Source organism: Achromobacter sp. RT286_PF (assembly GCF_059760425.1).
In genome coordinates, this window is record NZ_JCBAMR010000033.1 from 1 (window position 1) to 55,326 (window position 55,326).

The 55,326-nt window shown below is 63.0% G+C and carries 56 protein-coding genes, 1 tRNA gene and 1 pseudogene (1 of these 58 only partly in view); 34 read left to right on the forward strand and 24 right to left on the reverse strand.

The genetic code is table 11. The features are described from left to right. From AC6LJY_RS21575 to AC6LJY_RS21600, 6 genes are all read right to left on the reverse strand, one after another. The coding region (locus AC6LJY_RS21575) for a retention module-containing protein (protein ID WP_498136703.1) at window positions 1-9,181 on the reverse strand (9,181 nt) is incomplete at its 3' end. 84 nt (window positions 9,182-9,265) lie between these two features. Continuing rightward, window positions 9,266-9,922 (reverse strand): helix-turn-helix transcriptional regulator, encoded by a 657-nt coding sequence (locus tag AC6LJY_RS21580; protein ID WP_046807560.1) that lies wholly within the window; start codon window positions 9,920-9,922, stop codon window positions 9,266-9,268. A 19-nt stretch (window positions 9,923-9,941) separates the two neighbouring features. Further along, window positions 9,942-11,363: an HlyD family type I secretion periplasmic adaptor subunit gene (locus AC6LJY_RS21585; RefSeq protein ID WP_046807559.1), complete on the reverse strand. Its 1,422-nt coding sequence runs from the start codon at window positions 11,361-11,363 to the stop codon at window positions 9,942-9,944. A gap of 7 nt (window positions 11,364-11,370) precedes the next feature. Beyond that, entirely contained in the window at window positions 11,371-13,536 is a 2,166-nt protein-coding gene (locus AC6LJY_RS21590) for a type I secretion system permease/ATPase (RefSeq protein ID WP_413815387.1), read from the reverse strand. Further along, window positions 13,520-13,732 (reverse strand): hypothetical protein, encoded by a 213-nt coding sequence (locus tag AC6LJY_RS21595; protein ID WP_006218695.1) that lies wholly within the window; start codon window positions 13,730-13,732, stop codon window positions 13,520-13,522. Before AC6LJY_RS21595 ends, AC6LJY_RS21590 begins: the two co-directional genes overlap by 17 nt. Window positions 13,733-13,756: 24 nt before the next feature. Then, entirely contained in the window at window positions 13,757-15,268 is a 1,512-nt protein-coding gene (locus AC6LJY_RS21600) for a TolC family outer membrane protein (RefSeq protein WP_046807557.1), read from the reverse strand. Between the two features lie 519 nt (window positions 15,269-15,787). On the opposite strand from AC6LJY_RS21600, the gene leuC reads away from it, so the two are divergent. The 9 genes from leuC (at window position 15,788) to AC6LJY_RS21645 (ending at window position 25,969) form a co-directional block, all read left to right on the forward strand. Beyond that, the gene (gene leuC, locus AC6LJY_RS21605) at window positions 15,788-17,191 is read left to right on the forward strand and encodes a 3-isopropylmalate dehydratase large subunit (RefSeq protein WP_046807556.1); all 1,404 of its coding nucleotides are present in this window, start codon (window positions 15,788-15,790) and stop codon (window positions 17,189-17,191) included. Window positions 17,192-17,217: 26 nt separating this feature from the next. Further along, window positions 17,218-17,868 carry a 3-isopropylmalate dehydratase small subunit gene (gene leuD, locus AC6LJY_RS21610; protein WP_006218698.1) on the forward strand — a complete coding sequence of 217 codons (651 nt, stop codon included), beginning with the start codon at window positions 17,218-17,220 and terminating at the stop codon, window positions 17,866-17,868. Between the two features lie 29 nt (window positions 17,869-17,897). After that, window positions 17,898-18,974, forward strand: a complete 1,077-nt coding sequence (gene leuB, locus AC6LJY_RS21615) for a 3-isopropylmalate dehydrogenase (RefSeq protein ID WP_046807555.1) — start codon at window positions 17,898-17,900, stop codon at window positions 18,972-18,974. A 234-nt stretch (window positions 18,975-19,208) separates the two neighbouring features. Then, the gene (gene asd / locus AC6LJY_RS21620; protein WP_046807554.1) at window positions 19,209-20,339 is read left to right on the forward strand and encodes an aspartate-semialdehyde dehydrogenase; all 1,131 of its coding nucleotides are present in this window, start codon (window positions 19,209-19,211) and stop codon (window positions 20,337-20,339) included. A 259-nt stretch (window positions 20,340-20,598) separates the two neighbouring features. After that, complete coding sequence (locus AC6LJY_RS21625) at window positions 20,599-22,794, forward strand: type IV pilus assembly protein FimV (RefSeq protein WP_498136704.1); 2,196 nt, start codon at window positions 20,599-20,601, stop codon at window positions 22,792-22,794. A gap of 3 nt (window positions 22,795-22,797) precedes the next feature. Further along, on the forward strand, window positions 22,798-23,607 hold the full coding sequence (gene truA / locus AC6LJY_RS21630) for a tRNA pseudouridine(38-40) synthase TruA (RefSeq protein ID WP_498136705.1): 810 nt from the start codon (window positions 22,798-22,800) through the stop codon (window positions 23,605-23,607). A 60-nt stretch (window positions 23,608-23,667) separates the two neighbouring features. Next, entirely contained in the window at window positions 23,668-24,867 is a 1,200-nt protein-coding gene (locus AC6LJY_RS21635) for a TRAP transporter substrate-binding protein (RefSeq protein WP_498136706.1), read from the forward strand. 68 nt (window positions 24,868-24,935) lie between these two features. Then, a complete protein-coding gene (locus tag AC6LJY_RS21640; RefSeq protein ID WP_498136707.1) occupies window positions 24,936-25,601 on the forward strand; it encodes a phosphoribosylanthranilate isomerase in 666 nt (221 codons plus the stop codon). Window positions 25,602-25,892: 291 nt separating this feature from the next. Then, window positions 25,893-25,969: transfer RNA gene (locus AC6LJY_RS21645), tRNA-Val, on the forward strand. 164 nt (window positions 25,970-26,133) lie between these two features. Here AC6LJY_RS21645 and AC6LJY_RS21650 read toward each other — a convergent pair. From AC6LJY_RS21650 to AC6LJY_RS21715, 14 genes and pseudogenes are all read right to left on the reverse strand, one after another. Continuing rightward, the gene (locus tag AC6LJY_RS21650; RefSeq protein WP_498136708.1) at window positions 26,134-27,375 is read right to left on the reverse strand and encodes a tyrosine-type recombinase/integrase; all 1,242 of its coding nucleotides are present in this window, start codon (window positions 27,373-27,375) and stop codon (window positions 26,134-26,136) included. A 7-nt stretch (window positions 27,376-27,382) separates the two neighbouring features. After that, the gene (locus AC6LJY_RS21655) at window positions 27,383-27,643 is read right to left on the reverse strand and encodes a helix-turn-helix transcriptional regulator (protein ID WP_438859290.1); all 261 of its coding nucleotides are present in this window, start codon (window positions 27,641-27,643) and stop codon (window positions 27,383-27,385) included. After that, a complete protein-coding gene (locus AC6LJY_RS21660; RefSeq protein WP_498136709.1) occupies window positions 27,644-28,144 on the reverse strand; it encodes a hypothetical protein in 501 nt (166 codons plus the stop codon). After that, window positions 28,141-28,506 (reverse strand): hypothetical protein, encoded by a 366-nt coding sequence (locus AC6LJY_RS21665; protein ID WP_498136710.1) that lies wholly within the window; start codon window positions 28,504-28,506, stop codon window positions 28,141-28,143. Before AC6LJY_RS21665 ends, AC6LJY_RS21660 begins: the two co-directional genes overlap by 4 nt. Further along, window positions 28,503-30,284, reverse strand: coding sequence for an AAA family ATPase (locus tag AC6LJY_RS21670; RefSeq protein ID WP_498136711.1), 1,782 nt, complete (start codon window positions 30,282-30,284; stop codon window positions 28,503-28,505). Before AC6LJY_RS21670 ends, AC6LJY_RS21665 begins: the two co-directional genes overlap by 4 nt. Window positions 30,285-30,293: 9 nt before the next feature. Next, a complete protein-coding gene (locus tag AC6LJY_RS21675) occupies window positions 30,294-30,551 on the reverse strand; it encodes a DNA translocase FtsK (protein WP_498136755.1) in 258 nt (85 codons plus the stop codon). Beyond that, window positions 30,540-31,442: pseudogene (locus AC6LJY_RS21680) on the reverse strand (recombination-associated protein RdgC); the annotation flags it as partial. The gene AC6LJY_RS21675 and the pseudogene AC6LJY_RS21680, both read right to left, overlap by 12 nt. A gap of 10 nt (window positions 31,443-31,452) precedes the next feature. Further along, entirely contained in the window at window positions 31,453-32,625 is a 1,173-nt protein-coding gene (locus AC6LJY_RS21685; protein ID WP_498136712.1) for a hypothetical protein, read from the reverse strand. A gap of 3 nt (window positions 32,626-32,628) precedes the next feature. Next, entirely contained in the window at window positions 32,629-33,432 is an 804-nt protein-coding gene (locus AC6LJY_RS21690) for a RecB family exonuclease (protein WP_498136713.1), read from the reverse strand. Between the two features lie 15 nt (window positions 33,433-33,447). Continuing rightward, the gene (locus AC6LJY_RS21695) at window positions 33,448-33,603 is read right to left on the reverse strand and encodes a hypothetical protein (protein WP_498136714.1); all 156 of its coding nucleotides are present in this window, start codon (window positions 33,601-33,603) and stop codon (window positions 33,448-33,450) included. Beyond that, a complete protein-coding gene (locus AC6LJY_RS21700) occupies window positions 33,600-33,803 on the reverse strand; it encodes a hypothetical protein (RefSeq protein WP_498136715.1) in 204 nt (67 codons plus the stop codon). The genes AC6LJY_RS21695 and AC6LJY_RS21700 overlap by 4 nt, the downstream gene beginning before the upstream one ends. Window positions 33,804-33,986: 183 nt before the next feature. Beyond that, window positions 33,987-34,352 carry a hypothetical protein gene (locus AC6LJY_RS21705; protein ID WP_498136716.1) on the reverse strand — a complete coding sequence of 122 codons (366 nt, stop codon included), beginning with the start codon at window positions 34,350-34,352 and terminating at the stop codon, window positions 33,987-33,989. 131 nt (window positions 34,353-34,483) lie between these two features. Then, window positions 34,484-35,101 carry a DUF3251 domain-containing protein gene (locus AC6LJY_RS21710; protein ID WP_498136717.1) on the reverse strand — a complete coding sequence of 206 codons (618 nt, stop codon included), beginning with the start codon at window positions 35,099-35,101 and terminating at the stop codon, window positions 34,484-34,486. A gap of 208 nt (window positions 35,102-35,309) precedes the next feature. Further along, window positions 35,310-35,741, reverse strand: a complete 432-nt coding sequence (locus AC6LJY_RS21715) for a hypothetical protein (RefSeq protein WP_498136718.1) — start codon at window positions 35,739-35,741, stop codon at window positions 35,310-35,312. Window positions 35,742-35,815: 74 nt separating this feature from the next. Here AC6LJY_RS21715 and AC6LJY_RS21720 point away from each other — a divergent pair, with 74 nt between their 5' ends. Further along, complete coding sequence (locus tag AC6LJY_RS21720) at window positions 35,816-36,085, forward strand: hypothetical protein (protein WP_498136719.1); 270 nt, start codon at window positions 35,816-35,818, stop codon at window positions 36,083-36,085. Between the two features lie 134 nt (window positions 36,086-36,219). Here the strand turns inward: AC6LJY_RS21720 and AC6LJY_RS21725 are convergent, their stop codons facing one another. Continuing rightward, window positions 36,220-36,417 carry a hypothetical protein gene (locus AC6LJY_RS21725; protein ID WP_498136720.1) on the reverse strand — a complete coding sequence of 66 codons (198 nt, stop codon included), beginning with the start codon at window positions 36,415-36,417 and terminating at the stop codon, window positions 36,220-36,222. Between the two features lie 57 nt (window positions 36,418-36,474). Between AC6LJY_RS21725 and AC6LJY_RS21730 the strand changes: the two genes are divergently transcribed. Beyond that, entirely contained in the window at window positions 36,475-37,074 is a 600-nt protein-coding gene (locus tag AC6LJY_RS21730) for a toxin YdaT family protein (RefSeq protein ID WP_498136721.1), read from the forward strand. A gap of 182 nt (window positions 37,075-37,256) precedes the next feature. On the opposite strand, the gene AC6LJY_RS21735 is transcribed toward AC6LJY_RS21730, so the two are convergent. Beyond that, complete coding sequence (locus AC6LJY_RS21735; RefSeq protein WP_498136722.1) at window positions 37,257-37,895, reverse strand: hypothetical protein; 639 nt, start codon at window positions 37,893-37,895, stop codon at window positions 37,257-37,259. Window positions 37,896-37,945: 50 nt separating this feature from the next. Here AC6LJY_RS21735 and AC6LJY_RS21740 point away from each other — a divergent pair, with 50 nt between their 5' ends. The 6 genes from AC6LJY_RS21740 to AC6LJY_RS21765 all read left to right on the forward strand — a co-directional run bounded on the left by AC6LJY_RS21740 (window position 37,946) and on the right by AC6LJY_RS21765 (window position 41,634). Then, window positions 37,946-38,554, forward strand: coding sequence for a hypothetical protein (locus tag AC6LJY_RS21740; RefSeq protein WP_498136723.1), 609 nt, complete (start codon window positions 37,946-37,948; stop codon window positions 38,552-38,554). Next, window positions 38,551-39,642, forward strand: a complete 1,092-nt coding sequence (locus AC6LJY_RS21745) for a hypothetical protein (protein WP_498136724.1) — start codon at window positions 38,551-38,553, stop codon at window positions 39,640-39,642. The genes AC6LJY_RS21740 and AC6LJY_RS21745 overlap by 4 nt, the downstream gene beginning before the upstream one ends. Further along, window positions 39,639-39,863 carry a hypothetical protein gene (locus tag AC6LJY_RS21750; RefSeq protein WP_498136725.1) on the forward strand — a complete coding sequence of 75 codons (225 nt, stop codon included), beginning with the start codon at window positions 39,639-39,641 and terminating at the stop codon, window positions 39,861-39,863. The genes AC6LJY_RS21745 and AC6LJY_RS21750 overlap by 4 nt, the downstream gene beginning before the upstream one ends. Then, a complete protein-coding gene (locus tag AC6LJY_RS21755; RefSeq protein WP_498136726.1) occupies window positions 39,860-40,354 on the forward strand; it encodes a RusA family crossover junction endodeoxyribonuclease in 495 nt (164 codons plus the stop codon). The genes AC6LJY_RS21750 and AC6LJY_RS21755 overlap by 4 nt, the downstream gene beginning before the upstream one ends. Continuing rightward, window positions 40,344-40,904, forward strand: a complete 561-nt coding sequence (locus AC6LJY_RS21760; protein WP_498136727.1) for a hypothetical protein — start codon at window positions 40,344-40,346, stop codon at window positions 40,902-40,904. Before AC6LJY_RS21755 ends, AC6LJY_RS21760 begins: the two co-directional genes overlap by 11 nt. Before the next feature lie 91 nt (window positions 40,905-40,995). Continuing rightward, complete coding sequence (locus AC6LJY_RS21765; RefSeq protein ID WP_498136728.1) at window positions 40,996-41,634, forward strand: hypothetical protein; 639 nt, start codon at window positions 40,996-40,998, stop codon at window positions 41,632-41,634. 369 nt (window positions 41,635-42,003) lie between these two features. On the opposite strand, the gene AC6LJY_RS21770 is transcribed toward AC6LJY_RS21765, so the two are convergent. Beyond that, on the reverse strand, window positions 42,004-42,333 hold the full coding sequence (locus AC6LJY_RS21770) for a hypothetical protein (RefSeq protein ID WP_498136729.1): 330 nt from the start codon (window positions 42,331-42,333) through the stop codon (window positions 42,004-42,006). A 176-nt stretch (window positions 42,334-42,509) separates the two neighbouring features. Here AC6LJY_RS21770 and AC6LJY_RS21775 point away from each other — a divergent pair, with 176 nt between their 5' ends. Then, window positions 42,510-43,301 (forward strand): DNA adenine methylase, encoded by a 792-nt coding sequence (locus AC6LJY_RS21775; protein WP_498136756.1) that lies wholly within the window; start codon window positions 42,510-42,512, stop codon window positions 43,299-43,301. Between the two features lies 1 nt (window position 43,302). Here the strand turns inward: AC6LJY_RS21775 and AC6LJY_RS21780 are convergent, their stop codons facing one another. Beyond that, window positions 43,303-43,746, reverse strand: a complete 444-nt coding sequence (locus tag AC6LJY_RS21780) for a hypothetical protein (RefSeq protein ID WP_498136730.1) — start codon at window positions 43,744-43,746, stop codon at window positions 43,303-43,305. A 77-nt stretch (window positions 43,747-43,823) separates the two neighbouring features. Between AC6LJY_RS21780 and AC6LJY_RS21785 the strand changes: the two genes are divergently transcribed. The 16 genes from AC6LJY_RS21785 to AC6LJY_RS21860 all read left to right on the forward strand — a co-directional run. Next, window positions 43,824-44,438, forward strand: coding sequence for a putative metallopeptidase (locus AC6LJY_RS21785; protein WP_498136731.1), 615 nt, complete (start codon window positions 43,824-43,826; stop codon window positions 44,436-44,438). Between the two features lie 21 nt (window positions 44,439-44,459). Then, window positions 44,460-44,933: a DUF2280 domain-containing protein gene (locus AC6LJY_RS21790; protein WP_498136732.1), complete on the forward strand. Its 474-nt coding sequence runs from the start codon at window positions 44,460-44,462 to the stop codon at window positions 44,931-44,933. Further along, entirely contained in the window at window positions 44,929-46,467 is a 1,539-nt protein-coding gene (gene terL / locus AC6LJY_RS21795; RefSeq protein WP_498136757.1) for a phage terminase large subunit, read from the forward strand. Before AC6LJY_RS21790 ends, terL begins: the two co-directional genes overlap by 5 nt. Beyond that, window positions 46,464-47,747: a phage portal protein gene (locus tag AC6LJY_RS21800; protein ID WP_498136733.1), complete on the forward strand. Its 1,284-nt coding sequence runs from the start codon at window positions 46,464-46,466 to the stop codon at window positions 47,745-47,747. The genes terL and AC6LJY_RS21800 overlap by 4 nt, the downstream gene beginning before the upstream one ends. Continuing rightward, the gene (locus tag AC6LJY_RS21805) at window positions 47,689-48,528 is read left to right on the forward strand and encodes a phage head morphogenesis protein (RefSeq protein WP_498136734.1); all 840 of its coding nucleotides are present in this window, start codon (window positions 47,689-47,691) and stop codon (window positions 48,526-48,528) included. The genes AC6LJY_RS21800 and AC6LJY_RS21805 overlap by 59 nt, the downstream gene beginning before the upstream one ends. A 9-nt stretch (window positions 48,529-48,537) precedes the next feature. Then, complete coding sequence (locus AC6LJY_RS21810) at window positions 48,538-49,623, forward strand: DUF2213 domain-containing protein (RefSeq protein ID WP_498136735.1); 1,086 nt, start codon at window positions 48,538-48,540, stop codon at window positions 49,621-49,623. Beyond that, window positions 49,623-50,078 (forward strand): structural cement protein Gp24, encoded by a 456-nt coding sequence (locus AC6LJY_RS21815; RefSeq protein WP_498136736.1) that lies wholly within the window; start codon window positions 49,623-49,625, stop codon window positions 50,076-50,078. Before AC6LJY_RS21810 ends, AC6LJY_RS21815 begins: the two co-directional genes overlap by 1 nt. A 60-nt stretch (window positions 50,079-50,138) precedes the next feature. After that, window positions 50,139-51,098: a DUF2184 domain-containing protein gene (locus AC6LJY_RS21820; RefSeq protein ID WP_498136737.1), complete on the forward strand. Its 960-nt coding sequence runs from the start codon at window positions 50,139-50,141 to the stop codon at window positions 51,096-51,098. After that, on the forward strand, window positions 51,098-51,436 hold the full coding sequence (locus tag AC6LJY_RS21825; RefSeq protein ID WP_498136738.1) for a hypothetical protein: 339 nt from the start codon (window positions 51,098-51,100) through the stop codon (window positions 51,434-51,436). The genes AC6LJY_RS21820 and AC6LJY_RS21825 overlap by 1 nt, the downstream gene beginning before the upstream one ends. Window positions 51,437-51,438: 2 nt before the next feature. Continuing rightward, complete coding sequence (locus AC6LJY_RS21830) at window positions 51,439-51,813, forward strand: DUF4054 domain-containing protein (protein ID WP_498136739.1); 375 nt, start codon at window positions 51,439-51,441, stop codon at window positions 51,811-51,813. Then, on the forward strand, window positions 51,803-52,255 hold the full coding sequence (locus AC6LJY_RS21835) for a hypothetical protein (protein ID WP_498136740.1): 453 nt from the start codon (window positions 51,803-51,805) through the stop codon (window positions 52,253-52,255). Before AC6LJY_RS21830 ends, AC6LJY_RS21835 begins: the two co-directional genes overlap by 11 nt. Before the next feature lie 3 nt (window positions 52,256-52,258). Then, on the forward strand, window positions 52,259-52,627 hold the full coding sequence (locus AC6LJY_RS21840; protein ID WP_498136741.1) for a hypothetical protein: 369 nt from the start codon (window positions 52,259-52,261) through the stop codon (window positions 52,625-52,627). Window positions 52,628-52,801: 174 nt separating this feature from the next. Continuing rightward, entirely contained in the window at window positions 52,802-53,323 is a 522-nt protein-coding gene (locus tag AC6LJY_RS21845) for a phage neck terminator protein (protein WP_498136742.1), read from the forward strand. Between the two features lie 62 nt (window positions 53,324-53,385). Continuing rightward, window positions 53,386-54,744 (forward strand): DUF3383 family protein, encoded by a 1,359-nt coding sequence (locus AC6LJY_RS21850; protein ID WP_498136743.1) that lies wholly within the window; start codon window positions 53,386-53,388, stop codon window positions 54,742-54,744. A gap of 15 nt (window positions 54,745-54,759) precedes the next feature. Next, window positions 54,760-55,188, forward strand: coding sequence for a phage structural protein (locus AC6LJY_RS21855; RefSeq protein ID WP_498136744.1), 429 nt, complete (start codon window positions 54,760-54,762; stop codon window positions 55,186-55,188). After that, window positions 55,188-55,326, forward strand: the 5' end (the start) of a protein-coding gene (locus AC6LJY_RS21860; protein WP_498136745.1) for a phage tail assembly chaperone. The gene runs 347 nt beyond the window's last position; 139 of the gene's 486 nt are visible here — the first part of the coding sequence; it begins with the start codon at window positions 55,188-55,190; the stop codon falls past the right edge of the window. The genes AC6LJY_RS21855 and AC6LJY_RS21860 overlap by 1 nt, the downstream gene beginning before the upstream one ends.

Here is a 55,326-nt window from a genome sequence, read left to right on the forward strand (position 1 = left end):
CGCCGTCGTCCGTGCCGTTGATCGTGACCGTCACATCCTTAGTGACCACGCCACCGTTGCCGTCATCGACGGTGACGGTGAACGTCTCGGTGATGGATTGGCCCGTCTTCAGACCTTGGACGTCCTTATTGGCGTTGTCCAGGTTGTACGTCCAGTTGCCCGACGAGTCGACCGAGAACGAACCGTACGTACCCTTGCCCTCGTTGTTAACGGTCCAGGTGTGGGTATCGGTCGTGTCAACGTCGGCCACATCCAGCTTGCCGGTGGCAACCAGCGAACCGTCTTCGGTGACGGCGCCATCGGCCTTGCCGGTCAGGACCGGGATGTCGTTGGTACCGACGATGGTGACGACGACTTGACCCGTCGTGCCGTCAGCGGTGGTGACGGTGAACGTTTCGGTCAGGGTCTTGCCAGCGCCCAGGCCTTGGACAGCCGGGTCGTTGTTGGTCAGGTTGTACGTCCACGCGCCGTTCGCGTCGACAGAGAACGTGCCGTGTTGGCCGGCGGTGTTGGTTTGAGCCTGGAACACCGCTTGGCCGGCGTCCGAGTCCGTGACGTCAAGCTTGCCACCCACGGAGAGCGTCTCGTCTTCGATGACTTGGCCCTTGTCACTGTCAGGCGTAGCGGGCGTAATGATCGCGCCGTCGTCCGTGCCGTTGATCGTGACCGTCACATCCTTAGTAACCACACCGCCATTGCCGTCATCGACGGTGACGGTGAACGTCTCGGTGATCGATTGGCCCGTCTTCAGACCTTGGACGTCCTTATTGGCGTTGTCCAGGTTGTACGTCCAGTTGCCGTTGCCATCAACGGAGAAGGAGCCGTAGGTGCCCTTGCCGTCATTGTTGACGGACCAGGTGTGGGTATCGGTCGTATCAACGTCGGCGACATCCAGCTTGCCGGTGGCAACCAGCGTGCCGTCTTCGGTGACGGCGCCATCGGCCTTGCCGGTCAGCACCGGGATGTCGTTGGTACCGACGATGGTGACGACGACCTGACCGGTCGTGCCGTCAGCGGTCGTAACCGTGAAGGTCTCGGTCAGCGTCTTGCCAGCGCCCAAGCCTTGGACAGCCGGGTCGCTGTTGGTCAGGTTGTACGTCCACGCGCCGTTGGCGTCGACGGAGAACGTGCCGTGTTGGCCGGCCGTGTTGGTTTGAGCCTGGAACACCGCTTGGCCGGCGTCCGGATCGGTGACGTCGAGCTTGCCGTCAACAGACAGCGTCTTGTCTTCGATCACTTCGCCCTTGTCAGCGCCCGGAGCCCCCGGGGTGATGATCGCGCCGTCGTCCGTGCCGTTGATCGTGACGGTCACATCCTTGGTGACCACACCGCCGTTGCCGTCATCGACCGTAACCGTAAACGTCTCGGTGATCGACTGACCGGTCTTCAGACCCTGGACATCCTTATTGGCGTTGTCCAGGTTGTACGTCCAGTTGCCGTTGCCATCAACGGAGAACGAACCGTACGTGCCCTTGCCATCGTTGTTAACGGTCCAGGTGTGCGTGTCGGTCGTGTCAACGTCGGCGACATCCAGCTTGCCGGTGGCAACCAGCGTGCCGTCTTCGGTAACTGCACCATCAGCCTTGCCGGTCAGCACCGGGATGTCGTTGGTACCGACGATGGTGACCACGACTTGACCCGTCGTGCCGTCAGCCGTCGTAACCGTGAAGGTCTCGGTCAGGGTCTTGCCAGCGCCCAAGCCTTGGACAGCCGGGTCGCTGTTGGTCAGGTTGTACGTCCACGCGCCGTTGGCGTCGACGGAGAACGTGCCGTGTTGGCCGGCCGTGTTGGTTTGAACTTGGAACACGGCTTGGCCGGCGTCCGGGTCCGTGACGTCAAGCTTGCCACCCACGGAGAGCGTCTTGTCTTCGACGACTTCGCCCTTGTCGCTGTCAGGGGTAGAAGGCGTGATGATCGCGCCGTCATCGGTACCATTGATCGTGACCGTAACGTCCTTGCTCACTACGCCGCCGTTGCCGTCGTCCACCGTGACGGTGAACGTCTCGGTAATGGACTGACCGGACTTCAGACCTTGGACGTCCTTGTTGGCGTTGTCCAGGTTGTACGTCCAGTTGCCGTTGCCATCAACGGAGAACGAACCGTACGTGCCCTTGCCCTCGTTGTTAACGGTCCAGGTGTGCGTGTCGGTCGTGTCAACGTCGGCGACATCCAGCTTGCCGGTGGCAACCAGCGTGCCGTCTTCGGTAACTGCACCATCAGCCTTGCCGGTCAGAACCGGGATGTCGTTGGTACCGACGATGGTGACCACGACTTGACCGGTCGTACCGTCAGCGGTGGTGACCGTGAAGGTTTCGGTCAGGGTCTTGCCAGCGCCCAGGCCTTGGACAGCCGGGTCATTGTTGGTCAGGTTGTAGGTCCAGTTGCCGTTGGCGTCGACAGAGAACGTGCCGTGTTGGCCAGGCGCGTTCGTTTGAACTTGGAACACGGCTTGGCCGGCGTCCGGATCGGTGACGTCGAGCTTGCCACCCACGGAGAGCGTCTTGTCTTCGACGACTTCGCCCTTGTCGCTGTCAGGGGTAGAAGGCGTGATGATCGCGCCGTCATCGGTACCATTGATCGTGACCGTCACATCCTTGGTAACCACACCACCGTTGCCGTCATCGACGGTGACGGTGAACGTCTCGGTGATCGATTGGCCGGACTTCAGACCTTGGACGTCCTTGTTGGCGTTGTCCAGGTTGTACGTCCAGTTGCCGTTGCCATCAACGGAGAAGGAGCCGTAGGTGCCCTTGCCGTCGTTGTTAACGGACCAGGTGTGGGTATCGGTCGTATCAACGTCGGCGACATCCAGCTTGCCGGTGGCGACCTGCGTGCCGTCTTCCGTGACGTTGCCGTCGGCCTTGCCGGTCAGCACCGGGATGTCGTTGGTACCGACGATGGTGACCACGACTTGACCGGTCGTACCGTCAGCGGTGGTGACGGTAAACGTTTCAGTCAGCGTTTTGCCAGCACCCAGGCCTTGGACGGCCGGGTCGTTGTTGGTCAGGTTGTAGGTCCACGCGCCGTTGGCGTCGACAGAGAACGTGCCGTGTTGGCCGGCGGTGTTGGTTTGAGCCTGGAACACCGCTTGGCCGGCGTCCGAGTCCGTGACGTCAAGCTTGCCACCGACGGAGAGCGTCTCGTCTTCGATGACTTGGCCCTTGTCACTGTCAGGCGTAGAGGGCGTAATGATCGCGCCGTCGTCCGTGCCGTTGATCGTGACCGTCACATCCTTAGTGACCACGCCACCGTTGCCGTCATCGACGGTGACGGTGAACGTCTCGGTGATGGATTGGCCCGTCTTCAGACCTTGGACGTCCTTGTTGGCGTTGTCCAGGTTGTAGGTCCAGTTGCCGTTGCCGTCGACGGAGAAGGAGCCGTAGGTGCCCTTGCCATCGTTGTTAACGGTCCAGGTGTGGGTATCGGTCGTGTCAACGTCGGCCACATCCAGCTTGCCGGTGGCAACCAGCGAACCGTCTTCGGTGACGGCGCCATCGGCCTTGCCGGTCAGCACCGGGATGTCGTTGGTACCGACGATGGTGACGACGACCTGACCGGTCGTACCGTCAGCGGTGGTGACGGTAAACGTTTCAGTCAGCGTCTTGCCAGCACCCAAGCCTTGGACGGCCGGGTCGCTGTTGGTCAGGTTGTACGTCCACGCGCCGTTGGCGTCGACGGAGAACGTGCCGTGTTGGCCGGGCGCGTTCGTCTGAACTTGGAACACGGCTTGGCCGGCGTCCGGGTCCGTGACGTCAAGCTTGCCACCCACGGAGAGCGTCTCGTCTTCGATGACTTGGCCCTTGTCACTGTCAGGCGTAGCGGGCGTAATGATCGCGCCGTCGTCCGTGCCGTTGATCGTGACGGTCACATCCTTGGTGACCACGCCGCCGTTGCCGTCATCGACGGTGACGGTGAACGTTTCGGTGATGGATTGGCCCGTCTTCAGACCTTGGACGTCCTTGTTGGCGTTGTCCAGGTTGTACGTCCAGTTGCCGTTGCCATCAACGGAGAAGGAGCCGTAGGTGCCCTTGCCGTCATTGTTGACGGACCAGGTGTGGGTATCGGTCGTGTCGACGTCGGCCACATCGAGCTTGCCGGTGGCAACCAGCGTGCCATCTTCGGTAACTGCACCATCAGCCTTGCCGGTCAGGACCGGGATGTCGTTGGTGCCGACGATGGTGACCACGACTTGACCCGTCGTGCCGTCAGCGGTCGTAACCGTGAAGGTCTCGGTCAGGGTCTTGCCAGCGCCCAGGCCTTGGACAGCCGGGTCGTTGTTGGTCAGGTTGTAGGTCCATGCGCCGTTGGCGTCGACGGAGAACGTGCCGTGTTGGCCGGGCGCGTTCGTCTGAACTTGGAACACGGCTTGGCCGGCGTCCGGGTCCGTGACGTCAAGCTTGCCACCCACGGAGAGCGTCTTGTCTTCGACGACTTCGCCCTTGTCACTGTCAGGCGTAGAGGGCGTGATGATCGCGCCGTCATCGGTACCATTGATCGTGACCGTAACGTCCTTGCTCACTACGCCGCCGTTGCCGTCGTCCACCGTGACGGTGAACGTCTCGGTAATGGACTGACCGGACTTCAGACCTTGGACGTCCTTGTTGGCGTTGTCCAGGTTGTACGTCCAGTTGCCCGACGAGTCGACCGAGAACGAACCGTACGTGCCCTTGCCATCGTTGTTAACGGTCCAGGTGTGCGTGTCGGTCGTGTCAACGTCGGCGACATCCAGCTTGCCGGTGGCAACCAGCGTGCCGTCTTCGGTAACTGCACCATCAGCCTTACCGGTCAGGACCGGGATGTCGTTGGTGCCTACGATGGTGACCACGACTTGACCGGTCGTGCCGTCAGCGGTGGTGACGGTGAACGTTTCGGTCAGCGTCTTACCAGTGCCCAGGCCTTGGACAGCCGGGTCGTTGTTGGTCAGGTTGTAGGTCCACGCGCCGTTGGCGTCGACGGAGAACGTGCCGTGTTGGCCGGGCGCATTCGTCTGAACTTGGAACACGGCTTGGCCGGCGTCCGGATCGGTGACGTCAAGCTTGCCACCCACGGAGAGCGTCTTGTCTTCGACGACTTCGCCCTTGTCGCTGTCAGGGGTAGCGGGCGTGATGATCGCGCCGTCGTCCGTGCCGTTGATCGTGACCGTCACATCCTTGGTGACTACACCGCCATTGCCGTCATCGACCGTAACGGTGAAGGTCTCGGTGATCGATTGGCCCGTCTTCAGACCTTGAACATCCTTGTTGGCGTTGTCCAGGTTGTAGGTCCAGTTGCCCGACGAGTCGACCGAGAACGAACCGTACGTACCCTTGCCATCGTTGTTGACGGTCCAGGTGTGGGTATCGGTCGTGTCAACGTCGGCCACATCCAGCTTGCCGGTGGCGACCAGGCTGCCATCTTCGGTAACTGCACCATCAGCCTTGCCGGTCAGCACCGGGATGTCGTTGGTACCGACGATGGTGACCACGACTTGACCCGTCGTGCCGTCAGCCGTCGTAACCGTGAAGGTCTCGGTCAGGGTCTTGCCGGCGCCCAAACCTTGGACGGCCGGGTCGTTGTTGGTCAGGTTGTACGTCCATGCGCCGTTCGCGTCGACGGAGAACGTGCCGTGTTGGCCGGGCGCGTTCGTCTGAACTTGGAACACGGCTTGGCCGGCGTCCGGATCGGTGACGTTGAGCTTGCCGTCAACAGAGAGCGTCTCGTCTTCAATGACTTGGCCCTTGTCGCTGTCAGGCGTAGCGGGCGTAATGATCGCGCCGTCATCGGTACCGTTGATCGTGACCGTCACATCCTTAGTGACCACGCCGCCGTTGCCGTCATCGACCGTAACCGTAAACGTCTCGGTGATCGACTGACCGGTCTTCAGACCTTGGACATCCTTGTTGGCGTTGTCCAGGTTGTAGGTCCAGTTGCCCGACGAGTCGACCGAGAACGAACCGTACGTACCCTTGCCGTCATTGTTAACGGTCCAGGTGTGGGTATCGGTCGTGTCAACGTCGGCCACATCCAGCTTGCCGGTGGCCACCAGCGTGCCATCTTCGGTAACTGCACCATCAGCCTTGCCGGTCAGAACCGGGATGTCGTTGGTGCCGACGATGGTGACCACGACTTGACCGGTCGTGCCGTCAGCGGTCGTAACCGTGAAGGTCTCGGTCAGTGTCTTGCCAGCACCCAAGCCTTGGACGGCCGGGTCGTTGTTGGTCAGGTTGTACGTCCAGTTGCCGTTGGCGTCGACAGAGAACGTGCCGTGTTGGCCAGGCGCGTTCGTTTGAACTTGGAACACGGCTTGGCCGGCGTCCGGGTCCGTGACGTTGAGCTTGCCGTCAACAGAGAGCGTCTCGTCTTCAATGACTTGGCCCTTGTCGCTGTCAGGGGTAGAAGGCGTAATGATCGCGCCGTCGTCCGTGCCGTTGATCGTGACCGTTACATCCTTGGTGACTACACCGCCATTGCCGTCATCGACCGTAACGGTGAAGGTCTCGGTGATCGATTGGCCCGTCTTCAGACCCTGGACATCCTTGTTGGCGTTGTCCAGGTTGTACGTCCAGTTGCCGTTGCCGTCGACGGAGAAGGAGCCGTAGGTGCCCTTGCCCTCGTTGTTAACGGTCCAGGTGTGGGTATCGGTCGTATCAACGTCCGCGACATCCAGCTTGCCGGTGGCAACCAGCGTGCCATCTTCGGTAACTGCACCATCAGCCTTGCCGGTCAGGACCGGGATGTCGTTGGTGCCGACGATGGTGACGACGACTTGACCCGTCGTGCCGTCAGCGGTGGTGACCGTGAAGGTTTCGGTCAGGGTCTTGCCAGCGCCCAAACCTTGGACGGCCGGGTCGCTGTTGGTCAGGTTGTAGGTCCACGCGCCGTTGGCGTCGACGGAGAACGTGCCGTGTTGGCCAGCGGTGTTGGTTTGAGCCTGGAACACCGCTTGACCAGCGTCCGGGTCCGTGACGTCAAGCTTGCCACCGACGGAGAGCGTCTTGTCTTCGATGACTTCGCCCTTGTCGCTGTCAGGGGTGGAAGGCGTAATGATCGCGCCGTCATCGGTACCATTGATCGTGACCGTCACATCCTTGGTAACCACACCACCGTTGCCGTCATCGACCGTAACCGTAAACGTTTCGGTGATCGACTGACCGGTCTTCAGACCTTGGACGTCCTTGTTGGCGTTGTCCAGGTTGTATGTCCAGTTGCCGTTGCCATCAACGGAGAAGGAACCGTACGTACCCTTGCCGTCATTGTTAACGGTCCAGGTGTGGGTGTCGGTCGTGTCAACGTCAGCCACATCGAGCTTGCCGGAGACGACAAGGCTGCCGTCTTCCGTGACTGCACCGTCGGCCTTGCCCGTCAGGACCGGGATGTCGTTGGTCCCGACGATCGTGACCACCACTTGGCCCGTCGTGCCGTCCGCCGTCGTGACCGTAATGGTTTCCGACAGCGTCTTGCCAGCGCCCAAGCCTTGGACGGCCGGATCGCTGTTATTCAGGTTGTACGTCCAGTTGCCGTTGGCATCGATCGAGAACGTGCCGTGCGTGGTGGTGGCGTTCGTCTGAACCTGGAACACCGCTTGACCCGCGTCCGGGTCGGTGACTTCCAACTTGCCGCCGACCGACAGCTTCTCGTCTTCGACGACCTGGCCCGCGTCAGCACCCGGTGCCCCCGGGGTAATGATCGCGCCGTCATCCGTGCCGTTGATCGTGACGGTGACCACTTGCGTCGTCACGCCGCCGTTGCCGTCGTTGACCGTGACGGTGAACGTCTCGGTCAAGGTCTGGCCGGCGATCAGTGCCTGGACGGTGGGGTTGGCGTTAGCCAGGTTGTAGGTCCACGTGCCGTCGGCCGCAATCGTCAGCGCGCCGTATTGGCCGGCGCCATTGTCGTTGACGGACCACGTGTGCGTGTCGGACGTGTCGACGTCAGCCACGTTCAGCTTGCCGGTGGCGACCAGCGCCGTGTCTTCGGTGACCGCGCCGGCGGCTTGGCCGCTGATCGTGGGGACGTCGTTGGTGCCCTGGATGGTGACGGTGACCGTGCCGGTCGTGCCGTCAGCCGTGGTGACCGTGAAGGTCTCGGTCAGGGTCTCGCCAACGGCCAGCGCTTGCACGCGGGTGTCGTTGTTGTTCAGGTTGTAGACCCACGCGCCGCTGGCGTCGATCGAGAACGTGCCGTGCTGGCCGGCCTGGCCGGATTGCACGACAAAGCGCGCTTCGCCGTCGTCCACGTCGGTGACGTTCAGCTTGCCGTTCGCGGTGAAGGTGGTGTCTTCCTTGACCGTGCCGGCGTCGTCGCCTGCGTTGGCCGGGGTGATCTGGGCCGGGTCGTTCACGCCGACAATCGTCACTTCGACGGTGGCGGTGGACGTTGCGCCGCTAGGATCGGTGACCGTGTACGAAATCGTGCTGGTGGCGGTCTGGCCGGCGGGCAGGTTCTGGAAGCCCGTGCCGGGCGTGAAGACGTAGCTGCCGTCGGGCAGAACGGTAAAGGTGCCGCCGTTGGAGCCGTTGACGGTGACGCCGCCCGCGGTCATGGGCCGGCCGCTGACCGACACGATGGCCAGGGGATCGCCGTCGGGATCGCTGTCGTTGCTGAGCAGGTTGCCGCGCTGGACCGCGTTCTGGTCGCCCGTGCTGGCATCGTTCAGTGCGGACGGGGCGCTGTTGGTCGCTGCCGGGACAGCGGCATCGCCGTTGTTGTCGCCCGTGGCGCCGGCGGCGCCGGCGCGGGGCAGGGTGTCGTCACCGCGGCCGGGGTTGGCGTAGGCCAGGTCCAGCGGCGTGGTGGTTTCCAGGATGCGGGCCAGGCGCACGAAGCTGCTGCCGCCGGCATCGCCGCCGCCGGCCACGATGGCGGCGGTGGGGTCCAGTTCGTCAAACGGGTCGCGGCCGGCCTGCAACGCGGCCAGCAGGCGATCGGAATCCGTGCCGGTGGGCGGCGTCAGCGCGGCTTCGCTGGGGTCGGCCAAGGGGCCCGTGATGTCGCCGTTGACGGCGACTTCACGGCTTTCGCCGATCACGATCGGCATGCCGTTTTCAACCTGAAGGGAAACCGTGGCGCCCGAAGCCGTAACGATGTCGCTGCCGGCGGGGACTTTGCTGCCTTGATGCAGTTCGGTCAGCGAGCCGTCGCTGTTGCGTATCCACGCGCGACCGGAGATTTCATTGACGACTGCGGGAGTAGTGTTGGCCATGTGGGTTCCGTTTCAGGGAGTTATCCAAGATGGCCAGATACTAAAGAGCGCCGGGCGGGCGCGATATTGTCCTTAAGGACAGTTTCAGGAAGTAATTTTGCTGCGTGTGTCGGCCGGCGCTGAAATGCCGTGCACCAGCAGGGCAAGTTGAAGGCGATCGGACACGCCCAGCTTTTCAAAGACGGCGGAAAGATGCGCCTTGACCGTGCGTTCGGTGATGCCCAGGGCCTCGGCGATCTGCGCGTTGGCCTGACCGCTGGCGGCGTAGCGCGCCACGGTGATCTCGCGCTCGGTCAGCAGGCCGTTGTCCCAGGAATGCGAATCCTGGGCGCGCTCGGTGACCAGCTTTAGCAAACGCGCCACCAAAGAGCGGCCCATCCATATCCCACCGGACAAGACCACTTCCAGCGCTTGCGACAGCGCGGCGGCGGGCGCGTAGCTGTGGCAATAGCCATGGGCGCCCGCGCCCAGCGCTTGCGTGCCTTGCTCGTCATTGGGGCTGGGGCTGGCGACCACCAGATGCAGGCCGGCCAGGGCAGGGCCCCAGCTGGGATCCTGCCACGACGGCAAGCGCGGCACGTCGGTATCCAGCACGGCCAGCGTGCGGCCTTGCTCTCGCCAGCGTTGCAGGTCGGCCAGGCCGCGCCCGCGGGCAGCCAGCCAGCGCGTGGAATCCAACGCGCGCCAGTGTTGCCAGAGCAGGTCGTCGTGCGTAATCAACAAGACGGGAACGGGTTTCATAAAGCCTTGCAGCTCTCCTTTAACGTTCGGTGAAGGCATTTGCCTTGGCACGCAGAATCGGTTTGAGCAGGTACTGCAACACGGTGCGTTTACCCGTCAGGATATGAACCTCGGCCACCATCCCGGGGATGATGGGCAATAGTTTGTCGCCCACGGTGCTGCGGTCCGTGCGGACCCGCACCACGTAATAGGAATTGCCTTTTTCGTCGGTGACCGTGTCGGCGCCGATCTGTTCGACCTTGCCTTCCAGGCCGCCGTAGATGGCGAAGTCGTAGGCGGTGAACTTCACTTCCGCCTTCTGGTCGGCATGCAGGAAACCGATGTCGCGCGGCTGGATGCGCACTTCCAGCAGCAGCGTGTCGTCCTTGGGCACGATCTCGATAATGTCCTTGCCCGGCTGCACCACGCCGCCGACGGTGTTGTTGAACAGCGTCTTGATGGTGCCGGCCAGCGGCGCACGCACTTCGGCCAGCTTCACGCGGTCGGCCAGGGCCAGCTTGCCCTGGCGCAGGGTCGACAGCTTGGTGTTGGTCTCGGACAGTTCGCTGCGGGCCTGGTTGCGAATATTGAGCTCGGACTCTTCCAGCTTGCTTTGCGCTTCCTTGATCGACGCCTGGAACCGGTCAATCTGCGCCTCGGCGCCTTTTTGCTCGCCGCAATACCGCGCCACGTCGCGTTGCAGGCGCAGCAGGTCCACTTCGGACACGGCGCCGCTCTTGAGCAACGGCCGGGTCACCTGCAATTCACGCGATGTCAGTGCGCAACTGGCCGAGGCTTGATCGCGCTTGGCGATGGTTTCGCGCAGGTCTTCCTGGCGTTGCTTGAGCTGTTCGCGCGCCACGTTGATGGTGGCGTTCAGCTCGGTGTTGCGCGCTTGCCAGGCGTTGCGTTCCATTTCAGCCAGGCCGGGCGCCTGCTTCAGCACTTCTTCCGGCGCCACGAAAGGTTCGCCGGTGGCCAAGGCCTGCAAGCGGGCGGACTTGGCCAGCAGCGACAGGTATTCCGCGTTGTTCTCGCCCAGGGAAGAGGCAAAGCGCGTGGAATCAATTTTCAGCAGGGTCTGGCCGGCCTGGACTTCCTGGCCCGGGCGGACCAGGATTTCCTCGACGATGCCGCCGTCCAGGCTTTGGATGATCTGCACTTGGCGCGACGGCACAACCTTGCCTTCGCCGCGAACCACTTCGTCGATGCTGCCGGTGGCGGCCCAGACGATCAGCAGGAAGGTCGCCAGCAGCGCTACCCACAGCAGCACGCGCGAGCTGCGGGCCTGCGACTCCTGGATCACCCATTCGGCATTGCCGACATAGTCCGAGCGCTTTTCCCGCTTGCCTTTTTCGGTGCCGTCCAGCAACCGGTCAAAGAAGAATACGAAGACGTTGCGCAATTTGCGCCACAGGGTGCCCAGCAGGCCGTGCCGGGTCTCTCCAGGATTTTTCAGCATGGCGCCCTTAACTCCCGCGTCCAACGCGTCCTTGACGCAGTGCTTCGACAACTTGCTCCTTGGGGCCGTCCGCAACGATGTGACCGTTATCGATCACGATCAGGCGGTCCACCAGGTCCAGCAGCGCGGTGCGGTGCGTGACCAGCAGGATTGTCTTGGTGGCGCTGGCCTCGCCCAGCCGCTTGCGTAACTGCGCTTCGCTCTGGTGGTCCATGTTGCTGCTGGGTTCATCCAGCAGCAGGATCGGCGGGTCGTTGATCAGCGCGCGGGCGACGGCGACGGACTGGCGTTGGCCGCCCGACAGCGATTCGCCGCGTTCGCCGATGACCATGTCGAAGCCGTTGGGATGCAGGTTGGCAAAGTCCGTCACGCCGGCCAGGTTGGCGGCGGCCAGGATGCTGGCGTCGTCGGCGTAGGGCGCGCCCATGGCCAGGTTGTGTTTCAGGCTGCCGTAGAACAGCGTGGGGTCTTGCGGCACATGGCCGATGGCGCGGCGCACGTCGGCCGGGTCGATCTGGCGCACGTCCACACCGTCCAGCAGCACAGCGCCTTCGGTGGGCTGATACAGCGCCAGCGCCAGCTTCTCCAGCGTGGTCTTGCCCGAGCCGATGCGGCCGATGATGCCGACCTTTTCACCGGGCTTGAGCTTGAACGACACCTTCTTCAGTACCGGCTGCGTGCTGCCGGGGTAGGCGAAGGTGACGTCGCGAAATTCCAGGCCGCCATGGAACACGGGGCGGTGCAGGAATTCGGCTTCGGCCGGGCGTTCAATCGGCAGCTTCATATAGTTGTCGATGGAACCCAGCGAGGTGCGGGCGTTCTGGTATTGCATCAACAGCCCGGCAACCTGGCCCAGCGGCGCCAGGCAGCGGCTGGCGATCATGGATGCGGCGATGATGCCGCCCATGGACATGGCCGATTCCTGCGCCTGGTACACGCCGATGATCACCACGGCGATCGACACCAGTTGCTGGATCGCTTGCACAAAGCCGACGGTGGACGACGAAATCAGCTTGAGCTTGCCGCCTGTCTGCGCGATGAATTCCGTGGCGCGTTCCCAGTTGCGTTGCACCGAGCCTTGGGCGTTCAGCGTCTTGACCGCCTCCAGGCCGGTCAGCGCTTCGACCAGTGTCGCGTTGCGCTGTGAGCTGGCCTGGAAGCTGGCCATCGTCAGCGCTTCCATGCGTGCCTGTGCGGCTAGCGACACCAGCAAAATCAGCACGATGGCAACCAGCGGCGGCAGGATCATCCACGGCGATATCCAGGCCAGCGCGGCCAGGAACAGCAGGATGAAGGGCAGGTCGACCAGCGTGGTGATGGTGGCCGACGCGATGAAGTCACGGATGGATTCGAACGACCGCAGGTTGGCCGCGAACGATCCGACGGACACGGGGCGGCCTTCCAGCCGCAGGTCCAGCACGCGTTCCATGATCTGCGCGGACAGGCGCACGTCGACGCGCTTGCTTGCACTGTCAACCACATGAGAACGGGCGGTCGACAGCACCATGTTGAAAATCACCACCAGCGTGATCCCGATAGCCAGCACCCACAGCGTTTCAACGGCGTTGTTGGGCACCACGCGGTCATACACGTTCATGGTGAACAAGGGCATGGCCATGGCGAAGATATTGATCAGCAGCGCGGCGACCAGCGCATCGCGGTACAGGCGCCGGTTTTCCATGATGGCCGCCCAGAACCAATGGCGTTCGCGCACTTTGGCCACTTCGGGCGCGCGGGCGTCGAACCGGAATTGCGGACGCACGAAGCAGACCAGGCCGGTGTATTGCGCGGCCAGGGCTTCGGGCGTCATCTCGACGGAACTGCCGCCAAGCTCGGGATGGCTGACCACATATTTGCCGTCTTCTTTTTTCAGCAGCAGGCAGGCGCGTTCGCCTTGCAACAGCAAGATGGCGGGCAGAAGGTCGGGGGAAATGCTGTCCAGCGTGCGCTTGACCACGCGCGCGGAAAGTTGGGCCCGCGCCGCGGCGCGCGGCAGCAGGGCAGGGGTCAGGCGGTGTTCTTCCAGGGGCAGGCCGGCGGACAGCGCCTGCGCCGTGGCGGTCACGCCATGCAGGCGCGTAATTTCAACCAGGCAGTCCAGCAACGGGTCGTCATGCGCCGCTCGGGCGTCGGCGCGCCATTCACGCGCCGCCTTTTCAGATAACTTGTCCATCTTCGTCATCCAAGAGGTCTAGGTGTTCCGAGAGGCGCGCGCGTTGCTGCTTGCGCTGGGAAAGCTTTTGCTGTGCCTGGATAGGCAGGTCTGTCATGCGCAAGGTGCCATTGGCGATCAAGGCGTCGATCAGGTCTTCAAGAACGCGGACAAAGTCCGCGTCCAACTGCGAAAATTCGTTGCCCTGGGGCGTCATATGGCCTCCTTGCGCCCGCCGCCTTCAAGGCTTGGCGGTGGGTGCGTTCAGCGGCACGAGCGTGGGCGGCAGCGTGCCTTCGTTGTATTGAACGCGCACGGGAGCCAGGCGGGCAGAGTCGGGGACCGTCGAATTGCAAAGCTTGATCACTTCGTCGGTTACCTCCAGTTTGCCGTTTTCCTCGGGCATCTCGTTGCGCGCGGGTTGCAGCGACAGCGCGGGCAACAGCGCATGCGACAGCGCCAGCCAGCGGTACTGCGCAAGCTTGAGGTCATACAAGCCGTTGGTCAATGCGCGGCGCGACTCGAACAGTTCGTTTTCAGTGTCAAGCAAGTCCAGCAGCGAGCGCTGGCCAATCTGGAACTGTTGTCGATATGCGTCACGTACCTTGGTCGTGGCCACTTCGTGGTCGCGCAGGAACGGCAGCTTCTGGCTCAGGCTGGTGATGTTGTTCCAGGCCACGGCCAGGTCCTGCTGCACGTTGCGGCAGGTGTAGTCGCGGATGTCGCGCGCGGCGTACGACTGCGCGGCGGTTTGACGCACGCGGGCCGAATCCGCGCCGCCGCGGTACAGGTTGTAGCTCATCACAACTTGCACGCTGGAGCTTTGGATGTCGCGCGTTTCCGGCGTGGGGTCGTTCTGGTCACGGCCCGAGGACGCCACGAATTCAAACTTGGGCGAGAAAGCGCCCTTGGACGAGGCCACGCCGGCTTGCGCGGCTTGCAACCCGGCTTGCTTGGACAGGAAGCTGGGGTTGCGGCGCAGCGACTCGTTGAAGTCGCCCGGCTTGACGGGCAGCTTGGCGGCGATGTCGGGCGGCGGCTGCATGGCTTCGGGCGGGAAAGCGCCGGTCACGCGCTGAAAGCGCTGCTGCACGTCCAGCAGGTTGGCGGTTTCGGTCATCAGGTTGGTCTGGGCCAGCGACAGGCGGCCGCCTGCCTGTTCCAGGTCAACGCGGCGGCCCACGCCGGATTCGGTGCGTTCGCCGATCTGCTTCAGCGTTTCTTCGTGCAGCGAATAGTTCTGGCGGGCCAACAGTTCCATGTCGCGGTAGCGTTGCAGGTCGATATACGCCTGCACGGCGGCGAACGCGGTGCTGTCGCTGGTAGCCAATACGTCATAGAAGCGCGCCAGCTTGTCAAAGCCCGCCTGTTTGACGTCGTTGCTGGTGCGGAAGCCGTCAAAAATCAACTGGCGCAGCTCAACGTTGTAGCCCGGGCGGCTCCAGCGTTGCGATCCCACGTCCGGCACGTTGCTGCGATATTCGCGGCCTACATAGCCCTGCGCATTGATTTGCGGGAAGAAGGCGGCGCGTGCAACCGACTGACCTTCCAGCGACGCCTGGAAGTCGTGATACTTGGCCTGGATTTCCGGGTTGCTCAACAGCGTCTGCTCAACAACCTGATTCAGCGTCACCGTGGATACGGTGGCGGCCGGCGCGCCTTGAGCGGCGGGCGGGGTGGGCTGGGCAAAAGCGGCGGGAACAAAAGCCAAGGCGAGAAGCGAAGTCGTGCGTTTGATCAAAAACGAAGCCATAGTGATTATTCGCGTGTCGGAGTGGGATTGAATGGCGGCCATATTGTATGTAAATGTCATATTTCCCTAGTCAAGATTTGTTAAGTCTTGCAGAAGGCAAAATGACTCGCCACAACGTTTCTTCGCGCAACATCACCTAATTTGACTGAATTTGCACGAACTTCACAGGCCGTGAAAAGGTGCCAACTTTATTAATACGGTTTATTTCGTATTATTTCGAAAGTGACGTGTCTGTAGTGAAACAGGATTATATCGGTTTGATAATTCTGTATCTGATTTCTCTTATCGAATTTGTAATTTGTGATTAATTTTCCACAGTGCTCCGAGTGCTATTTACCGAGATTGCGGGGACAGATTCCGTAACCAACATGGTAGTGGTGGTACTAGTATGTATGGTGTGGTTGTACTAGGTTCAGAGCCTGGGCATAATTCCCGCATGCCGCAGTGGCCGGCACGGAAGCGATTTGCTGATCAACCGTGCGAGGCTCAAGCCGGACTGTCTATTTGCAGAGCGCATCCATGGCCCAAACCCTTTACGACAAACTCTGGGACGCCCACATCGTCCACCAGGAATCAGACGGCACCTGTCTGCTCTATATCGATCGCCATCTGGTGCACGAAGTCACCAGCCCGCAGGCCTTCGAAGGTCTGGCGATTGCCGGCCGCAAGCCCTGGCGCACCGGCGCCAACCTGGCGGTGGCCGACCACAACGTGCCGACGCTGAACCGCGCACAGGGCATTGACGACCCGATCTCGCGGCTGCAAGTGGACACGCTGGACGCCAACTGCGAGAAATACGGCATTACCGAATTCCGCATGAACGACTTGCGCCAAGGCATCGTGCACGTGATTGGCCCCGAGCAGGGCGCCACGTTGCCGGGCATGACCGTGGTCTGTGGCGATTCGCACACCAGCACCCACGGCGCGCTGGGCGCACTGGCATTCGGTATCGGCACGTCCGAGGTCGAGCACGTGCTGGCCACGCAGACGCTGCTGATGAAGAAAGCCAAGAGCATGCTCATCAAGGTCGACGGCGACTTGCCTTTTGGCTGTACGGCCAAAGACGTGGTGCTGCACATCATCGGCATCATCGGCACGGCCGGTGGCACGGGTCACGCCATTGAATTCGCGGGCAGCACCATCCGCGCCCTGTCCGTGGAAGGCCGCATGACCGTGTGCAACATGGCGATTGAAGCCGGCGCGCGCTCGGGCATGGTGGCGGTCGACGACAAGACCGTTGAATATTTCCGTGGCCGCCCCTTCGCGCCCACGGGCGTGGTGTGGGACCAGGCCGTCAAGTACTGGCGCACGCTGCACACCGACGAAGGCGCCAAGTTCGACACGGTGGTGGAAGTGAACGCGCGCGACATCAAGCCGCAGGTCACCTGGGGCACGTCGCCCGAAATGGTGTTGCCGGTGGATTCCCGCGTGCCGGACCCCGACCGCGAAAAAGACGATGTGCGCCGCAGCGGCATGGAACGCGCGTTGCAATACATGGGCTTGAAGCCCAACACGCCCCTGACCGACATCCGCGTGGACCGCGTGTTCATTGGCTCGTGCACGAACTCACGCATCGAAGACCTGCGCGCGGCTGCCGCCGTGGCGCGCGGCAAGCGCGTGGCTTCCAATGTGCGTCAAGCCATGGTTGTGCCGGGCTCTGGCCTAGTCAAGCAACAAGCCGAACGCGAAGGGCTGGACAAGATTTTCATCGAAGCCGGTTTCGAATGGCGCGAACCGGGCTGTTCGATGTGCCTGGCCATGAACGCCGATCGCCTTGAACCGGGTGAACGTTGCGCGTCGACGTCGAACCGTAATTTCGAAGGCCGGCAAGGTCAGGGTGGCCGCACGCATCTGGTCAGCCCCGCGATGGCCGCCGCCGCCGCCGTGGCCGGCCACTTCGTCGACGTCCGCACGTTCCGTTAAGCGATCACGCACCGAGTACCGACATCATGCAAGCATTTACCACTCACGAAGGCCTGGTGGCTCCGCTCGACCGTGAAAACGTCGACACGGACCTCATCATTCCCAAGCAGTTCCTCAAGTCGATCCAGCGCACCGGTTTCGGCCCCAACCTGTTCGACGAGCTTCGCTATCTGGATCACGGCGAACCTGGCATGGACAACAGCAAGCGTCCTCTGAACCCGGATTTCGTGCTGAACCAGCCCCGCTACCAAGGCGCCTCGATTCTGTTGGCGCGCAAGAACTTCGGCTGCGGCTCCAGTCGCGAGCACGCGCCCTGGGCGCTGACGCAGTACGGCTTTCGCGCGATCATCGCGCCGTCGTATGCCGACATCTTTTTCAACAACAGCTTCAAGAACGGCCTGCTGCCGATCGTGCTGTCTGAATTGGAAGTGGCCCGCCTGTTCGACGAAGTCAAGGCGTTCCCGAATTACAAGCTGCAAATCGACCTGGACCGCCAGGTCGTGATCGCCGCGGACGGCCGCGCGATGGGCTTCGATATCGAACCGTTCCGCAAATACTGCCTGCTGAACGGCTTTGACGATATCGGCCTGACGCTGCGCCATTCCGACAAGATCCGCGCCTTTGAGGCCGAACGCCTGGCCCGCCACCCCTGGCTGGAAAGCCGTCCCATCGCCTGAACCCATTCTGATCACAGGATCGCTTTCAAATGACCCACAACATTGCAGTCTTGCCGGGTGACGGCATCGGACCGGAAATCGTCGAACAGGCCGTACGCGTGCTTCAAGCGCTGGACGTGCCGTTCGACATCAAGCAGGCGCCCGTTGGTGGCGCCGCGTTCGACCAGTTCGAACACCCGCTGCCCCCGGCCACGCTCAAGCTGGCCAAGGAATCCGACGCCGTGCTGTTCGGCGCCGTTGGCGACTGGAAGTACGACAGCCTGCCGCGCGAGTTCCGTCCGGAACAAGCCATTCTGGGCCTGCGCAAGGCGCTGGGCCTGTTCGCCAACCTGCGTCCGGCCATCCTGTACCCCGAGCTGGCCAGCGCATCGTCGCTCAAGCCCGAGATCGTGTCCGGCCTGGACATCCTGATCATTCGTGAACTGACGGGCGACATCTATTTCGGCACGCCGCGCGGCGTCCGTTCGTCACCCGACGGCTCGTTTGCGGGCGAGCGCGAAGGCTACGACACCATGCGCTACGCCGAATCCGAAGTGCGCCGCATCGCGCGCATCGGCTTCGAGTCGGCGCAAAAGCGCAACAAGAAGCTGTGCAGCGTGGACAAGGCCAACGTGCTTGAAACCTCGCAGTTCTGGCGCGATATCGTCATTGAAGTGGCGCGCGAATATCCGGACGTAGAGTTGTCGCACATGTACGTCGACAACGCCGCGATGCAGTTGGTGCGCAACCCGCGCCAGTTCGACGTGATCGTTACGGGCAACCTGTTCGGCGACATCCTGTCGGACGAAGCGGCGATGCTGACGGGTTCGATCGGCATGTTGCCGTCCGCCTCTTTGAACGCCGGCGGCCAGGGCCTGTACGAACCCAGCCACGGTTCGGCCCCGGACATCGCGGGCAAGGGCATCGCCAACCCGTTGGCAACCATCTTGTCCGCCGCCATGTTGCTGCGCTATTCGCTGAACCTTGCACCGCAAGCCGACCGCATCGAAGCCGCCGTGCGCCGCGTGCTGGCCGACGGCCTGCGTACCGCCGACATCTTTGAAGCGGGCACCACGAAGGTCACCACGGCCGCCATGGGCGACGCCGTGCTCAAAGCCTTGGCCTGATCGCCGGGCAAGGGGCGCGCCCTTGCGGCGCCGCCCCATCTTGGAAGGGGCCGCTGCAGGTAGCGGCCCTTTTTTCGCCCGTGTTGTGACGGCGCCGCGAAAGCCATTGGGCGGTCTTCCGGCCCCAATTTTTTCTAGCTGCGCCGCAACATACGCGCGTGCATTCTGATAAATTGTTGAATTGCACGACTTTTTCTACCCGGACCTTGTCTCCACCTTTATAGAGCGATTGAAATGAATCAAGCAGTAGGCCTTGTCGGCTGGCGCGGAATGGTCGGCTCGGTGCTCATGCAACGCATGCGCGACGAGAACGACTTCGCACTGATCGAACCGGTGTTCTTTTCCACCAGCAATGCTGGCGGCGCCGCGCCCACGTGGGCCGAAGGCGCGGGCCCGTTGCAAAATGCCTACGACATTGATGCTCTGAAAAAACTGCCGATTATTCTGACGGCTCAAGGCGGCGACTACACGTCCGAGGTTTATCCCAAGCTGCGCGGCGCGGGCTGGAACGGCATCTGGATTGATGCGGCCAGCACCTTGCGCATGGCAGAAGACGCCATCATCGTCCTGGACCCGGTCAACCGCCCGGTCATCGACGCGGCGCTCAAGCGCGGCGTGCGCAACTTCATCGGCGGCAACTGCACGGTCAGCTGCATGCTGATGGGCCTGGCCGGCCTGTTCAACAACGACCTGGTGGAATGGATGACGTCCATGACCTACCAGGCGGCGTCCGGCGGCGGCGCGCAGCACATGCGCGAACTGCTGACCCAATTCGGCGAGATCAACCAGGCCGTCAAGCCCTTGCTGGACGATCCGGCGTCGGCCATTCTGGCTATCGATCGTGGCGTGCTGGCCAAGCAGAAAGATGCGTCGCTGCCGCACGAACACTTTGGCGTTCCGCTGGGCGGCAACCTGATTCCCTGGATCGACAAGGATCTGGGCGACGGCATGTCCAAGGAAGAATGGAAGGCCGAAGTCGAGACCAACAAGATCCTGGGCCGCGGCGCCGCCTTCGGCACGCCCGCCACCCCGATCGACGGTCTGTGCGTGCGCATCGGCGCCATGCGCTGCCATAGCCAGGCCCTGACCATCAAGCTCAAGCGCGATGTGCCGCTGGACGAGATCGAAGCACTGATCGCGCAAGGCACGCAATGGGCCAAGGTGGTTCCCAACACCAAGGAAGCGACGGTTTCGGCGCTGACCCCGGTTGCCGTGACCGGCACGCTGGACATCCCGGTTGGCCGCCTGCGCAAGCTGTCGATGGGCTCGCAATACCTGGGCGCCTTCACGGTGGGCGACCAACTGCTGTGGGGCGCTGCCGAACCGCTGCGCCGCATGCTGCGCATCGCGCTGGCCGAAGCCTGACGCGCAGGTGTGGACGGTCGATAAAAGTGGTTTGATCGGCCGTGTAGACAAGCAAGGGCACCTTCGGGTGCCCTTGACGTTTGGACAATCGTAAAAGGGAAGCGGCGGATGTGCCCGAGAGCCAACGCCGAAGCGCCTTTCAGGTTTGTGAAACCGGCATCATCCATTACACTTTTCCCGTGAATTGAGGCCTGTTTCGCTAATATGTGGCGCGACCCGGCCAGCCCGTAATTCGACTACAAGAACGGAATTCCAGCTTATGACCCAGCGTTCGCGCCATGTGAAGCATGCCCGCCGTTTGAAAACCCTTCAATGGGCGATCGCGTTGGCGATTGGGTCGAGCATGTGCAGTTCGGCGCTGGCCATGCGGGTCGGGCATTCCCGCGTGGTGTCGGCACCGGGCGCGCCGTTGCAGGCGGTGGTTGGTTTGCAGGAATTGACGCCGGATGAGGTGTCGTCGTTGAAGGTGTCGGTGGCGGATGAAGCCGCCTGGCAGCGCGCCGGCCTGAAGCCGCCGGTGCCGTTGGCCAGCATGGTGGTCCGCATTGAAGACGGCATCGACGCCACGCGCAAGAACCTACGCGTGCGCGGCACGCAGCCGCCGGCCAGCGGCGCGGTCGACCTGCTCTTGGACATCACTTCAAGTTCCGGCCAGCGCCAGGTGCAGGTCAGCGTATTGGTGCCTCTGCGCGGCACCGGCGCGGACGTGACGCCGGCCTCGGTGGGCGGCACGGCGCGCGCGGGGGGCAGTACCGCGACGGTCAATGTGAAGCAGGGCGACAATCTCTTTGCCATTGCGCAGCGCAACGCGGTGCCCAACGCCTCGGTGTATCAGATGCTGGTGGCGTTGTGGCGCGCGAATCCAGACGCCTTTATTCAGAACAACATGAACCTGGTGCGCGCCGGGCAAAAGCTGAAGATTCCGGATGCGGCCACGGTTCGTGCGATTGATCCGGCCGAAGCGCGCCGCATCTTTAACGAACATGCCGAAGCGTTTGCCAAGTACCGCGCCAGGGTCGGCGCGGCGGCAGGCGCCAATCCGTCGGTGGTGAAGGGGCAGGACGCGGCATCCGGCTCCGTGGCGCAACCTGGTGATACGGGCGTGGCAACGCCCGCTCCAACCCAGGACCGTGTGCGCTTGTCGACCGGGCTGGCGGCAGGAGGCGCGGTCGCGCAGGCGGATGCGCAAGCCGACGCGAAGACATCGAACGAGCGCGCACTGAAAGACGTTGAAGGCCGCGTGAATCAGCTGCAAAGCAATGTGGACGAGTTGAACAAGGCCGTGGCGCAGCAGGGCGGTTCGGGAACCTCGGGCGCGGGCGGCACCGGCGCGGCGGGCGGTGCGGGAGCCTCCGCAAGCGCAGGGGGCACGGGCGTGACGGGCGCTTCCGGTGCGACGGGCGGTTCCGGTGCGACGGGCGGTTCCGGTGCGGCAGGCGGTTCCGGTGCGACGGGCGGTTCCGGTGCGGCAGGCGGTTCGGGTGCAGCCGGTACTCCGGGCGCAACTGGTGCTCCGGGCACGGCGGGCGCTCCCGGCGCGACGGGCAGTTCCGGCGCGGCCGGTACCCCAGGTGTAACGGGCGCTTCTGGCGCGGCTGGTACCCCAGGTGCAGCGGGCGCTTCCGGCGCGGCCGGTTCCCCGGGTGCAACGGGCGCTTCCGGCGCGGCTGGTACCCCAGGTGCAGCGGGCGCTTCCGGCGCGGCCAGTACCCCGGGTGCAACGGGCGCTTCTGGCGCGGCGGGTACCCCAGGTGCAGCGGGCGCTTCTGGCGCAGCTGGTACCCCAGGTACGGCGGGCAGTTCCGGCGCAGCCGGTACTCCGGGTGCAGCGGGCACTCCCGGCGCCCCAGGTACTCCCGGCGCAGCGGGCACCCCAGGCGGTGCGGGTTCGACGAATAATACCGGCGCGGCCGGTGCGGCTGGCGTGACCGGTACGTCCGGTAGCCCGGCCGCGTCTGGCGTTGCGGGCGCCACGGCGCCCGCGGGCGCGGCGGGTCCGGCCGGCACACCGGGCGGGGCCGGTAGCGCCGCAACCCCAGGGGTAGCGGGCGCAACCGGCGCCGCAGGCTCTCCAGGCGCCGCCGGCTCTCCAGGCGCCACCGGCTCACCCGGCGCGCCGGGTGTCGCCGGCGCTCCCGGTGCATCCTCCTCGGACAGCGCCCGTGCGGGCACGCCGCCCGACAATGCCAAGGACCTCTCCAGCAGCATGCCCAGCTGGCTGGCGGACAATCTGCTCGTCATCGTTACCGCCTTGTTGGCGTTGATCGCCTTCGCGATCGCCTGGCTGCTGCGTCGCGCCGGCGCGCGTCGCGACGACGATGACGAGGATACCTACGCCTTTAACGAGCCGGTGCTGGACACGGCAGCGCTGAACCGCAAGCTCGATACGATCAATCTCGACCTGGACGAACCGCCCACGGACGAACCGCGCCGAGTCAGCGGTCCACGGGTTTGAACGATGTCTAGAGTTGCATTGGGGCTGGCGTATGACGGCTCCGCTTGGCAGGGTTGGCAGACGCAGCCGCACCGGCAAACGGTGCAGGACACACTGGAGTCTGCCTTGGCAAAATTCTCCGGCGTGCAGGGCGTAGTGCCCACGATATGCGCGGGCCGCACCGATACCGGGGTGCACGGCGCGATGCAGGTGGTACACCTGGACACCGAGTTGGACCGGCGCATGGAGTCCTGGGTACGCGGTGTGAATGCGTTTCTGCCGTCCAGCGTGTCGGTGCAATGGGCGCAACAAGTGTCCGACGAATTTCATGCGCGTTTTTCCGCGCGCGCCCGCACCTATGTGTACCTGCTGTGGCGCGGCCGGGTGCGGCCGGCTCTGTGGGCCGGGCGGGCCGGTTGGTGCTTTCAACCGCTGGATGTGCAAGCCATGCGTGCCGCCGCGCAGGCCCTGGTTGGCGAACACGATTTTTCAAGCTTCCGTTCTTCGCAATGTCAGGCCAAGCATCCGGTGCGCCACATGCACCGGCTGGAAATCGCGGAACGCGGGCCGTTCCTGGTTTTCACCTTGAAGGCGAACGCGTTTTTGCATCACATGGTTCGCAACATCATGGGCGCGCTGCTGCAAGTGGGGCAGGGCAGGGAATCGGTGGACTGGATGGCGCAACTGCTGTCCTGGCGTGACCGTACGCGCGGAGCGCCCACCTTCGCGCCCGACGGCCTGTACTTGGCGGCCATTGATTACCCCGCCGAGTTCGGCTTGGAAGAGCTGGATGGCGGCTCGACGTTGTTGTCGCCGTTTACGCAGTCTTATTAGGAATTACCAGGAAGCCGCCGTCGCCATCGCGCCTTCCATGCGCTTAAAGGAACCATTGCCATGCAACGCCGCGCGTTTTTGAAACAAGCCGCCCTCGGCGCGGCAGGCAGCGCCGCGTTGGCCGCGCCGGCCATCGCACAACAGGCGACGGCCATCGAACAACAGGAGCCAGTCCTCGCACAGCAGACGCCGGCCGTCGCACAACAGACACCACCCGTCGCACAACAGACGCCGCCCAGCACAGAGCAGGCGCCCACGGTCGCATGGCGGCTTGCGTCCAGCTTTCCAAGCGAATCGCCCACCTTGTTCGCTGGCGCGGAAGATGTGGCGCGGTATGTGTCCGAAGTGACCGACGGCCGTTTCACGATACAGATTTTCCCGGCAGGCGATCTGGTCCAGCCTGGCCAAGTGCTTGAAGCCGTGCAGCATCGTGTCGTGGACTGCGGGCACACCGCATCGACGCGCTACTTCGATACAGACCCTGCGCTGAGTTTCGACGCCGGCGTTCCGTTCGGGCTGAACACCCGGCAGATGAACGCCTGGATGCTTCAGGGCGAAGGCTTGGCGCTGACGCGTGTGCTGTTCGACAAGTACAACATCGTGAACTTCCCTTGTGGCTACACCGGTGCGCAGATGGGCGGGTGGTTCCGGGGCGAGGTCAAGACCGTGGACGACTTGCGCGGCTTGAAGATCAAGGCCAGCGGATTTGCCCGGCACGTGCTGGCGCGGTTGGGCGCCACGCCTGTCGATGTGCCGGTGGCCGACACGTACGCCGCATTGGAGCAGGGCGTCGTGGACGCAGTGGCCTGGGTTGGTCCTTACGACGATGAAAGCCTTGCGCTGTATAAGGTGGCGCGCAATTATTACTTCCCGGGTTGGTGGGCCGGCACCTTGCAGTTGTCGCTGTACGTGAACCAGGACGCCTACGACGAACTGCCCAAGCCGTATCAGTCGGCCCTGGCGTTGGCGTGCCGCATGGCAACCGCCAACATGATTGCGAAGTACGACGCGGGCAATCCGGACGCGTTGCGTCGTCTGGTCTCGCGCGGCGCGCAGCTCAAGGCGTTTCCCAAACCGGTGCTGCAAGCCTGCTATGACGCCTCGTTGGCGGCTTATAAAGAGCTGGGCGCCAAGGATCCGATGTTCAAAAAGCTGTACGACAGCATGGTCGCTTTCCGAGATAAGGAAGTGCCCTGGTTCCGCGTCGCCGAGGGCGGCTTTGACTCGATGATCGCCACACTGGGCCAGCCGGCCGGCTGATCGCCGCCCAGACCTTGCGCGATATACTGATACACCGATTTTTCATCGGGCCACTGATCGTTAATGCCATGCGTACACGCATCAAAATCTGCGGATTGACCCGCGAACAGGACATTGAAGCCGCCGTTTCGGCCGGCGTCGATGCCATCGGCTTTGTCTTCTACCCCAAAAGCAAGCGTTGCCTGACACCGACGCGCGCGGCGCAATTGCGCCGTGCGGTGCCCGCATTTGTGGACGTCGTTGCGCTGTTCGTGAACCCGGCGCCTTCCGACGTACAGGCCGTGCTGGACGAAGTGCATCCTGAGCTGCTGCAATTTCACGGTGACGAATCCCCGCAGGATTGCGCCCGCTACGGCCAACGCTTCCTGCGCGCATTCCGCGCGGGGGCACCGGGTTTGGAAACCGCTGAAAACCTGGCGTCGTACTGTCGCGCATTCGGCGAAGCGGCGGGGTGGTTGTTCGACAGCTACAGCTCGGGATACGGTGGCAGCGGTCACGGCTTTGACTACGCGTTGCTGGACCACGTGCGCGCTGATCCCGTGTCGCGTCCCCTGATTTTGTCGGGTGGTTTGAACGGCGACAACATCGGCCAGGCGATCGAGCAAGTCAGGCCCTGGGCCGTCGATGTGAGCAGCGGCGTCGAGCTTGAGCAAGGAATAAAAAGTTCTGATAGAATCTCGTTCTTCGTTGATGCGGCACACGCCGCAGACGCGAAAATGAAGGGAAAAAAGTAGTGCTGTAGTTGCGTTGGTGTGCAGTTGCTTGCCAGTAAAAATTGGCGGTAGCTGCCGGTAGCCGAAGCGGTTTGGAAGCGGTCATAAAGCGGTTTTGATGCATGACATGCTTAATAAATCGAACTGAACGAATCGGGTACTGAAAGCCATTCGAATTGGTATTCAGTTGGGCAAGCGGAAGCAAATTGCCAAGGCAATAGCCCCAACCAAACCACGCAATGAATACTGCAAAAAATCATTAAAGACGATTTGCACGGTTCAAAAAAGCACTATATAATTCTTCTTCTTTGCAGGCGGTTAGCTCAGTTGGTTAGAGCGCCACGTTGACATCGTGGAGGTCGTTGGTTCGAACCCAATACCGCCTACCAGAATACTTGCAAGAGGTGCCACGCACCGACATGAAAGCCGCATAAGTCTATGACTTTGCGGCTTTTTTGCATTCTGCCCGCCAACTGTCGCCAAGGGGTGCCAGCAGATTTAAGGGTATGAATGAGGGTAGGGCTTAATCGGATAAGGGTAGGCCCCCAATTCCTCATTTCCCGGCGTCGGCCGCGCAGCTATCAAGATAGTCCGACCACCACTGCATCAGTTGCCGGCGCTCATCCAAATACTCCGCGTGGTTATAAGCGCGGCGGACCATATTGCGTTCCTTGTGCGCGAGCTGGCGTTCGATCACTTCCGCGCGCGCACCGCTTCGCTCGTTCATGATGGTCGACGCCAGGCCGCGAAAGCCATGGCCCGTCTGCTCGCCCTCAAAGCCCAGGATCTTGAGCGCCTTGTTTATGGTCTCGGCGCTCATGGGCGTGTTGGCCGGATCCCGAAGCCCTGGAAACAGCAGCCGATAACGCCCCGTGTATTGGCCCAACTCTGTCAGCAGCGCCAGCACCTGACGCGAAAGCGGAATGACGTGGTCAGCGCCTGTTTCTTTGGCAATCAACGTCCCTTTCATTCGGCCGGCCGGAATCCGCCACAGCGCGTCCTCGGTGTGAAACTCGGTCCAAGCGGCCCAGCGCAGTTCGTTGGTGCGCGGGAAGGTGTGCATCATGATCTGCATGGCGATGCGCGTCTCGGGCCGGCCGTGATAATTCCTGACTCGGGTGATCAGCTTGCCCAGGCTCGCCTCATTGACATGCGGGAAGTGCTTTACTGGCGCGCGCGGATCGAGGAAGCGCTTTAGCCCTTGGGTCGGATCAGCCGGCGCGCGGCCGGTGCCCACCGCGTACTGGAAGACCATGCTCGTGGCGCTGATGAATCGGTCCGCCATATCGGGCGCTCCACGGGCCTCAATGCGCTTGGCAGCATCCAAGACCATCTTGCCGGGGATCTCGTCCACCGAGTGTGTGCCGAAATAGGGATAGGCGTCGTTCTTGAGAGTGTTCGAGATCCGCGCGTGATATCCGTCACTCCATGCCGGGCGCCGAAGCTTGAGTAATTCCGCCGCTACCGCCTGGAACTGGCGGTCGGCCGCCGCCTTCTGCGCCTGCGATTCTTCCTGCCGCTGGGCGACCGGGTCTTCACCTTGAGCGAGCAACTGATCGACGCGCGCGCGCTCGGCCCGGGCGCGAGCCAGCGGCACCGCAGGGTAATCGCCGAACGTGAGCATGCTCTCCTTGCCCGTCGCCGGGTTGCGGTAGCGCATACGCCACTTCTTGGCGCCAGAACGGAGTAGTTCCAGGAACAGGCCGCCGCCGTCGAACAGCTTGTTGCCGCCGGCGGGATTGAATTTGGCCAGCCTGCACTTGGGGTCGGTCAGCGGTACAACTTGACGTGCCATTTCGTCCTCAACTCGATTTCTTGGGAACGGCTTTATAGCCGTCGGGGTCGGCCAGCCATGCCAGGATGTCGGCGCCACGGTATGCGGTGCAGTTCAGCGATTGGGATGCGGGCTGCGGTGCGCGTCCCTGCAAAATCCGCTGGCGCCAGGTCTCGCGGGAAAAGGGAATGAGAAACTCAAAGTGCTGCCAGCGATACAGCCCATCCGGATGAATCGGCTTTACCTGCACCGGCTCGCGGGTAACGTGTGCTTGAGCTTGGCGTGCCATTTATAAGTCCTTGTTTTCGAGTCGAATATTTCGTTCGATGGCTTGGATGCAATCCATCAGGCCATCCGTAAGCTGATGCATGGAGCCGACCGATAACGGCGCGCCGGCTTGGCCTCCATTGAGCGGGTGCCCCACGTCGATCGACAGGTGTGCTTTGTCGCCAAAGTCGTCGCTGTGCCGCAAATGAAGCTCGCCCGCAGTCCCCAAGGACGCGGTAAACGGCACAACGATTTCGATCAGATTGCGCACCTGTGGCGAACGTCGCGTCGGCGTGGCCAGGGTGGGCCGGGAATTTGGGCCGGCGCCCGGCGTCGCTGGCGCCCGACCCATCGCGGCGTGGCTCAACAGGCCGGTCTGGCGGGCATCGGCTTCCAGCCGATCGATGACGTAAAGGGCAATGCGGAGATCCTCACGCGACACGCGGCAGCTATCTGGAGCTTCGCCGGGCACATGCGAATGCGTGGCCTCGCGCAGGCGCGCGATGGTTGTGTAAAAGCTCATGCTGCCAATTCCCTCCAGGTGACAACGTTGCTTGTGGCTGTGGTCAGGTGCGGCTGCGCAGCGGCGGCGCGGGTGAGGGCCTCGCGCATGGCGAGGTCGTACTGCATCGGGCGCCGAACGACGGGCCGATAGGGCGGCGGGGTGACGCCGGCGCGGCACAGGTCCAGGAACCGCTCGAGGAAAGCGAGGAGGTCGGCTGGTGCCGACGCGGGCGCTGGCCAGCCGGTGCGTTCGGCAATCATCGCGGCCATTTGCAACACCGTGGTGGACGCCTTCACCGGCGCGCCGACCTTGCGCAGATGCTCGGCTGTCTGCCGGCGAGCGATCTGCATTTCGAGGGATTGGTGGCGCGGCGGGGTCATGCTGCCTCCTTGAGCTTGGCCTGGCCGGCGTGGCCCTGTTCGATCCAATGAACCGTGAATGCATCGGACGGCGCTGCCGGCGCGGCCTTGAGCGTGCCGAGCACCAGGACGGTGTCCATGCGACCATCAGCCACCAAGGCGTCCACCAATCCGAGAGCGTCGCTGCGGCCGGGCAGATCCAGGCAGTCGAACCGGTCCAAGATGAGGCACCGCAGCCCGGAGATTTCGGCCAGCGCGGCGCCGACGAGAGCGTCTGCACGCCAGCGTTCAGATTCCGACAAAAGGCGGTAGGCGCGGCCACCGAACGTGATGACCATGTCGGCACCGATTTCGGGCACTCGCCAGCCGGCCAGGTCAGCCAGGTCGGCCAGCTTGTCGTTTACCGGCTGCAGCGCCTCGGCCAGGATCTCGCCCGGGATACCGTCGGGCGACAGAGCGTCGCCGATGGCGGACCAGGCCAATACTTCCTGGTGGTACTGCGCGGCGTTCGCGGTGCGCTCGGTGGCGCTGGTTGCCGCCCGCTTGGTGTTAAGCAACGTCTGGACGCGCTCGTCGATTGCCTTGCGTTCGGCGCGCAGCGCGGTGACCTTGGCGCGGACGGCCTCCACGTCGGCCGGCTGGATCGCGTCCGCTTCAGGCGTTCCTTGCAACTGTTCGGCCGCCGCCTCGGCCGCAGCGATGTCGCGCCGGTCGTTTTCGACGCTGCGCGCCATCAGATCACGGGCTTCGATGGCCTTGGGCAGGGCGGCCGATGCGTCGGGGTCACCCTTGCCATCGATCGGACCGTACTGCTTCACATACTTGTCCAGCGATACTTCAGCTGCGTCGAGGCCTTCGAAGCCGCCGCCCTGGGTGTTGATGAACTCCAGGGAGCAGAACAGCCAATCGGCCAATTCATGGACAAGTCCTTCGCGCGGACCCGATCCGGCCTTGGCCTGCAGATCTTCCACTCGCTCGGCCAGCTTGGCATGCTCAGCCTGGTCAAACTCCAGTTTCTGGCGCAGCGCCGGCAGTTGGGCGGCCTTGGCTTGGCGTGCCGCCAACTGGTCGCGGGCAACCGCGTAGGCCGTAGCCTTTTGCTCCAGGGCGCCCAGGGACTGCGCGGTCGCGTCAATACGGCTGTCCAGCGCGGCCAAGTCGGCGCGCGCCTTGTCCAACGCGACCTGGTCGAACGGCGGGATCTCCGCCTTCCAGCCTTCTGCCTTCTGGCTGCCCCATTGTTCGCCGGCGGCGGCCTTCCAGGCACCCTTGGCCTCGGTCGCTTGGTTCTTAGCAAATTCGGCGCCGCCGGCGAAGCCCGTACGCAGGATGGGCTTGATCTGGGTGACCAGCGGAGCGGCGCAGCCGCGCGCCAACAAGCGGCGCTCGATTTCGTCTGCCTTGACGTTGGTCCCGGTCAGCGCGAACAGCAGGCTGCGGCGTTCGTCGGGCTTGGCCGCGGCGAAGCGCTCAGGCGCGAGGACATACGGCAGGGCGGGCGATTGGGGCACCAGGGCTTCGCCCGACTGAGACCCTTTGGGCAGGCTGATGCCGACGGCGCCTTCGTCCAGATCCAACGTCACGGCGCCAAGCTTCGCGCCATCGCTGACCAGGGCGCCATATTCCTTCTTCAGCCCCACGCGCTCGGGCGTGCCCAACAGCGCGAGGCGCACAGCCTCGGCGATGCTGGACTTGCCGGCGCCGTTCGGACCGGCGATCAAGGCGCCCGGCGTGCGCAGCACCAGGTCCACGGCGCGCGCGCCTTGGAAGTTTTCAGTGGTGATTCGGTTGATTCGCATGGTTGCTCCTTATGCGCGCAGCTCGCGGCTGCCGGTGGGCGTCATGGCGGACACCAGACCGGCCGTTTCCATGGATTCAAGGAGACGGGCGGCGCGGTTGTAGCCAATGCGCAGATGGCGTTGAACAAGGGAGACGGATGCGCGGCGGAGCTTGCGCACGACCATGACGGCGTCCATGTAAAGCGGGTCGACGGCGTCGTCGGTGTCACCGTCGTCGCCCTCGAGCGCAAGCTGGCCAGGCGCCGCCGCTGCCGCTGATTCGTGGATCTGCTTCTCGCCTCCGAGGGCGTAGACCAATTCGGCGAGCAGCTTGACGATCTCGCCGGCCATGAGGAGAAATTCCGCATCGAAGACCTCGGCATCCGTGTCTTGAGCGGGGTGGTTCTCTTTCAGCAAGTCCAGCGGGCGGATCTTGCGGATATCCAGTTCCTCGGTCAGTTCGAACGAGATCCGATCCGACCAAGTCATGGCCAGGCGCGTGCATTGCTTGCCGGACTGAATGTGGCGCCGCACGTCGTCGGCGTCGATGGAGTGCTTCACGTAGCGGATGGCCGCGCCGCTTTCACCAGATGAGCGCAACTCGGCGTCCTGGTCGATGCTGAAACTGGTCGGCGGCTCGTCGGCTGCCAGCCAGCCGGTCATGGCGGATGCCGGCGATTGCGCCACGTACAGGTTTTCGATCGGGAACGGGTCGACGCACTTGGCCAGCAGCCCGATAACGATGTCGGCCTTCGCGGGCGTGCTGGCGTCGATGATCAGCCAGCGTTCGATCGTGTCAATCCACAGGCGGATATCGTCGTACTGCGTCAAGGCTGTGGGCAGTTTCTCGTCGATGATCGCTTCGCGGATTTCCTTCAATTGCTTCTTGCCAGGCTTGTAGCCTTGCTGCTGTTCGATTTGCAGCGCACGCGCGGTGGTCGCCTGGGCGATCGCCTTGCCCGGCAGCAACTTTGCCTCAACGCGCAGCGTCAGCAGCAACTTGCCGCTCACCGCGTGGGCCAGATCGGCGCCCTCGCGTGGCGGCACCCACCCGATAGACTGGCGCTGCAATTCGCCGGCGGGCACATACGCATGCGCCTCCAGTGCTTCGTTCAGTTCGTCAAGGTTCCAGAAAGGCGCGGCGGACGTGATGCGGTAGATTTTTGCGTTCTTGAACATGTCGGCACCCTTATTCCGGCGCGGCCACGCGGCGGCGCGGGGTGCGCTGCTGGGCGCTGGTCAGGGACAGGCGTAGCTGCTGGTACAGCCGGTTGAGGCGATCGCGCTCTTCAATGTCCGCGATGCCAGGCAGGTAGTCGGCAGCGATGTCCAGAACGTCAAGCGACTTCGCCGCGCGCAACTGTTCCTCCACCTTGGCTGGGTCCAGGGCTTCACCGCCGTCGTCTTCACCGGCACCGGCAGTTGGATCCGCATTGGTTGTCACGTCCGGCGCTGCGGTTTGCGCGGGGTCATCAGTCTCGGCCTGCGCCTTTGCCGGGGCCGTGTCCGGGGCGGCCTGGGCGGCCTTGGTGTCGCGGGATTCAACGTCAGTGACGTCGGCGGCCGCCGGCTGGCGCTGGGCCGGCGCAGCGCTGCCGCGCAGCTCATCCACGTTCACGCTGATCGTGCCGTCCGGACCGGTGCTTGCCTCGATGATGTCCTGTGCCTCTTCGACCGTCTGCAAGCCCATCAGCAATTCGGGCGCATAGAGCTTTCCGAAGAAGGATGCGGTGCGATAGCGCAGCATGACCTCGTCCATGGTCTGCCACTTGCTGCCGTTCTTCGTGTACCAGCCTTCCAGCACCGCCATCTCGATTGACACTGCCGGCGACTCAATGACCTCGCCGGTTTCTTTCTCGATGGCCCACGCAACGCAAACCTTGTCGTTGATCTTGACCTTCTCGACCTTGGTGTGCCGCTGGTTGTTCTCCCAATAGGTCGACTTGTATTCAATCTCGCGTTCGCCGCGGCTCTCGATGCGAAAGCGCAGAGGGGAGAACCTGCCGCAACCATTGATCGCGGCGATGATCCACTGCGAGGACCAGGACGGCCGGCCTTCGACGATGTACAGGTTCTGCATCACCATCAGCGGATCGGCGCCCATGCGCTGCGCCATGTTCAGCGCGACAACGGAGTTGGCCAGCGCGTTCGGGTTCTCGCGGCTTTCCTTGACGTTGCCGAAGCGGTCCAGTTTCTCGATCGTCTGGCGATAAGCCACGGGCACAAGGGTGCTACTGGACAGCAGGCGCGCCGCGCGCTGCATGAGTTCGAAGCCCTGAAGACTGCCGAAGCCGGGCGCCACGATGGGCATTTGCGTTTCCGGTGCAGCGCGCAGGTTCTGAATAGTTGCGGTCTGGGTCATGGTTTAGCCTTTGAACTTGCATGTGGGATGACGCGGGCAGTACTTGCCCGAGCAGAGGACGGATTTGGGGTTGCCGTAGAAGCTGCCGCTGTGGACGAGGCGTGCGGCGTGCTGGAGCAAGCCGGGGCTGCTTTCGTCGCCGACGAGCGCGTCGCGGGCGCCGGTGATCTCGCCGGTACCAATGCGCTGCGCGGTGGCGGTTTTACCTGTCTGCAAGCCGATGATTTGCGCGGGCGCGGTGATGGGCTTGCCGAGTGCGTGCTGGGCGAGGATCTCGTAGACGCCCATCTGAGGGCCGTGCCCGGCAGTGGCGACCGTCCCGTCCGAGCCTACGGCGCGCGCGCCGCTCTTGAGGTCGGCGATGCCCAGCTCCCCGCAGGTGGTGCGCCGGACGCGGTCAGTCGTGCCCGTAAGCGCGATGCCGAGGTCCGTGATCTCCATGCGATCGCACGTCAGCTCCACCGCGACGTAGTCCTGATGCGGCGCGATCTGCGCGCAGTAGCGCGTGTGCAGCGCCAGGCCGATGCGCTCGGCATCCTTCGGGCTTGCGTCGTCCCAATCGACCTCCTCGTCGGTGCCGTACAGGGATTTCACGAATTCGCCAGCGGCGTCGTCGGGGGTAATGGGGTTGCCGTCGAGCGTGGCCTGGTCGAAAGCGGCCGTGCCGGCGTGGATGGCCGTGCCAAGGCGTGCCGCGCCGGATGACGGCATGCGCATGCCCAGCAGGTTCTTGGCTTCCCATCGGGCGGGGCAGTCGAAAAGCTCGGCCAGGCTGGACGCCCGGATAGGGATGATGCGTTGGTGCATAGCAGGGGCTCCGAGTCAGTTGGCGGCGTTCGCCGCAGTGGTGGTGTGTGCTTGGCGCGCGGCGGCTTCATCGGCCTGCTGCACGTAGCCGTAGGCGAGGACTGCGCAGACCACGGCGATCGCGGCAACGGCATGGTCGCGATCAAGGGCGCGAAGGAAGCGGCGGATCATTGCTGCGTCTCCTGGCTGGCGCCGGCGTGGATCTGCCGGCTGGGCATGCAGGTGAAGTCGATACGGGTGCCGAACGGGAACACCGCAAGCACGTCGAGGCATTGGGCTTGGCTGGTGAAGCGCTCGATAACCATCACGGGCGGCCGGTCACCGCCGGGCGGCAGAAATGCCAGCAGGACCCAAAACGTGGCGGCGGTCATGCGCGTCCCCACGGATCGGTGCGGCGGCGATAGGCGGCGAACGCATCGATGGCGCGCGCCATGGCGTAGGCGAGGGAGCAAAGGAGGAGGGCGGCGATCATTTGCGCGGCCCCTTGCGGCGCTTGAAAAGCGCGCGCAGTTCGGTGGCGAGAACGACCAGGCCGACGATGAGGAAGCCGGCCATCAGAGAACTACCTCGCCGATGTCGTGCAGTGATCGCTCAATCAGCATGCGCGCGCGCTTCAGCAGCTCGTCCTGCAATGCCTTCACGCCAGGTGCGCCGGCGCGCTGGTCGAAGGGCCATTTGCTGAGCGCGACGAGCGCCACGCCTGATGCGGCCTTCGGGCCGAGGTCGCATTGGAAAGTTTCGGCCCACCAATCAATGTCTTCGCCGAAGGCGACCTGGGTGCGGCCGGCGAACAGGTCGCAGAGGACGCTGAGGATGTCAGCGTCGGTGAGTTCGGGCTGCCTTACCCGGAGTACGGTGTCTTTGGTTTCGCCCCGGGCCTGCTGGCTTGCTGGCGTGGGTGCCGAATTGAGGGATAGCATGGCTTCCTATCGTCATCGATGACCCATAAGTGGGTCGACGACAGGAAATTTACAACCCAAAAACGGGTTAGTCAACCCAAAAATGGGTCGCCTTTGGGAAAAATATGCCCCAGACTGGGGCGAATTTGTCCCTACTTCCGCTCAGCAGGCGTTCTAAGAATCACGCTCGGGGCAGATGGTTTGATGGTCAAGTAGTCGATTTGATCGGGCTTGGCTGGCGAGAGCACGATCTCTTCTGTGTTCCACATCCCCGGCTTGATCTCGCCCGGGATACTGATCTCTTTCCTCTGGCGCGTGCTCGGGTCGTAGTTCTTCGTGCCCGGCGCCGCATTCGCCCAAACAACATCCAGCTTCAAACCTGGAAAGGTTGCTGATGTTGGGTTGCCGATGTTGAGCTTGATTTTGACGCCGTTCGCGTAGGGCGCAACGTCCTTGACTGCGAGTGTGACGCTGCCAATGTCCATTTGAGCGACGCTATAGCCCTTTTCGGTCACAGAAAGGGTCGCAGTTTTGCCGGCGCCAATGAGAAGAGCATTTTCGAACTGCAGGTTCAGCACCTCGCTTTGCAGCTTCTCAACATCAGCCGTCAATTTGGAACGAGCGGCCTCAAATTGGTTGAGCGCTTTTCCCTGTTCCGTGGCGATGTTTCGCAGCGACTGGAGTTCCGCTACGGTCTCAGCGTCGGGCTTACAGGCCGAGAGGAGTGCAGTGACGCCTACCAAAGCAGCTGCCGCGGTGATTCGTTTCATGGTTTGTTAGCACTCCCGTTTATTGTGTCCCAAATTGGGTAAATCCTTGCCAAGTGACGCAGCGCGCACTGATGGGTTTGGAGGCCGCATCCGCGATAGCTCCAGACGCCAGAACAAAACACTGGAGGCCATCAATTTGCACATGTTTTGATCAATTTTGTTGCACTAAGGCCAAATTTTTTTCCCGTCTGACCACACCATGCGGATGCTAGGACGCATTAGCCCTCTTGGCACCGGCGCTTTTGACAGTTGGCTGCTGTACCTGCAGGTATTTTTTGGCATCTGCCAAAAGCAAGGAGCGATACGTTTCATCAAGCTGATGAAAGAGTGCCAACAGTTCAGCATCGGCGGCGCTCGGCGCGGGGGCATTGCCAGCAGGTGTAGATACTGTGAGACGCGGCTTGTTCGCTAAAGATGCGTCTGGGATGAGAAATTGCCATGCTTCCAGCCCAAATGAACGGGCGATTTCTTCAATGTTGCCGATGCCGGCGCTCGACTCGGCATTGCGCATACGGCCGATCGTGGACTTTGTGACGCGACGAGAGAGCCGCTTTTCCAAAGTGACGTTGGAAAGGCCGGCTTCGGTCATCAAACGATCGAGGTTGGCGCCGACGATTTCGGCAGCAGACTTTTTACCCATAGTTGGAACTATGCCCCGCCTTTCGGACCATTTGCGGGTTGACGCAACCCAAATATGGGTTGAAAATGCGGCGCATGAACCAGCCGACATTTCTTTCCTCCGTACTCGCTCGCCTGAGCGCCGTTCGTTTTCCAGATCTGCCCACGGTCGCTGAGGGGTCCGGAGTTCCGGAAAGCACTGTGCGCAAATTGCGCTACGGGGAAGTGAAAAATCCTCGCGTGCATACCGTTCAAGCTCTGCATGACTACTTTGAACGATCCGATGCAGCGCCGACAGTGGCGGAGAAATGTCCGGACTCCAACCCCTCTGAATCGCAGGCCGCGCGCCGGGTGCGCCATGCGTGAAATCGCCTCACCGATCAACGCGCAGCCGGGCCGCCAGGCCGCGCTGCCCAAACCGCTGTTCGAGGTCGTGGCGCCGGCCGACACCGCGCCGAACAGGTAGCCGCACCGTGGGTTGGTATTCGCTCGCCGCAGACTCAATGAAACGTCCCTGGCTGGGCCGTTTCAGGCTCCACGCAGTCGCTACGGAAGTCAGCTTCGTAGCACAGCCGATCGAACACCGCGCGCACTGTCGCTTGGTCCGCGTCGCCCACCACCGACTCGGCGAGTTCCTTCGCAATTTTGAGCAGCGTCAGCGTGGCCTGGGCTGCCCTGTCTTCTATCTTCATTCCCATCGTGCCCCCTTCATCAGCTCGCCTGGTGGGAATGTAGCTTCCCGGAGTATTTGACGCATGCGACATGAATCGCACAAAACCCTGATCGCCGTCCTGCGCGATCACACCTCGGCTTGGCGCAAGTCGCTCGACTGGTCCCGCGAGACGATGGTCGAGACAATTGTGCGGGCGCACGAAGCCCGCAACGGCCCGGCCGTGACCGGCATTCGATTCGAGCCGCCCACACAGGATGCGTTCGCGCGGATGAAGGCCAACGCCGACCGGGTGTCGCGTTGGTTGGACGATGAGAGCAAAGAAAACAACTTGCTCCCCGCGAATTTCCTGCCATCCGTGTTGGCGGCCATGCCGCATGATCGGCGTCGGCATTGCGTCGATGACCTCTTGCGCCCGCTCAACTTGGCCGTGCGCACGCTGGCTACCGAAGGCGCCGAAACCTTGTGTGTCGGGCAGTTGGCCAACGTCCTGCGTGAGCAGGCCGAGGCAAGCGCCGCGCTTGCGGCCTTGCTCGACGGCCAGGCGACCAAGGAAGAACTGATTCAGGCCCATCGCGAAACTTCGGAATCCATCGTTGCGCTGCGCCAAGCTCGCGCGACGGTGGAGCGGCAGATGGTGGCCGCTGGCATGCAGGTCCCTGCGAAAGAGGCGGACCCGTCATGAGTCACGCCGAGATCAACCACTTCCATTTGTTCGCTGGCGCCGGCAGTGGCGCAGTTTGCATGCGGGATGCCAGCCCTGAGGTCCCTCGATTTCTGGAGGATATGACCGACCCGGGCACAATATCTGAAATCCATACGCGCACCTTCGGCGCAAAGAGGGTCGATAAACGCCCAGGACGAACTCTAGCGATACAGCGCCAGGTGCTCCTCCTGCAAGCTGTCAAGTTCTGCCAGGTGCAGCTCAATCACATTGCAGAGTTCCGGCTCGTCGCCCAAGCTGGCGGACTTGAAAGTCTGCGCCCTGTCAGCGGCAGCGGTGGCCAATGTATAGGTATCCACGGCAAGGCCGCGTATCCGAACAGCGCAGAATATCCGCTCGGGCGTTCCCAAATCGTGAAGTGGCAGCTGGGTCGCGGCTTCAATGGCGGTATGCAACCAGCTGCTGATTGCCCTCCATTGATCCGGAAAAACCTTCGGGGTCGAATCGCGCGTGAGATGGAGGGTGTTATAGGACAGCTTCAGAAGATGTGTGTAGATGCCTGCGAGGCCCTTGACGCGCATGTTTTCCCGGGTTTGCTCAAGCTCGAGAGCGGTCTTACGGGAAACTTGCGATTGCCAATTTCCCAGGACGAAAGCTCCACCGATTGCTGCCATCGAACCCACCGCCTGAAGCCATGCGGCAAGGTCGGAGCTGGAGGTGGGTGCATACGCTCCGGTGTTGTCAGCAGAAAAAACCGTGAGTATGCCAATCGTGCAAAAGGCTCCGCCCACGCTGAGCAGCAGGGCAATAACGAGGCGTGTAGCCACGATTCGGACAGTCATATTTATTCCCTCTTTTTATCGCGCCATATTAGCGCGCTAGAGAGGGTCACATGACTTGGTCCGAGATCACCATTGCCCGGGCGCTGGCGCGGCAGACGTTCAACCGAAAGTACCTGGTGGTCGTGCCCAACTGCAACTGGACCGGCCACGAATGCGATCTGCTGGTGGTGACGGAGGACCTGCGCATCATAGACATCGAAATTAAAATCAGTCGCGCGGACCTGAAAGCTGACGCCAAGAAGGAAAAGTGGTGGCGGCGAGAATATCTTGGGCAATGGCCTTCTGTTTCTGAGCTTCACCACAGCAAGCTGTCAGGCGACCTCGTCGAGGTACGCAGGCACCGCAAGTGCCGGTACAAGAGCACGCCCAAAGACTGGCCGACCAAGGTCTGGAAGCACTACTACGCACTGCCAAAAGAGATATGGCATCCGGATCTGTTTGAGGCACTGCCTAGCGCCCGGAGCGGCGTCCTAATGCTGGACCGCGACAGCTACCCGCGGCCCGTCGGCGATGCCTTGCGCGTGGAATGTGTGCGCCGCGCGACGCCGAATCGTGACGCCGCGCAGATCAGCCCAACTGGTGCCGTAGATATTGCGCGCCTGGCCAGCCTGCGCATGTGGGACGCCTATTCGCGCCTTGAGCAAGGGGAGGCTGCATGACAATGCCTGCGCCTTATCCGTTCGACACCAGGGCGAAGGGCTGGCGGTTTGAGCTGGACCATGAGCGCATTCGCCAATCCGATACTTGGGCCTTAGCGGCGCCAGAGATCCGGCCGTGGCTGCTGATGTTGTGGATGACTGCATGGGAGCAGACACCGTGCGGCAGTCTGCCCCAGGACGACGAGTTGATCGCCGCGCGCATCGGCATGCCCCTCGACCAGTTCCGGGCGGCGAAGCCACGTTTGCTACGAGGCTGGTGGCTTGCGGACGACGGCCGCCTTTATCACGACACCCTCGCCGAGCGCGTCCTGGAGATGATCGAGCGGCGTGACGGCGAACGGAGCCGCAAGGCCGAATACCGCGAACGCAAGAAGGCAGAACTCGCTGAAGCCGAGCGGAAGCAACGGGGAAATCGTCCCGGTCCGTCCCTTGGTAGTCCTGATTTGTCCCCCGGGACAGACAAGGGACTCACAAGGGATTCCGGTGGGAGTGACGCTACCGGAACCGGAACCGGAACCGGTTTAAATAAAAAAGATATAGCGGCGGCGGCGTCTATCGCGGGTGCGCCTGCGCAAGGCCACGACCCTGCGCCGCCGCCGCTCGATGGCGACAAGACCCCAGAAGAAAAGGCCATGGCCGTTGCGGTCTGGCTGCGCCGCAGGGAGCAGGCCCGAGGGAAGCAGCCACGTGGCACGAACGCCAGCGATCCACGCATCAGGGCATGGATCGACGCTGACGCCGGCGGCCTACAGCTTCTGGACGCCTACAACCAGGCCGTGCTGGACCGCGAGGCGACAGGTGACCCGGGACCCGTCACGCCCGGATTCCTGGACATCTTCGTCGCCAAGGTGCTCAACCCGCCCCAGGCGGGAAGCGCCCTCAAGGGCGCACGCTCAGCCGAGTCGAAGTCCGATCCTCTTGTCTGGCTGACCACCGCGTCGGGGCTCGAATCGAAGGGCGCCGAGCTGGGCATCGTGCACGGGCAGGGCGAACCGTTCCCCTCGTTCAAGGCGAGGGTGATCGCCGCTGCGGGCCTGACCGAAGACGACAAAGCCCGCGCTCGCGCAGACCTCGGGGTCCACATATGACCGCCACCGTCCAGTGCGTCGGCTGCGTCCTGTTCACGCTGCGCGAGGCGCCGAAATACGCCCAGGTCGGGCTGGGCCGCTGCGCCGCCATGAAAGACCGCCCGGGCACGTTCGTCAGCCCGCAATACCCGCATCAATGCCGGGACCACCAACCAGCGCCTGCGGCCAAGACGGCCGCGCGTATCGAATGGCTGCGCGACGTGCGTGGCGAGGGAGCATGATGTCGAACCAAATCACGTTTACGGTGCCTGGCGTACCGCAAGGAAAAGGCCGCGCGAAATCCAGCTCGCGTATAGGTCGCGATGCCAAGTCGGGCGCCACCCGCGTTTTCACGCGGCACTACACGCCAGAGGCGACAGTGGCCTATGAAAGCCTGGTCAAGCTGGTCGCGGCCCAGGCCATGGCAGGGCGCGAAGCCTATACCGGGCCTATACGCATGGAGCTGGACATCATCCTGCCGATCCCACAATCCTGGTCCGGCGTGCGGCAGCGCCGCGCGGCCGCCGGCGAGATCGCACCCACCGTGAAACCTGACGCCGACAACGTCGAGAAGGCCATCAAGGACGGCTGCAACGGCGTTGCGTACCGCGATGACGCCCAGGTGGTCCAGGCCAGCAAGCGCAAGATCTACGGAGTGGTGCCGGGCGTGGCCGTGGTGCTGACCGTGTTGGACATGGAACCCGCGCAGGGAGTGAAGAAAAATGCGTCGTGAAGCCGGTACGTTTTCGTGTCCTGAGCATGCGATCGCCGTGGCCTACCTGATGCTGGCCTACCCGATCGAGCCGAAGAACCCGACGCAGTTGATCTGCGAAGCCCTGCAGGAGCGTTTCGACGTGGAGTACGAGCGCAAGGCGTTGTCTGGGCTGACGCCGCATGAGTGGCACGCGCAGGCAGTGTTCATCGTCAAGCTGGTGGGACGGACCTTGGGTGACGGCATTGGGTTTCATACCCTGCGGGCGCAATACGGCACGGGGGAGGAGGGCGCCGCCAGCGCGCGCCGGGTCTCAGAATGGTTGAATCCGGAAGCTGCTGACGACAGCCGCGAGCGCGAGGTCACGGACCTGCTGACGGCGCACATCCTGCGAGGCAGGCCGCGGTTGCGTGATCTGTGCGACAGATTCGACCTACCGTATTCCGCGCTGCAACGACCGGCAAGTGCGTACCGCGTGCTGGTGGAAGGTGCGCGCCGCGCAGCTCTGCACCGCCTGGATATCCAGATGCGAGAGGTGCACGTCGTCTGCACAGAGTTTCCGCCTGGATAGGGACAGAGGCTAGTTCGAGCGTTTGCTTGATCGTTTAGTGGCCCAGAAGGATTTCTACAATTTGCTCCCAAATTATTAGTTGGAGCGGCCGGTGAACCGTAAGCAAAGGAGAAGAAAGGCAGCGCAGAAAATGCGCCCTACGGCGCCACAGGCGCCTATCGGCAATCTGCAAGCCTCGGCGCCGTTTAATCCAGGAAAGGTTAAATCGGGTAGCTCAGACAAGCTTGATTCACGAGAAATCCCGGTGATCCTGCTGCTGGCCTTTCTTGGCGTCGTACCCATCGGTGTAGTCTTGCTCACTAACACTCAGCCCTTAGATGTGTACGTACTGAACCCCGAAAAGCGTTCAGGCATTTTCAGCTATGCCTCGTTCTGGCTATCAGCCGCCGCAGCGCTTGCGGCGGGTCGGGGGGTGCTACGAAGCAAGGCGACCGACGCGTCAGTATTCAAAGATTCGGACTATTACTGGGAAGGGGCGATTTTCATCTTCGCGGCGGCTGTTTGCGCGGCGCTCGCAGTCTCCGATCACCCGAATACGCCAATGCTACTGTTTGGGCTTCTGACATGTCTGTGTGTCGCACAAGTCGCTATCAGTAGCATGGCGGTGTTTCGGCTGTGGCGGAACGGGGGAAAATGGAGGCGGGCGTTAATTCTTCGAGTGATTTCTATCGTGGTCTTGTTGCTGGCGATAGGAGGGTATGGTTATCTCGTTTTTGACTCGATTCCTTGACTTCGTGAATCAAGTTGTGCAGAATTCTCCCAGACTCGTAGCAAGTACGTCTTGACATATTGAGTGCGCTTACGGAGCCGAGCTCCGTAGTCGAACCCATGGTTGAGCCATGCATCGCAGCACAGGTCGAAGTACAGGGTCCCCGCCGTGATAGCGACCATCTACCCGCCAGTCAAGTGAAGGCGGAATTCAACATCACTAGGGAGACGAGTATGGGAAAAGCTAACAAGGGAGCAAAGCGCTCTTTCTGGAAGTATCTGGGTGCGAAGTTTGTGTTGTCCGCTGCGATGACGCTCAATCCGGCTGCGTAAGCGCACTCCTCAATAAAAATGCCCCGGCCAGAAAACCGGGGCATTTTTGATTTGGCGTTTACGGCAACTCGGCGGCGCGCAGAGCCTGAATATGGAGCGTGGCGCCCGGATGGCCAACAATTTCGCCTACGAGACGCATCTGCGGTGTGCTCACCGCGCCTTTGATGACAAGGTCGAATTCGTCAATTCCAAAGATGTTCACAAGGTGTTGGGCGTGACGTTTGACATGTACGTTAGCGGTCAGCGTTTCGTCTTTCACGGAATATCCGCCAATGAATGAAAAGCTGCTGTCGCCACCAAAGACGCGGCCAGTTTCCAGCACCATGACGCCGGCGCCTTCGTCAAGGCCGATCCGGCCAAACTTCAAAGTCCAGAGAGCTTCAATCATGCCTTGATTCTCCATCATGGGTTGGTGATTGATTCTGCAGCATTTAAAGAAGACGGCGACGGCCACGCGGCGGCAACCGCATGACCGACAGCCGACCCACGGAACGAACCCGTGAGCGACCCGAGGCCGTCCTACCTGTACAGGCGGAGGCAACGGTAACACATCCTCACGAACCAATGGCATCCCCAATCATTCCCTGGCTGGGCGGCAAGCGTCGCCTGGCCGATCGCATTTTTCCGTTTTTCCCCGCGCATGACTGCTACGTTGAACCCTTCGCGGGCGGCGCGGCGCTTTTCTTCCTGCGGCCGACGCCGGCCAAGGTCGAGGTGCTGAATGACGTCAACGGCGAGCTGGTGAATCTCTATCGCGTGGTGCAGCACCACCTGGAAGAGTTCGTCCGTCAGTTCAAATGGGCTCTGACCAGCCGCGACGTATTCAAGTGGCTGCAGATCACCAGGCCGGAGACGCTGACCGATATCCAGCGCGCCGCGCGCTTCTTCTACCTGCAGCAGAACGCCTTCGGCGGCAAGGTGGACGGGCAGACCTTCGGGACCGCGACCACCGCGCCGCCGGGCTTGAACCTGCTACGGCTTGAGGAAAATCTATCGATGGCGCATCTGCGCCTGGCCGGCGCCTACATCGAAAACGTGCCCTGGCAAAAGTGCCTGGAGATGTACGACCGGCCGCATACGCTCTTCTATATGGACCCGCCGTATTGGGCGACCGAGGGCTATGGCGTGCAGTTCGGATTCGAGCAGTACGAAGACATGGCGGCGCGCATGCGCAAGCTGCAGGGCCGCGCGATCGTAAGCCTGAACGATCACCCCGACATTCGCAGGGCGTTTGAAGGCTTCCACATCGAGGCCACGGACATTCGCTACACCGTGGGCGGCGGCCGAGGCGTGGAACGCGGCGAAATCCTTATCTTCAGTTGGGATGTGGCCGCCGCGCCGGCCGGACTGTTCTAGGTCAGGGCCTATCGTCAGCGCCCGGATCCATCGCTTGTGCGATCCCTTCTTGCACATCGAGCAGGAAGGCGCTGGATTCGGGCGTCTGGATCATCGATGGAACGGCCAGTTCGACGAGACAAGTAAGCAACTCGGTGAACCACCATTTGGCATCGACTCCAACGGGAGCGACATGGGTATAGGTCAGGTAGCTGATCGCGCGTGTCGTTATGTTGGGATCTCGACCAGATTCGATCACGTCAGCGACCTGGGCAGCGGCGATCCGCATGAATTCGCCTGCAAGCTTGGCCACGGCGATCTCGGGTGTTCCCTGGTCCGACCATAGGGCACCACGCGCCAAGTTGCGGCAGGCGATCTGCAATGCAGCAAGGTCAACCTCTTTCACATGCTTCCTTGCTGGTTTGTGTGCCAGGACCGAGATTGGCCCGAATTTGGCGGCTGACATTACTTGTATTCCGGCCGGCTGATTCCGGCAAGTTATTGTTCCGGGCGCCACCGTTCAGAGCGCGATGGGTGGTACAGATGGCATCCGCCAAAAAGCAACGTCCACGGCCACCATTGCACCCCGATGGGCGTGGTGGCTTTTATCCGGCGCCCGAACTGTCGGTGTGGGTTGAGCAATCGATCCTCGCAAGTGGTGGCGCTCTGCACAACCCCGACCATGCCCACTTGGTCGACGCCGATCTGGCATTCCTGTGGGCGCCGAGCGCGTTTGAGAAGGCAGGCCGCATGGTGCTGGGCCAGGCCGAACAGGTCATGTTCCGGGCGGGCGGCTGGCAGAAGGCGCGCCAGGAGCAGCAGATGGTGGAGTGGTTCGGCCGCGTGCCGGCCTTCCTCATCACCCTGGCGGCAGACTACTGCGCCACGTGCACTGATGCGGAATTTTGCGCCCTGGTGGAGCATGAGCTTTACCACGTTGGGCAAAGCAAGGACCCATACGGCGCGCCGGCGTTCGACAAGCTGGGTCGGCCGAAGCTGCGAATCGTTGGGCACGACGTCGAGGAGTTCATCGGCGTGGTGGCGCGGTACGGGCCGACGTCGGACGTGCAGCGCCTGGTGCAGGCCGCCGGTACCGGTCCGGCCGTCCCCCGACTACACATCGCCCGGGCTTGCGGGTGCTGCCAAAAGGTGGCATAGCGGCGCGGCAGGATCAACAACATGGCAATGCTCACCGACGCGCACAAGCTCTTCATCGTCCAGGCGCTTGCCTGCTGGGACACCCCCAGCCAAGTCGCAGAGGCGGTTAAGGAGGAGTTCGGCGTGGATGTGCCCCGCGTGCAGGTGGCGCAGTATGACCCGACCAAGGTGGCCGGCCAGAAGCTGGCAAAGAAGTGGGTGGATCTGTTCGAAGCCACGCGCAAGCGATTCCGAGAGGAAGTGGCCGAGATCCCGATCGCGGACCAGGCCTTCCGGCTGCGCGCTTTGGGCAAGATCTACGAACGGCACCTGAGCAGGGGCAACGTCGTCGGCGCCGCGTCAGTACTTGAACAGGCCGCCAAGGAGGCGGGCGGCGCCTTCACGAATAGACGGGAGCACACGGGCGCCGGCGGCGGCCCGATAGAACAGAAAACGGTGGTGGTCGATGGAAAAGAAGTCGCCGCCGCCGTCGCCCAGCTAAACGGCGACTATTGACCCGGCCGTCCTGCGCGCCACGGCTAAGGCCATGTGCGAGCAGGACCACCTGTTTTTCAGCCGGTACTTCTTCAAGCACCGCCAGGCGATCAAGTTCCGGGTCAACTGGCACCATGAGCTGATCGCCGAAAAGGTGCAGGCCGTCATTGACGGTCGCATCAAGAACCTGGTCATCAACGTGCCGCCCGGCTCGTCGAAGACCGAACTGGTCGCCATCAATTTGATGGCCCGCGGCCTGGCGCTGAACCCGCGCGCCCGGTTCCTGCACATCAGCTATTCCGACGACCTGGCGCTGCTGAATTCGCAGACGGCCAAGGAACTCGTCCAGTCCGACGAGTTTCAGGCATTGTGGCCGTTGAAAGTGGCGGCGGACGCCAAAAGCAAGAAGCGCTGGAACATCGAGGTCGACGGCCGAAAGGCCGGCGGTGTCTACGCGGTATCGCTCGGCGGCCAGATCACCGGCTTCCGGGCCGGCCATATGGCGGACGGGTGGCAGGGCGCCATCGTCATCGATGACCCGCTCAAAGTTGGCGATGCGTATAGCAAGCCGCGCCGTGCCAAGGCAAACCGCGACCTGATTGCCACGGTGAAAAGCCGTCGGGCAAATCCCGACACGCCGATCATCGTGATCATGCAGCGTCTGGCGCAGGAGGACGTGACCGGCTTCATCGAGGCCGGCAACCTTGGATCCGACTGGGAACAGGTCGTCATCCCGGCGTTGATCGATGACGCTTACGTCGCCGGCTTGCCGGCAGCCGTCCAGGCGAAGATCGACAGCAGCGTCAGGGACGAAAAGGGGCGCTTCAGCTATTGGCCCTACAAGGAGCCGCTGGCGGAACTGCTCGCCATGGAGGCGGGCGCGGGCGCCGACCAGGACGGCGCGCGGGTCAGCCGCTACGTGTTCTCGGCGCAGTACCAGCAGCGCCCGGCACCGCTGGGCGGCGACCTGATCAAGGGCGCGTGGTTCGGGCGTTATGTCGTGCCGCCGCGGATCGTCTCGCGCAAGGTGTTCGCGGACACCGCCCAGAAGACGGCCGAGCGCAACGACTACAGCGTCTTCGAATGCTGGGGCCTGGGCGACGACGGCAAGCTTTACCTGTTGGACCTGCTGCGCGGGAAATGGCAGGCGCCTGAGCTTAGGCGCCGCGCTCTGGACTTCTGGGCCAAGAACAAACCGTTCAATCCGAAGCTGTCGGCACCGCTGCGGCAAATGCTGATCGAGGACAAGTCCAGCGGTACCGGCCTGATCCAGGACATCGGCGCCGATGGAAAGATTCCCGTCAAGGGCGTGGAGCGCGACAAGGACAAGCTCACGCGGCTCATGGACGTCCAGAGCTACATCGAGGCGGGCCTGGTGTGCATCCCAGAGGACGCACCTTGGGTGGCCGACTTCGTCACCGAGTGCGAGGCCTTTACGGCTGACGACACACATGCGCATGACGACCAGGTCGACCCCTTGGTCGACGCTATCAACGACATGCTCGCCACAGCGGGCAGCAACCTAGGGCGCTTCATGGCGCTGGCAAGCAAATGATGAACCAAGACGGCTACTTGAGCGCAGTGCTGGGTCAAGCCCTGCTTGACGCTTCGGCGGGTGGCCTCGGCACGCTGGATGATCTGGCGATGTACGCCGAAGGCGGGCTGCCGGCGCGCGTGGTGGACATGATCCCGGACACGGCGGTATCGCGTGGCGTGGAGATCACCGGCGACGACCGGGTGCGCGGTGAGCTGGACCGCCTGAAGGCGCTGCCGGCGCTTGCCGACGCTTGGCGCTGGGCGCGACTGACAGGCGGCGGCGCGATTGTCGTCGTTGCCAAAGATGGGCGTGCTCTGCGCGATCCGCTGAACCTTGAGGGCCTTGATCAGTTGCTGGAGCTGAAGGTGTTCACGCTGGATGACGTGTCGGCGACGGAGAAGCGGTATTCAGATCCGAACCAGGCCAACTTCGGCATGCCCGAGGTCTACCGCGTACGCACGCAGACGGCAGGGGCGGTGGCGGCCGAGTTTTTTGTCCACGAATCGCGCCTGATTGAGGTTCCGGGCGATCCCTTGCCGGCGAAGCTGAACCGTAAAGGGATTCCCTGGGCGGGCCGGCCGGCGGTGGCCAGGGCTTTCCGGGCCATCCGTCGATACAGCGAGGGTCTGCATTGGGCTCTGCGCCTGCTGGAGAAAAAGCAGCAGGCCGTTCACAAGATGAAGGGCTTGGCCGAAGCGATCGCGGCGGAAATGGAGGCCGCCATTCGGAAACGGGTGGAGATGGTGGACGCCGTACGCAATGCGCTCAACGGAGTGGCGGTGGACTCCGAGGACGAATATCAGATCCTCAATTCCGACATGGGAGGCGTCAAAGACACCCTCGCGGAATTCCAGATTGCGCTGGCCGCCGAGACGGGCATTGCTGTGACGTTGCTTTTCGGGCGTTCGGCCGCTGGTTTGAATGCCACCGGCGACGGCGATCTGGAAGGTTTCTACAACGGCGTGGCGATGGGACGTGCCGCAAAGGTGAACCCTGCGTTGGAGCGACTGGTGTCGCTGATTCGTGCGCAGCGCAGCCTGGCGGGGAGCGGCGAAGGGCAGGGCGAGGACTGGTCGATCACCTGGCCGCCCCTCAAGCCCGCTACGGCTAAGGAAGAGGCCGAAATAAGGAAGGCAAACGCCGAGGCCCAGGCGCGCGAAATGGATGCGCTGGGCGCGGCGGTGGATAACGGCCTCAGCACGGAAGAGGCATACCGGTACATGAAGCAGGAAGGACTCTATGGCCTCATCCCCGACGCCGGCGGCGAGTCGGCCACGTCGTACGCCGCGGCCACCTAAGCCGTGGCGCTACCCGCAAGGGCACGAGCGAGATTATCTGCGCGCGCTGCGCACCCAAGCGGAAGCCGCCATCCTGGCGGTGGAACGGCACGTCATCCCGGTGCTGGACCTGGTGCTGCGCCAGGACGATCTGCGCAACACACCGGAAGGTGATGATGGCTGGTTCGAGTCACTGCGACGTGCCTTCATGGAGGCGCTGGGGGCCGCAACCGTCGCGGATGGCCAGGCTGAGGGCTTGGCTGCCCTGGTTGCACGGCGTGTCGAGAAGTACAACAAGGACCAGTTTCACCGGTTGCTGCGCCGGGCCTACGGCGTGGACGTCTTCAAGGCTGAACCGGGACTTGCCAGGCTCTTGCGGCCTTGGGAAGCCGAGAACATTGGGCTGATCAAGTCAATCCCCGAGCAGTATCTGGACACGCTGCACGGGCGGGTCGTGGCCGCCGTTCGCAATGGCACGTCCCTGCGCGACATGACCAAGCAGATCCGCGAGACGTACGATCTGCCGCGCAAGCGTGCCGAGTTGATCGCGCGCGACCAGATCGGCAAGCTGAATGGCGACTTGACGGAGTACCGACAGACCAATATCGGCGTCAAGAAATATCGGTGGCGTGGCGTCCTGGACGAGCGTGAGCGCGACGAACACGTTGCACGCGAGGGCCAGGAATTCGACTGGGACGAGCCACCGACCGACGGCCACCCAGGCAAGCCGATTCGGTGCCGTTGCTGGGCCGAGGCCGTTCTTCCGCTGTTCGACGACTTGGACGCCTTGATCGTCCATTGAGGAAAAACCATGGTGATGCGATTTGACCGGGTGCCGCTGAAGGCCACCCGGACGGACGAGGGCTACCTTGTTGATTCGCCGGTGCTGACACGCACTGGCGTTTTTGAATACCGCGATGCCGGAGGGAAGGTTCGGCGCGAGTACCGCCCGCCCGAGGAAGTCTTCCACACCGACTCGCTGGCCAGCTTGCGCGGCAAGCCGGTGACCGACGGGCATCCGGGAAAGGTGGACACCAAGAATTTCCGACAGCACGTCATCGGCACGATGCTCTCCGAGGGGCGACGGGACGGCGACAACATGGTCGGCGATTTGATCATCTACGACCCGACGCCAGTGGACGCCGGCAACAAGGAGCTGTCCCTGGGCTACGAGCTGGAGCTGGACGAGACGCCCGGCGTCTCCCCGGAAGGCGAGCCGTACGACGTTGTCCAGCGAAAGATCCGATACAACCACAACGCTGTGGTGAAACGTGGCCGCGCCGGGGTGGCGCGGCTCAACCTTGACGCGGCAGACGCCGTAACGAAAACCGAAGAGGAAACTGACATGACCATGGTCAAAATCCGCCTCGATTCCGGCCTGTCGTATGACGCGGCTCCGGAAGTGGCGAATGAACTGGAGCGGCTGCGCGCGGCTGTGGCGGCTGCCAATAGCAAGGCGGACGCCGAGGCGGCCCGTGCTGACAGCGAAAAGGCACGCGCCGATACCGCGGAAGCCGGCATTGCGCAGGCGCGCCAGGACGCCCACGGCGCCGCGCTCGCCCGCGTGAAACTGGAAAACGTAGCGGCGCAGCACAAGGTGGAATTCAAAGCCGACACGGCTGACCGTGTGCTGCGCGAAGGCGTCATTAAGGCAGTCCGGGGCGATTCTTTCGACCTGGCCGGCAAGTCCGACGGTTACGTGGAGGCTGCTTTCGACCTGGCCGTGACCGATGCCCAAGCCCGCCAGGACGCGGTCGCGCAACAACGCCAGCAGATTGGCGGCGCCCCGAAGCCGCCGGCGACAGCTGGCCAGCGCGCCGACGGCGCCGAACAGCCGACATCCGCGCGCGGCGCGCGCTCGGCCTACCTTTCCAACCTGAAAAATGGAGGCGAATAATGCCCCCCGTTTATGACGATCGCATGGATGTGGCCTACGCCGGCATGAAAGCCGACCTTGGCTATGACGATGTCGAGACCTACGCCGCAGCCGGCAACATTCGGCCTGGCGTGATCGTGGGCGACACCACGGGCGACCGTATCGTCGCCGGCCCCGGCACGCGTATTCGTGGCCTGGCGCTGCACACGCACACGATCCCCCGCGAAGGCGGGTACCGCGAATTCGACGCCGTCAGCGTGATGCGCGTGCGCCGCGCGTGGGCGCTTGTCACCACTGGCGGCGCCGTGACGGAGGACGGCCCCGTGAAGTGCGCGGCCGACGGCACTGTGTCGGATACCGGCGCCACCACGGTACCGAACGCTGTCTTTCGCTCGGGCGCCGTCGAGGTCTCCGGCGGCAAGATCGCGCTGATCGAACTGCATGCGCCGTTTGCAGTGGCGTCCGCAGCCGCCTGATCTGCAGCCACAATCAATTAACCCAAGGCCCCGGAAGGGGCCTTTTTCATTGGGAAAACCATGGACAAACACGAGCATTACGACGAGGCGGATCTTCCGGCCGTCAAAACTATCGTCGTGGCATTGGCGGGGATGCGGGAGGACGAAGGCCTCTACACCGCCCGCCAGTTGGACTACGTCAAAACGCGCACCTACGACAAGAAGCTGCCGCCCATGATCGGCCTGCAGCTGGTGCCGATTTCCACCGAGGTGCCTGAGTGGGCGGAAACGTTCACGTACACGATGTTCGACGAAGTCGGCATGGCCCAGATCGTCGCGAACTATGCCGCTGATCTTCCCCGCGCCGACGTGAAGGGCGAGGAAAAGACAGGCACGATCAAGAACATCGGCGGCGCGTACGGCTACAGCGTGATGGAAATCAAGGCCGCAGCGGCCAATCGCACCGATCTGCCCACTCGCAAGTCCATGGCGGCTCGCAAGTCGGTCGAGATCAAACTGAACCAGATGGCGCTCATCGGCGACACGAAGTTCGGCCTGTATGGCTTGGTGAACCACCCGAACGTGCCGCTGGTGGTGGGCTTGAATGGTGACTGGCTGAACCCGAACACTACCGCCGACCAGATGCTGGCCGACTTGGACATGATTCATGACGCGGTGCCGAATCAATCCAAGGACGTGCACAAGCCGACGCGCATCGTCATGCCGACTGAGCAGCGTAGCAAGATCTTTTCGAAGCGCGTGCCGGACTCTGGTGGCAAGACCGTGGGCCAGTTTTTCCAAGACAAGCACCCCGGCCTGCAGATCATGGGCGCCGCCGAATTCAAGGGCGCCGGCAGCAGCGGCAAGGATCTGATCCTGGCCTACGAGTACAGCGAGGAAAACCTGGCAATGGAACTGCCCATGCCGTTCAACCAGCTGGCCGCGCAAGCACGTGGCCTGGAACTGGTGGTGCCCTGCTTGGCGCGTGCCGGCGGGGTGGTCGTGTACTACCCGCTCTCGATGGCGAAGGGGGAAATCTGATGCCGTACTACACCAACGCAACCAAGGCCGTCATCAACATCGGGGGCCACACCGTGATCGCCCCGACGAAGACGGCCAAGGTGGACCCGGAGATCCGCGGCATTCAGGATCTGATCAAGCGCGGCATGCTGGTCGAAGCCGAGGCGCCGACGGGTGACCTGCCCGAGACCAAGAAGGGCGGAAAAGCCGCGGATGACGCCGACGGCACTAAGGAACCTTCCACGGTCAATGAGCTGAAGGCCTGGCTGGACGAGCAGGGCGCTCAGTACAGCGCATCGGCCAACAAAGCCGAACTGCAGGGCCTCTACGAGGCCTTGAAGGCCAGCGCGGGGCAGTAATCATGGTGGCCACTGTCGACGATCTGGACTTCCTGGCGCCGGCGGTGGCCACCATGGCGCCCGCTGACAAGGAGCGGGCTCTGGCCATGGCGGCGGATTACCGCCCGGCGTGCCTGCCCCCGAAAAAGCAGGACGAGGCACAGCTGTGGTACGCGGCTTGGCTGCTGTACGGAATTAAGCAGCAGCGCACGGCAGAGGATGACGGCGTGCTTGCCAAGCCTGGCGTCGTGAGCGAAAAGGAAGGCGACTTGCAACGGACATACGGCCACGTTGAGGGCGCCGAGGACGCGGCAGGGTTCTATGGCCGGTACCTTCGCTTGGCGCGGCTCTGTGGCGTGGGTGCCGCAACGGTCAGGAGCACGCCGCGTGGCTGCTAAATCGATAGATCGCGGCCTGAGCGCACACGTGCGCCTCGCAAAAGCGATCCACGGGCGCGGCGTGAAATTCGGGATCCAGGCAAACGCCGGGAAGGATCCGGAGACGGGTATGGATTTACTCGATATCGCCATCATCAACGAGTTCGGTACCGAGCACATACCAGCGCGCCCCGCTTTGCGTGACTTCGCCGAGAAGAACGGCCAGGTGCTTGACGTGGCCATGGACAGAGCGGCTGCGGCCGTCCAAGACGGCCGGCTGTCGGTGGAGGCTGCGCTTGACCAGCTGGGAACGTTCGCCGAGAAGCACCAGAAGGCGCACTACCAGCAATCAAAAAAATGGGCGGAGCCCAACGCCGAGTCGACCGTCGCCAAGAAGGGCAGCGACGTGCCGTTGATTGACGACGGCCTGCTGGTCGGCGCAGTTCGATACGAAAAGGTGTAGCGCATGAGTTTTCGGAAGCCCCATCTTATTCGCACGCGGCTGCCCGGCCGGCGTGAGCGCGGCCGCTGGATCGAGGGCGGGCCCGGTCCTGACAAGACGATTCGGGCCTCGGTGCAACCGGCCAAGACTGGCGACTATGACCAATTGCAGGCGAACCCCGAAGGGCGTCGCGTGCGCGCCGCCGTCCGGATTTACACATCCGAGGTGCTGGATGTCGCCGGCCAGGGTTGGACCAACGGCGACCGCCTGATTTGGGACGCTGGTCCGCTGGCGGGCGAGTACCTGGTGGTGGGCGTTGCGCCATGGCAATCCGGTGTGATTCCGCACTATCGGTATCTCGCGGTCCTTTTGGCCGCCCCTGAATTGCAGTAAGCCCAAGGATTCCCGGCCGCCTGGTCCGGGGCCGGACGGGGTTAAACGTCCGGATGACTCCCCAGGCCCGGCTGGGCATTCCAGGCTACCGGGTAGGGCTGCGTCGAGTCGGCGCCCGCGCAAGCGCGCAATGCCGATAGCCCCATCGATGCAATTTCAGATATGTGGACCACCATGACCCCAGAAGACGCGATTTTCGAGCTGGTCGAGGCCGCGGCCGCCGGCACGCCCGTGATCTTTGCTGACGGCAACGGCCCACGGCCAGACATGCCGTACATCGTGCTGGCCGTGCGGTGGGCGAAGCTCAGCAGCGCTGAGACCGGCCGGACTGAAGATGATGGCGATCAACCCGTTCACCAGCATGAGGACGCGACCGTAGAGCTGCAGAGCTTCGGTGCCGCCGCCTACGACGCGCTCGGCGATCTTGCGCTGAAGCTGCGCCATCCCTTGTACGAGGATCGCGCTGAGGCCCTGCACCTGGCCTTGTTCGAGGTGGGGCGGCTGCAGAGCATTCCGGTGCTGCGAGACGCCGTGCACTTCGAGCGTCGCGGGCTGCTGGAGCTCGGAATCCGGTACACCCGGGTTCATACCGCATTCGTCGGCATCATTGAAACCGTCACCGGCACGGCCACCACTTCCGGCGGGCTGACGCCGGGTGAATCCCCCTTTACCGCGACTGTCGTGACCGCGCCATAGCGGCCGCGACGCGCACTCGCCATCTGGCCGCCTTCTGGCGGCTTTTTTCATTGGAGCCGCACATGGCAAAAATCGACCGGATCGTCAACGTGGCGATCTCCCTGAACACTACGGCGATCAAGGAACAGAGCTTTTCTGACCTTCTCGTCCTGGGCGCCCACGCAATGGGAGTGAATCGCATCATGGTGGTGACCGAGCCCGGCGAACTGCTGGACTTGGGCATCGCGCCGAACGATCCTCTGTACATCGCGGTGCGCGACGCTTTTAAACAGATTCCCACGGTTACCCGCGTCTTTGTCGGCCGCCGGCAGGTGGACACCTCCCGGCTTACCGTCACGCTGGCATCGCTCTCCGATTATGCGATCACGATGACGTGGCGCGACGCGGCCGGTGACATCAAGACGGCGCAGGCGGCGGTGTCGGGCGAGGCCAGCAGCACCCCGCAGACCATCGCAACGGCGCTGGTGACCGCGCTGACCGCAGCGAATGCGCCTGTGACAGCAGTCGCCGTTGGCGCAGAAGTGTCCATCACCGCGAACCAAACCGGCCAGGCGGTCGCCATTTCGGCGAAGGGGAACCTCCAGCTCGCGGCGCCGGCGAGCACCGAAACGCCGTCCGCGGCGCTGAATGCATGCCTGCGTGAAAGCGCGGACTGGTACGGCGTGGCGCTGGCCAGCCGCATCGAGGCGGACGTGCTGGATGCGGCGGAATGGGTTGAGTCGAACGAGCGGTTGTTTGGCGTCTCCAGCGATCAAGCCGGCATCATCGATGCGGCCGTGTCCAGCGACATCGCTTCCAAATGCCAACAGAAACAGTACTTTCGAACGCACGTCTGGTACCACGGTCGGGCTGGCACGGAAGCCCTTGAAGCTGCGATCGCGGCCAACCGTTTCACCTACTACCCGGGCGGGGAAACGTGGGCGAACGCCCGTTTGGCAGGTGTCAGCTATGACAACTTGGCCGAGGGCCAGGCCCTTGCCGCCCACGCCAAGAACGCCAACACCTTCGAGCAGATGCGCAACTTTGCAGTGACGCAGAACGGCAAGGTGGCCGCCGGTGAATGGATCGACGTGATCCGCGGGCGCGACTGGCTGGCTGAACAGGTCAAGATCAACGTTGCTTCGCAGCTCATCAATGCGGACGGCAAAGTGCCGTACACCGACGCCGGCATCCTGGTCATCGTCAACGGGATTCGGCAAGCGCTGATGCTGGGCCAGTCGCGGGGCCTTATCGCGCCGGACGAGATTGACGACGCGGGCCGCAAGATCCCGGGCTTCGTCATTACGGTGCCGCGCGCGGCCAGCATTTCGCCGAACGACAAGGCGAACCGCATCCTGCGCGACTTGAAATTCACGGCGCGCCTCGCGGGCGCCATCCACGTTGCCGAGATCAAAGGCAACCTGACCTATCAACAACTGTAATCGGGGTGCCAGAGCATGTCCGTTAAAACTTACGCACCGAATCAGGTGAAGATCGTGATGGGGGCCTTGCCCCTGTCCGGCCTGGCCGAGGACACCTTTGTGACGGTGACCGAAATCGGTGAAGGCATTTCGTCCGTGGCCGGCGTCGACGGAGAGGTAGCCCGCTCCATGTCGCGAGATTCGCGCCTTCGCATCACCGTCACGCTGCTGCAAACCAGCGCCAGCAATGCGGCGCTTACCGCATTGCACCAGGCGGACAAATCGACCGACGGCAACGGCGCTGTGCCGGTGGCCATTACCGATCTGCGCGGCACTTCGCTTCACGCATCGGATTCCGCGTGGATTGTGAAAACGCCGGACGCTGGCTACGGCGCCAAGGTGGGCACGCGCGAGTGGACCATCGAGACCGGGCCGTCGATCAACGTTGTGGGGGGTAACACCTGATGAGCGCCACCAAAGAAGTCACGATCGGGACCACGATCTTTCGCATTTCCCGCTTCGACCCGTTCCGCCAGCTGAAGCTGCTGGGCGATCTGCAAAAGGAAGTGCTGCCGGCGGCCGGCTCGATGATGGCCGCCGTAT

What these genes read in the sequence shown, in the direction of transcription:
- AC6LJY_RS21660 (WP_498136709.1), bottom strand. Translation starts at nt 28,144, where the DNA reads ATGAGCTTTTACACAACCATCGCGCGCCTGCGCGAGGCCACGCATTCG.
- AC6LJY_RS21845 (WP_498136742.1), top strand. Translation starts at nt 52,802, where the DNA reads ATGACCCCAGAAGACGCGATTTTCGAGCTGGTCGAGGCCGCGGCCGCC.
- AC6LJY_RS21595 (WP_006218695.1), bottom strand. Translation starts at nt 13,732, where the DNA reads ATGACGCCCCAGGGCAACGAATTTTCGCAGTTGGACGCGGACTTTGTC.
- leuC (WP_046807556.1), top strand. Translation starts at nt 15,788, where the DNA reads ATGGCCCAAACCCTTTACGACAAACTCTGGGACGCCCACATCGTCCAC.
- AC6LJY_RS21820 (WP_498136737.1), top strand. Translation starts at nt 50,139, where the DNA reads ATGGACAAACACGAGCATTACGACGAGGCGGATCTTCCGGCCGTCAAA.
- AC6LJY_RS21710 (WP_498136717.1), bottom strand. Translation starts at nt 35,101, where the DNA reads ATGAAACGAATCACCGCGGCAGCTGCTTTGGTAGGCGTCACTGCACTC.
- AC6LJY_RS21825 (WP_498136738.1), top strand. Translation starts at nt 51,098, where the DNA reads ATGCCGTACTACACCAACGCAACCAAGGCCGTCATCAACATCGGGGGC.
- AC6LJY_RS21690 (WP_498136713.1), bottom strand. Translation starts at nt 33,432, where the DNA reads ATGCACCAACGCATCATCCCTATCCGGGCGTCCAGCCTGGCCGAGCTT.
- AC6LJY_RS21790 (WP_498136732.1), top strand. Translation starts at nt 44,460, where the DNA reads ATGGCAATGCTCACCGACGCGCACAAGCTCTTCATCGTCCAGGCGCTT.
- asd (WP_046807554.1), top strand. Translation starts at nt 19,209, where the DNA reads ATGAATCAAGCAGTAGGCCTTGTCGGCTGGCGCGGAATGGTCGGCTCG.
- AC6LJY_RS21665 (WP_498136710.1), bottom strand. Translation starts at nt 28,506, where the DNA reads ATGACCCCGCCGCGCCACCAATCCCTCGAAATGCAGATCGCTCGCCGG.
- AC6LJY_RS21715 (WP_498136718.1), bottom strand. Translation starts at nt 35,741, where the DNA reads ATGGGTAAAAAGTCTGCTGCCGAAATCGTCGGCGCCAACCTCGATCGT.
- AC6LJY_RS21580 (WP_046807560.1), bottom strand. Translation starts at nt 9,922, where the DNA reads ATGAAACCCGTTCCCGTCTTGTTGATTACGCACGACGACCTGCTCTGG.
- AC6LJY_RS21600 (WP_046807557.1), bottom strand. Translation starts at nt 15,268, where the DNA reads ATGGCTTCGTTTTTGATCAAACGCACGACTTCGCTTCTCGCCTTGGCT.
- AC6LJY_RS21805 (WP_498136734.1), top strand. Translation starts at nt 47,689, where the DNA reads ATGGCCTCATCCCCGACGCCGGCGGCGAGTCGGCCACGTCGTACGCCG.
- AC6LJY_RS21850 (WP_498136743.1), top strand. Translation starts at nt 53,386, where the DNA reads ATGGCAAAAATCGACCGGATCGTCAACGTGGCGATCTCCCTGAACACT.
- AC6LJY_RS21730 (WP_498136721.1), top strand. Translation starts at nt 36,475, where the DNA reads ATGCGACATGAATCGCACAAAACCCTGATCGCCGTCCTGCGCGATCAC.
- AC6LJY_RS21785 (WP_498136731.1), top strand. Translation starts at nt 43,824, where the DNA reads ATGGCATCCGCCAAAAAGCAACGTCCACGGCCACCATTGCACCCCGAT.
- AC6LJY_RS21705 (WP_498136716.1), bottom strand. Translation starts at nt 34,352, where the DNA reads ATGCTATCCCTCAATTCGGCACCCACGCCAGCAAGCCAGCAGGCCCGG.
- AC6LJY_RS21720 (WP_498136719.1), top strand. Translation starts at nt 35,816, where the DNA reads ATGAACCAGCCGACATTTCTTTCCTCCGTACTCGCTCGCCTGAGCGCC.
- AC6LJY_RS21670 (WP_498136711.1), bottom strand. Translation starts at nt 30,284, where the DNA reads ATGCGAATCAACCGAATCACCACTGAAAACTTCCAAGGCGCGCGCGCC.
- AC6LJY_RS21735 (WP_498136722.1), bottom strand. Translation starts at nt 37,895, where the DNA reads ATGACTGTCCGAATCGTGGCTACACGCCTCGTTATTGCCCTGCTGCTC.
- AC6LJY_RS21740 (WP_498136723.1), top strand. Translation starts at nt 37,946, where the DNA reads ATGACTTGGTCCGAGATCACCATTGCCCGGGCGCTGGCGCGGCAGACG.
- AC6LJY_RS21725 (WP_498136720.1), bottom strand. Translation starts at nt 36,417, where the DNA reads ATGGGAATGAAGATAGAAGACAGGGCAGCCCAGGCCACGCTGACGCTG.
- leuB (WP_046807555.1), top strand. Translation starts at nt 17,898, where the DNA reads ATGACCCACAACATTGCAGTCTTGCCGGGTGACGGCATCGGACCGGAA.
- leuD (WP_006218698.1), top strand. Translation starts at nt 17,218, where the DNA reads ATGCAAGCATTTACCACTCACGAAGGCCTGGTGGCTCCGCTCGACCGT.
- AC6LJY_RS21750 (WP_498136725.1), top strand. Translation starts at nt 39,639, where the DNA reads ATGACCGCCACCGTCCAGTGCGTCGGCTGCGTCCTGTTCACGCTGCGC.
- AC6LJY_RS21830 (WP_498136739.1), top strand. Translation starts at nt 51,439, where the DNA reads ATGGTGGCCACTGTCGACGATCTGGACTTCCTGGCGCCGGCGGTGGCC.
- AC6LJY_RS21635 (WP_498136706.1), top strand. Translation starts at nt 23,668, where the DNA reads ATGCAACGCCGCGCGTTTTTGAAACAAGCCGCCCTCGGCGCGGCAGGC.
- AC6LJY_RS21755 (WP_498136726.1), top strand. Translation starts at nt 39,860, where the DNA reads ATGATGTCGAACCAAATCACGTTTACGGTGCCTGGCGTACCGCAAGGA.
- AC6LJY_RS21840 (WP_498136741.1), top strand. Translation starts at nt 52,259, where the DNA reads ATGAGTTTTCGGAAGCCCCATCTTATTCGCACGCGGCTGCCCGGCCGG.
- AC6LJY_RS21590 (WP_413815387.1), bottom strand. Translation starts at nt 13,536, where the DNA reads ATGGACAAGTTATCTGAAAAGGCGGCGCGTGAATGGCGCGCCGACGCC.
- AC6LJY_RS21810 (WP_498136735.1), top strand. Translation starts at nt 48,538, where the DNA reads ATGGTGATGCGATTTGACCGGGTGCCGCTGAAGGCCACCCGGACGGAC.
- truA (WP_498136705.1), top strand. Translation starts at nt 22,798, where the DNA reads ATGTCTAGAGTTGCATTGGGGCTGGCGTATGACGGCTCCGCTTGGCAG.
- AC6LJY_RS21650 (WP_498136708.1), bottom strand. Translation starts at nt 27,375, where the DNA reads ATGGCACGTCAAGTTGTACCGCTGACCGACCCCAAGTGCAGGCTGGCC.
- AC6LJY_RS21770 (WP_498136729.1), bottom strand. Translation starts at nt 42,333, where the DNA reads ATGATTGAAGCTCTCTGGACTTTGAAGTTTGGCCGGATCGGCCTTGAC.
- AC6LJY_RS21855 (WP_498136744.1), top strand. Translation starts at nt 54,760, where the DNA reads ATGTCCGTTAAAACTTACGCACCGAATCAGGTGAAGATCGTGATGGGG.
- AC6LJY_RS21700 (WP_498136715.1), bottom strand. Translation starts at nt 33,803, where the DNA reads ATGACCGCCGCCACGTTTTGGGTCCTGCTGGCATTTCTGCCGCCCGGC.
- AC6LJY_RS21655 (WP_438859290.1), bottom strand. Translation starts at nt 27,643, where the DNA reads ATGGCACGCCAAGCTCAAGCACACGTTACCCGCGAGCCGGTGCAGGTA.
- AC6LJY_RS21815 (WP_498136736.1), top strand. Translation starts at nt 49,623, where the DNA reads ATGCCCCCCGTTTATGACGATCGCATGGATGTGGCCTACGCCGGCATG.
- AC6LJY_RS21745 (WP_498136724.1), top strand. Translation starts at nt 38,551, where the DNA reads ATGACAATGCCTGCGCCTTATCCGTTCGACACCAGGGCGAAGGGCTGG.
- AC6LJY_RS21585 (WP_046807559.1), bottom strand. Translation starts at nt 11,363, where the DNA reads ATGCTGAAAAATCCTGGAGAGACCCGGCACGGCCTGCTGGGCACCCTG.
- AC6LJY_RS21780 (WP_498136730.1), bottom strand. Translation starts at nt 43,746, where the DNA reads ATGTCAGCCGCCAAATTCGGGCCAATCTCGGTCCTGGCACACAAACCA.
- AC6LJY_RS21625 (WP_498136704.1), top strand. Translation starts at nt 20,599, where the DNA reads ATGACCCAGCGTTCGCGCCATGTGAAGCATGCCCGCCGTTTGAAAACC.
- AC6LJY_RS21800 (WP_498136733.1), top strand. Translation starts at nt 46,464, where the DNA reads ATGATGAACCAAGACGGCTACTTGAGCGCAGTGCTGGGTCAAGCCCTG.
- AC6LJY_RS21640 (WP_498136707.1), top strand. Translation starts at nt 24,936, where the DNA reads ATGCGTACACGCATCAAAATCTGCGGATTGACCCGCGAACAGGACATT.
- AC6LJY_RS21760 (WP_498136727.1), top strand. Translation starts at nt 40,344, where the DNA reads ATGCGTCGTGAAGCCGGTACGTTTTCGTGTCCTGAGCATGCGATCGCC.
- AC6LJY_RS21685 (WP_498136712.1), bottom strand. Translation starts at nt 32,625, where the DNA reads ATGACCCAGACCGCAACTATTCAGAACCTGCGCGCTGCACCGGAAACG.
- AC6LJY_RS21775 (WP_498136756.1), top strand. Translation starts at nt 42,510, where the DNA reads ATGGCATCCCCAATCATTCCCTGGCTGGGCGGCAAGCGTCGCCTGGCC.
- AC6LJY_RS21695 (WP_498136714.1), bottom strand. Translation starts at nt 33,603, where the DNA reads ATGATCCGCCGCTTCCTTCGCGCCCTTGATCGCGACCATGCCGTTGCC.